Source organism: Pseudomonas sp. 1912-s, assembly GCF_029269205.1.
Taxonomy (GTDB): Bacteria; Pseudomonadota; Gammaproteobacteria; order Pseudomonadales; family Pseudomonadaceae; genus Aquipseudomonas.
Genome location: NZ_JARIXR010000040.1, coordinates 1 through 44,234, shown reverse-complemented (window position 1 = coordinate 44,234; position 44,234 = coordinate 1). Strand labels below are relative to the sequence as shown.

The 44,234-nt window shown below is 49.3% G+C and carries 29 protein-coding genes and 2 pseudogenes; 17 read left to right on the top strand and 14 right to left on the bottom strand.

All coding sequences use genetic code 11. The features are described from left to right. Positions 1-1,260 (top strand): autotransporter outer membrane beta-barrel domain-containing protein (locus P3C29_RS29720; protein WP_275966144.1); only part of this gene is annotated, 1,260 nt, incomplete at its 5' end. 74 nt (positions 1,261-1,334) lie between these two features. Here the strand turns inward: P3C29_RS29720 and P3C29_RS29715 are convergent. The 3 genes and pseudogenes from P3C29_RS29715 to P3C29_RS29705 all read right to left on the bottom strand — a co-directional run. Further along, positions 1,335-1,600 (bottom strand): annotated as a pseudogene (locus tag P3C29_RS29715) (IS5/IS1182 family transposase); the annotation flags it as partial. A gap of 1,151 nt (positions 1,601-2,751) precedes the next feature. Then, positions 2,752-2,838: pseudogene (locus P3C29_RS29710) on the bottom strand (50S ribosome-binding protein YggL); the annotation flags it as partial. Between the two features lie 617 nt (positions 2,839-3,455). Then, entirely contained in the window at positions 3,456-3,959 is a 504-nt protein-coding gene (locus tag P3C29_RS29705; RefSeq protein WP_275966143.1) for a hypothetical protein, read from the bottom strand. Positions 3,960-4,200: 241 nt separating this feature from the next. On the opposite strand from P3C29_RS29705, the gene P3C29_RS29700 reads away from it, so the two are divergent. From P3C29_RS29700 to P3C29_RS29690, 3 genes are all read left to right on the top strand, one after another. Further along, positions 4,201-4,827, top strand: coding sequence for a response regulator transcription factor (locus P3C29_RS29700; RefSeq protein ID WP_275966142.1), 627 nt, complete (start codon positions 4,201-4,203; stop codon positions 4,825-4,827). Positions 4,828-4,837: 10 nt separating this feature from the next. Beyond that, positions 4,838-8,047, top strand: a complete 3,210-nt coding sequence (locus tag P3C29_RS29695) for a transporter substrate-binding domain-containing protein (RefSeq protein WP_275966141.1) — start codon at positions 4,838-4,840, stop codon at positions 8,045-8,047. A 234-nt stretch (positions 8,048-8,281) separates the two neighbouring features. Then, positions 8,282-9,073 (top strand): EAL domain-containing protein, encoded by a 792-nt coding sequence (locus P3C29_RS29690; protein ID WP_275966140.1) that lies wholly within the window; start codon positions 8,282-8,284, stop codon positions 9,071-9,073. 40 nt (positions 9,074-9,113) lie between these two features. Here P3C29_RS29690 and P3C29_RS29685 read toward each other — a convergent pair whose 3' ends face one another. From P3C29_RS29685 to P3C29_RS29665, 5 genes are all read right to left on the bottom strand, one after another. After that, positions 9,114-10,103, bottom strand: a complete 990-nt coding sequence (locus P3C29_RS29685) for a fimbrial protein (RefSeq protein ID WP_275966139.1) — start codon at positions 10,101-10,103, stop codon at positions 9,114-9,116. 236 nt (positions 10,104-10,339) lie between these two features. Further along, positions 10,340-11,329: a hypothetical protein gene (locus tag P3C29_RS29680; protein WP_275966138.1), complete on the bottom strand. Its 990-nt coding sequence runs from the start codon at positions 11,327-11,329 to the stop codon at positions 10,340-10,342. Positions 11,330-11,333: 4 nt separating this feature from the next. Further along, complete coding sequence (locus P3C29_RS29675; RefSeq protein WP_275966137.1) at positions 11,334-13,853, bottom strand: fimbria/pilus outer membrane usher protein; 2,520 nt, start codon at positions 13,851-13,853, stop codon at positions 11,334-11,336. Positions 13,854-13,928: 75 nt separating this feature from the next. After that, positions 13,929-14,648: a fimbria/pilus periplasmic chaperone gene (locus tag P3C29_RS29670; RefSeq protein ID WP_275966136.1), complete on the bottom strand. Its 720-nt coding sequence runs from the start codon at positions 14,646-14,648 to the stop codon at positions 13,929-13,931. Positions 14,649-14,693: 45 nt separating this feature from the next. Continuing rightward, on the bottom strand, positions 14,694-15,284 hold the full coding sequence (locus tag P3C29_RS29665; RefSeq protein WP_275966135.1) for a fimbrial protein: 591 nt from the start codon (positions 15,282-15,284) through the stop codon (positions 14,694-14,696). A 1,172-nt stretch (positions 15,285-16,456) separates the two neighbouring features. Here P3C29_RS29665 and P3C29_RS29660 point away from each other — a divergent pair. Then, the gene (locus tag P3C29_RS29660) at positions 16,457-16,621 is read left to right on the top strand and encodes a hypothetical protein (protein WP_275966134.1); all 165 of its coding nucleotides are present in this window, start codon (positions 16,457-16,459) and stop codon (positions 16,619-16,621) included. A 1,088-nt stretch (positions 16,622-17,709) separates the two neighbouring features. Here the strand turns inward: P3C29_RS29660 and P3C29_RS29655 are convergent. From P3C29_RS29655 to P3C29_RS29645, 3 genes are all read right to left on the bottom strand, one after another. Beyond that, entirely contained in the window at positions 17,710-18,060 is a 351-nt protein-coding gene (locus tag P3C29_RS29655) for a hypothetical protein (RefSeq protein WP_275966133.1), read from the bottom strand. Positions 18,061-18,269: 209 nt separating this feature from the next. Further along, positions 18,270-18,686, bottom strand: coding sequence for a hypothetical protein (locus P3C29_RS29650; RefSeq protein WP_275966132.1), 417 nt, complete (start codon positions 18,684-18,686; stop codon positions 18,270-18,272). Positions 18,687-18,706: 20 nt separating this feature from the next. Continuing rightward, positions 18,707-19,915 (bottom strand): EAL domain-containing response regulator, encoded by a 1,209-nt coding sequence (locus P3C29_RS29645; RefSeq protein WP_275966131.1) that lies wholly within the window; start codon positions 19,913-19,915, stop codon positions 18,707-18,709. Between the two features lie 321 nt (positions 19,916-20,236). On the opposite strand from P3C29_RS29645, the gene P3C29_RS29640 reads away from it, so the two are divergent. The 12 genes from P3C29_RS29640 to P3C29_RS29585 all read left to right on the top strand — a co-directional run bounded on the left by P3C29_RS29640 (position 20,237) and on the right by P3C29_RS29585 (position 38,481). Beyond that, the gene (locus tag P3C29_RS29640; RefSeq protein WP_275966130.1) at positions 20,237-20,773 is read left to right on the top strand and encodes a CS1 type fimbrial major subunit; all 537 of its coding nucleotides are present in this window, start codon (positions 20,237-20,239) and stop codon (positions 20,771-20,773) included. A gap of 77 nt (positions 20,774-20,850) precedes the next feature. Further along, positions 20,851-23,112 carry a TcfC E-set like domain-containing protein gene (locus P3C29_RS29635; protein WP_275966129.1) on the top strand — a complete coding sequence of 754 codons (2,262 nt, stop codon included), beginning with the start codon at positions 20,851-20,853 and terminating at the stop codon, positions 23,110-23,112. A 26-nt stretch (positions 23,113-23,138) separates the two neighbouring features. Then, positions 23,139-23,807: a hypothetical protein gene (locus P3C29_RS29630; protein WP_275966128.1), complete on the top strand. Its 669-nt coding sequence runs from the start codon at positions 23,139-23,141 to the stop codon at positions 23,805-23,807. After that, on the top strand, positions 23,807-24,871 hold the full coding sequence (locus P3C29_RS29625; protein ID WP_275966127.1) for a hypothetical protein: 1,065 nt from the start codon (positions 23,807-23,809) through the stop codon (positions 24,869-24,871). Before P3C29_RS29630 ends, P3C29_RS29625 begins: the two co-directional genes overlap by 1 nt. Positions 24,872-24,883: 12 nt before the next feature. Further along, on the top strand, positions 24,884-25,372 hold the full coding sequence (locus tag P3C29_RS29620; RefSeq protein WP_275966126.1) for a hypothetical protein: 489 nt from the start codon (positions 24,884-24,886) through the stop codon (positions 25,370-25,372). Between the two features lie 3 nt (positions 25,373-25,375). Beyond that, a complete protein-coding gene (locus P3C29_RS29615; RefSeq protein ID WP_275966125.1) occupies positions 25,376-25,921 on the top strand; it encodes a hypothetical protein in 546 nt (181 codons plus the stop codon). 34 nt (positions 25,922-25,955) lie between these two features. Then, positions 25,956-26,603 carry a hypothetical protein gene (locus P3C29_RS29610; RefSeq protein ID WP_275966124.1) on the top strand — a complete coding sequence of 216 codons (648 nt, stop codon included), beginning with the start codon at positions 25,956-25,958 and terminating at the stop codon, positions 26,601-26,603. A gap of 298 nt (positions 26,604-26,901) precedes the next feature. Continuing rightward, positions 26,902-28,089 (top strand): EAL domain-containing protein, encoded by a 1,188-nt coding sequence (locus P3C29_RS29605; RefSeq protein WP_275966123.1) that lies wholly within the window; start codon positions 26,902-26,904, stop codon positions 28,087-28,089. 570 nt (positions 28,090-28,659) lie between these two features. Beyond that, positions 28,660-29,253: a hypothetical protein gene (locus P3C29_RS29600; RefSeq protein ID WP_275966122.1), complete on the top strand. Its 594-nt coding sequence runs from the start codon at positions 28,660-28,662 to the stop codon at positions 29,251-29,253. A 674-nt stretch (positions 29,254-29,927) separates the two neighbouring features. Continuing rightward, positions 29,928-33,389, top strand: a complete 3,462-nt coding sequence (locus P3C29_RS29595; protein ID WP_275966121.1) for an autotransporter domain-containing protein — start codon at positions 29,928-29,930, stop codon at positions 33,387-33,389. A gap of 626 nt (positions 33,390-34,015) precedes the next feature. Continuing rightward, positions 34,016-38,062 (top strand): autotransporter domain-containing protein, encoded by a 4,047-nt coding sequence (locus P3C29_RS29590; protein ID WP_275966120.1) that lies wholly within the window; start codon positions 34,016-34,018, stop codon positions 38,060-38,062. Positions 38,063-38,151: 89 nt separating this feature from the next. Then, a complete protein-coding gene (locus tag P3C29_RS29585) occupies positions 38,152-38,481 on the top strand; it encodes a hypothetical protein (RefSeq protein WP_275966119.1) in 330 nt (109 codons plus the stop codon). Positions 38,482-39,444: 963 nt separating this feature from the next. On the opposite strand, the gene P3C29_RS29580 is transcribed toward P3C29_RS29585, so the two are convergent. The 3 genes from P3C29_RS29580 to P3C29_RS29570 form a co-directional block, all read right to left on the bottom strand. Continuing rightward, a complete protein-coding gene (locus tag P3C29_RS29580; RefSeq protein ID WP_275966118.1) occupies positions 39,445-42,939 on the bottom strand; it encodes a transporter substrate-binding domain-containing protein in 3,495 nt (1,164 codons plus the stop codon). A 138-nt stretch (positions 42,940-43,077) separates the two neighbouring features. Then, positions 43,078-43,704, bottom strand: coding sequence for a response regulator transcription factor (locus P3C29_RS29575; RefSeq protein WP_275966117.1), 627 nt, complete (start codon positions 43,702-43,704; stop codon positions 43,078-43,080). A 229-nt stretch (positions 43,705-43,933) separates the two neighbouring features. Beyond that, positions 43,934-44,234: IS3 family transposase (locus P3C29_RS29570; protein ID WP_275966116.1), on the bottom strand; the 301-nt coding region annotated here is incomplete at its 5' end.

Genomic DNA, 44,234 nt, shown 5'->3' with positions numbered 1-44,234 from the left:
GTTGAAAATCTGCCAACCGCGCCTGCGCCCACCACTGCGCAGGCAACCACATCGGCCGTTGAAAATCTGCCAACCGCGCCTGCGCCCACCACTGCGCAGGCAACCACATCGGCCGTTGAAAATCTGCCAACCGCGCCTGCGCCCACCACTGCGCAGGCAACCACATCGGCCGTTGAAAATCTGGCAACCGCCCCTGCGTCCACCACCGCGCAGGCAACCACTCCGGCCGTTGAAAATCTGCCAACGCCCCCTGTGGCCACCGCTGCGCAGGCTGCCGCTCCGTCTGTCGAAAGCCTACCAACGACTTTACACACAGCAGGCCTTAATCTTAAGGGCAGCCCACAAACTCTTTCGAAAGGCGCAAATGCTGCCGTTGCAGCTCACATTGCGAGTGTGCCCATGTGGGACTCTCAAATGAACGCGGTAGTGAGTCGTTTGGGTGATTTGCGCTTGGGCAAAGACGAGGGTGGTGTATGGACCCGTGCAATTGGAAAGCAATTGGATGTCAGCGAAAACTCCAGTCGTGCCTTCCACCAGAATATCAGTGGCTTGGAAATTGGTGCTGACAAAGCTATTCAGCTTAACGCCGGTAAAGTTTATGTAGGTGGCATGGTGGGTACGGCCAAATCTAGCCTGAACTTCGGCGAAGGTGCGTCCGGCGAAATCGATAGCAAAATGGTAGGTGCCTATGCGACCTATGTCGATGATAGCGGCGTGTACGTCGATAGCGTCCTCAAGTATGACCGTTTGAATCACAAGATCAAAACGCCCACCAATTTGGGCAACTCGGTGAAAGGTTCCTACGACACCAGCGGCACAGGCGTCAGCATCGAATTGGGCAAACACATCGTCCTTGACAGCGGATGGAGTGTCGAGCCGCAAGTAGCGTTGAGTGCATTCCGTATCCAAGGCGCGAGCTATACCGCGAGCAATGGCTTGAAGGTCAAGACCGACGATCTAAACTCGCTGCAAAGCCGTATCGGGTCGCGATTTGGTCGAAATATACAACTCGAAAACGGCATGACCGTGCAGCCTTACATAAAGGCCTCTTACATCACTGAACATGCTGGCAAGAGTAAGGTTGCCGTCAACGGCGCTGACCTTGATGCGGGGCTCAAAGGCAATCGTGTAGAGCTTGGGTTTGGTGGCGTTGCCAAGGTAAGCCAGAGCAGCAAAATTTCATTGGATGCCGAATACGGCAAAGGTAATTTAATTGAGCAGCCGTGGGGTGTAACGCTGGGTTATCGCTACACCTGGTGACCCAGGTGCGCTGAAGGCTTCCCGTAGCTGACAACATCAGCTACGGTTTATTTCGTTTCAGCGCCGTCGTACTTTGAACTCCAGTAACGGTGCAACTTCAAGCCTTTTTCTATGTTGGTATAGCGCCAAATGAGCGCTTCTCCAGCCGGGCAAATGTATTCGTTTTCACTGTGTCATAAATGAATGCATCGTAATTGAAGCGTCCGCCAGCCTTTGCTCCAGAGTTCATCCGCTTGGGCACATAAGTGGTGATGCTTGCATCGTGACAAGCTAGGGTTTCTTCGCTTTTGAAGTAACCTCGGTCAGGCACTACCCACAGCGTTTCAGGCGCCATCGCCTCCTAAGGCCCTTATGGATGTTCCAGGTCACGGATAGGAGCGCCCCTAATTGGATCATCGCTTAAAAACAGTTCCCAAACTCAAACCGCCCCCCTTGTTGGAGTCGGATTCGATACCTGATCGGGCGACTGGCAAAGCAGTTTCTTCGGGCACTAATATTCCGTGGTCGCTATAGCCGCTCGTTCTGGAGGGTGAGTTATGACTTGTGTTGTTGCGTAAAGGGCGAACGAATGAAAACGTTGAGAAAATTCCTACAGGTTTTGGGGGAAAATCACGCAGAGCTCTATGCGTAAGCATTAGTAAACTACCTGACTTATGTAGGGAGAAACTAAAATGCAGAGAGAAGTGAAAACCTTTATTTTGTATCTCCTAAGGGAGTTTAGCGGAAGGTTACAAAGTACCTTCAATGTAGAAGGGCGAGATATGAATTATCAAATTGCTGGGGAAATCGAGAGTTCTTTTGCGGGCGGACATGTATATATTCCGGATATAAAATTTCAGTCCAGACTGATTGACCGCATTGTTTTTTGGACTACGACATCAACCGTTATTGGCCTAGACAAAATAATTACTAAGACTTGCGTCTAGGTTGGTGGTGTGCGTTTTGAGTTTTAACTCATGACGCTCATCAAAAATTGGCGCGGCCTTTTAGGGGCGTGGAATCACCAGCGGATTTTCCTCGGCAAACCGATGAACGAAGACCACCAAGAAATATGAGTTACCTTGACACTGCATGGAGGTTGAAGGTATGCGTCCGGCAAAGTCATCTAGTCGGCTTCGCCATACGCAGGCGTGGCGTTCACCTAAACGTGGACACTATTATCCGCTATGTAGCCAATCTTCTGGCTGTTTGTAGCTTGCGCTTAATGGAGCAAACGCCGGTAGCGTGACTGGTGGCTGCTCTCGGTAAAGGGCTAGGGCTTAATTTGCGGGGTAGTGATGTTGGTTCGAAAGTGATATACCGGAATTTTGGTTGAGCTGACGCTCCCGTAGCTTAAGGGCTATAGTTTTAAGCGTTCCAACCATGGCTTGCGCACCTTGTGGGGGGATACAGTTTCTACGAAGTGTGATCCGTCATGAGCCGGAGAACATGGAGTGCGTTTGTGGTTCCTGGCTTCAACGCGTTGGCGAAGACATCAGCCAGATCTTAGTTGAAGTCTAGGTTCAATTCGAAGCCCAATTCCTGGAACTCGTCCACACAAAGTTTTTTGCGTAGACGCTGGGAGCGATTAGTGGCCATGAAACAGTCCTCCTGAGAAATAACGGTGCGTACTTTACCAGTTATAGACATTGATGCGCGATTGAGTGAAGCGAAATCACTGGGATCGATTACGGTCTTTTCAGTCACACTCATATACTGCCTAGGATCCTTGAGGTCGATTGCTGAAAGTCTTAGCGTGGCTGTGACGCTGCGATCAGGCGGTAAAAACTACTTGGAAGGAAAAATGTAGTAGAAAATATTTTCTTTGTTCCGGAGTTGGCGGTTACCACCTAGGGCGTATCTTCAGGACGCCTGCCTCACTACGCCAATATCCCGCTCGATGACTGGCGGCGCGGCGAGCGTCCAAAGTCAAAATGACCACGCGGCAGACGATTCTTACCGATATTCAGGTGATGTCATTGCGATTGTATAGCGTCACCAGTGATCGTTCGGGTAGGTGGGTTTGAAAGACAAGACTCTCAAGCCTGAGCGTGTTTTTTGTCCGGTGTCATTGATTGAGAGTGCGGTGAGGAGGGAATGGGCTTTTATACGGAAGTGCGGTTTTTAAAACCCTGGGCTAGGAGCGAAGGTACGACCTAGATTGGGAGCAGCTCTGCGATCCTGTATTTCAAGTGGCGAGGGCTGATCCCTGACATCTAGTATGGTCCACTGCCCTCGATCAACTCATACAGCTCTGCCGACCGAAGTGGTGCCTGCAACACACCCCGGAGCGGAATAGCATAGCTTCTAGCCCATAGAATCACGCTTTGACGCTGGGTGGAGTTTACGTCCGAAACCGTAACGATTGAAAAGATTGCGCAAAATCCAGCGATCATTTCCAAGTAGTTTGCGTCTTTACTCAAGTCAAACGCGTCGTAAACCAAGTACTCGAAATTCTCTCCCGCCTTCAGTAGATCGAATACCTCGTTGATATTTGTGCATAAACTGAGAGAGTAGTAACCCATCTCATTGAGCACTTCGGCATATCCGAAAAGAGAACTGAGGTTTCTATTGAGCACGATGATCTTTCCCATCCCCTTGCGCATAGCTTCATCCAATGCAAAAGCAACGAAATTTAACGTCACCCACTTAATTTTTCCACGAGAATCACCCTGGAGATTTCCAGAATTTTCTTGATTTTTACCCGGGCACAAAGACACTTGTGCCCCTCAAGAAGCATCTTGCTCCCGAGGCAGAAGAATCAGGGTGCTCAGTCAGCGAAAAGCTGATGCCGAGCTAAGCTTTTACCTGCAATAATTTACAGCGAAAAAAGGAATATCGCGCTTTTAACGACTGAGATGTTCGGCAGCAATGGGTCGCTTTTTTTTGGCCGGATGGGAAGTGGAGTCGCACTTCAGAAGGTTGTTGCCCCCATCATCACTGTGTGCGGAGTTGAGGCTTATGAGCAAAAGAGTGTTAATCGTCGACGATCATCCCGTGATCTGCCACGCCATCCGACAGGCGGTTGAGTCGATTGGTTACGAAGTAATAGGCGAAGCGTTCGACGGCATCAAGGCGCTTCAGATGATCGCGTCAGTGAAGCCAGACATGGTAATTCTCGATATCGGTCTGGAAGGAATGGACGGATTGGCAGTATTAAAACGAATCACGCGAGAGAAGTTCGCTACCCGGGTGCTCGTGTTCACATCGCAGATCAAAGAAACTTTCGCATCCCGTTGCCTGCAAGCCGGAGCCAGCGGTTTTGTCAGCAAGAGCGAACCCATCACCCAGTTGATCAAGGCGATTGAAACCATTTCTGAGGGGTATGTGCACTTTCCAAGGGGCGCCATACCGCTGTTCGCAGGTGCAATTGGCCCTGTTGCATCTGATGATCTTAAGAGCCTTACGGACCGTGAGATACAGGTTCTCAAACTACTGGCCGATGGGCTGCCCAACCGTGAAATTGCAGGTAGGCTCAACCTGAGCAGCAAGACGGTAAGTGGCCATAAAATCAACATTTTGATGAAGCTCAATGTCACTTCAGTAATTGAACTTGCCAGCATCGCCAAGCAGCACAATCTCCTTTGACGCCGAGCTGATGAGACCGACACTTGCACTACTCAGCGTTTTTTTTGTCCTGTTGGCGATAGGCTGCTGCATTCCAAATGATGCCGGGGCTGACGACCTGCAACCCCATGCGCGGCAACCGCTCGACAGCGTGAAAATCCAGCTCGACCAACAAGAGCGCGATTGGCTCAAGCACAAGCAAGCTTTGATTGTCGGCGTAACCGCTGACACATTCCCGCCCTTCGGTATCTTGACTGAGCAGCACAGCTACGAGGGCCTGACGGCTGACTATCTAGTGGCGATGCAGCGTGAGCTGGGCGTTGAGTTCAAAGTACGGCTGTTCGATTCAGCAAAAGCCGCCTATGACGCGTTGCAGGCAGGGCAGATTGACCTGGTAGGCAGCGCCATACCTCAAGATATTCCAGATTTCGGTGTACATCTGACACCCCCTTACGCACTGACAGAATTGGCCCTTCTTTCCGAAGGAGGCGACCTTCATGAATACAACACGCATGACGCGCACACGCGAGTCGCAGTTGCCAGCCAAGACGCCCTTACTTTGTATCAAAGTAGTGGGGGAAAGGGTGCTTTCACGCTCTATGCCTCCCCCTTGGCAGCCCTGGCCTCTGTACTGATCGGCGACACGGAGGTCTACCTTGGTGATACCTACTCCACCAATTACATGTCTAGCCAGTTGTTCAGCAACCAGTTGGTGGTTAACCAGGACACTGCGCCCCAGGAAATCAACGTTTCTTTTGCGATCCGCGAAGACAACTTAATTCTGGAAGGTCTGTTCGCACGAGGTTTGCGTGGCGTAGACCGCTGCACAATGGTTAGAGCCCAACAGCTCTGGGGGGACGTCGAAGACTGTGACCTCACCAGCTTTCGTGACCGCCTCACAGACGCTGAGCGGGCATGGCTTGATAACAACGCCACAGTGAAACTGGCGGTCAGCGAAGACCTGGCGCCCTATGCCTTTTTCAACAGTAATGGACGCTTCAATGGCATCGCCTCGGATCTGCTGGGAATCATTGAGCGCAAAACCGGATTGCGCTTCAAGATTATCCGCGTGAGCTCGTTGAGTGAGACCAATCACCTTTTGGTCAACGGCGGGGCGAATCTTGGCATTCTCACTGAAATCAGTCAGGCTCCGTCGCCGTACCTGCACAGCCGCTCCCTGGCCACAGCGCCCTACTTGTTGGTTATGCGCCATGACGAGACAGCGGCCCTCGATCAGCAAAGCACCGCGACGGTCGCTGTCGCGAAAGGTTACCTGCTGCCAGCATCGCTAAATCTGCGATTTCCCAGTGCACGCTTTGAAGAAACGGACACTATGGGCGAAGCCTTCAAGCTGGTGCGTGAAGGTAAGGCTGACTTCGTAGTGGCGCCGTCCAACGTCGCACGTTACTACCTGTCTTACAAATACGAGACCAGTCTTAAAGTCGGCGGACTTCTGGATCTTGAGAACGCGAAGATCGTGTTGGCTGCGCCAGAAGAGCAACGCCTAATGATCTCAATCATCAATAAAGCCATGCTGGAAATACCTCCTCGGGATTACCCGCAAATCATCGGACGCTGGCGCGCCAACTCTGCTACTGATGAGATGTACTGGGAGGGGATCGCTTCGTACATCTGGCGATCCTTTGAAGTATTGAGCACGTTGCTACTGGTGGCTGGGTTGCTGATCATGCTTCAACGCCGTCGCCTTCAGCGCGAGCGGCGCGATCTGAAACAACGCAAGCTGCTCCTCGCAGAACTCGAAGTGGCCAAGGAGTCCGCTGAAAAAGCCAGTCGCACAAAGTCTGTTTTTCTGGCCACCATGAGTCACGAAATCCGCACGCCACTCAATGCCATCATTGGCATGCTGGAGCTGGTACTCACCCGCCAAGATAACGCCAGGCTCAATGCACAATCCGTACACATCGCCTATGAGTCAGCGACCCACTTGCTGGCTCTTATCGGCGATATTCTGGACATCTCGCGCATAGAGTCTGGCAAGCTGACCTTGACGCCCGAGCCCGCCCGGATCAAAGACCTGATCGAGTCGGCGAGTAATGTGTTCTCTTGCCTTGCTCGACAAAAGCAACTGCAGATAGGCATGGACATTGATCCCATGGCTGCCGAGCTGGTTTGGGTCGACGGGTTGAAGGTCAAGCAGATCCTCTCCAATCTGCTGAGCAATGCGATCAAGTTCACTGAGTATGGCGGCGTCGACATTCGTTGCAAGGTAACGGCATCAAGTGAGAGCACTCTGCATTTTTTGATCAGCGTCAGCGATACAGGGGTAGGTATTCCGGCCACACATATTGATCAGATTTTCAAACCGTTCTTCGTCACGCGCGATGCTGTTAGCGACCGCAATGCGGGGGCGGGCCTCGGTTTGCCGATTTGCCTGGCGTTGAGTGAGTTGATGGGAGGCCATCTGGAGGCTGAGAGCCAAACAGATGTTGGCACCAGTATGACGTTCAGTGTTCACCTCCAGTGCGTCAGCGCAGAGATTACAGTGACTGGCGCTGATCCGGCAGCACCCTCGGCTCCGGTGGAAGATATGCCGCTGACTGTCCTCATCGTTGAAGACCATTTGCCGAGCCAGTATCTGCTGTTTCAGCAAGTGTCTTACCTGGGGCATCGCGCTATAATCGCAAATAACGGTCTGGAAGGTGTGGCTCTCTGGCAGGAGAATGAGATCGACATCGTGATCACCGACTGCAACATGCCCGAGCTGAGCGGGCACGAAATGACCAAGATAATCCGTCAGCTCGAACGCAATCAGCGCGTTAGGCCATGCATCATCGTCGGGTTAACTGCCGACGCTCAGCGAGAAGAGTTGGAGCGTTGCGTGGCATCAGGGATGGATCATTCACTGGCCAAGCCGATCACCTTGGCTGTCCTCAATCGCTGGATTCCAAAACGGGGTACCGATAAGCAGCCGTCGGAAACTACGTCGTCACCTCTGAATGACATCCGAGGGGCGATGGCTGAAGACGTCATTCAAAGCAATAGCGTCGAGTGTCGAGCCTTGAATCAGGCGCTGAAAAAGCGCGATCCGCAAGACGTCATACGTATCGTACACAAGCTCAAGGGCACCGCGTATCTGCTCAATCACTCGGGCCTGCTTGAGCAGTGCATCGAAATCGAGGGTTTATGTGCGCAAGGCACGATGTCCGAGGAGATGTATGAGGTGGTAAATGCCTTGATCCAGAAACTGGAGGGGATCAGCCGGTCACTAAGTCAGGAGTGAATGCTGCGTGCCCAGCAAGACAAATCCTGATATCACGCCAGAAAAAAGCCGGGTGAACAACAGATGGGTCTTTCGTGTTGTCAGCGGGTGCCCACCTAAACTTGGGAGGTATTCCAAACGATCACCCTTTCCATGCCAAATCGATCCCCGCTTACACTCGTGTCAAACCCCCAAGTTCAACAGGCTCCGTATCGAGAGCCTGAAAATTCATATCTACTCAAAGCGCACACTCATTTGCCAGATGCCGATGATGTGCTACGTGGGCTCTGGCACCGAGAGTTTCGAGCGTATCTGCAACCCAAGTTCGATTTGCGTACGGGCAAGGTGGACGCGGTAGAAGTCCTCGCCCGCTGGCACCACCCAACCCGCGGCGTGCTCGGTCCGGCGAGTTTCATCCCGTTGATGGCGCGCAAACAATGGCTCGACGAGTTGCTGTTTGAACTGCTTGAGCAAGGGATAGCGCTGCAACTAAAGCTCCACGACCAAGGTACTCTACTTGGCTTGGCCTTCAATGTGTCCCTTGGGCAGTTGCAGAATAGCCTGTTTATCGATGGTCTGAAGACTCGATTGCTCCGGCACCGTTTGCCGTTATCGATGCTGACTTTTGAAATCACAGAGGACGGACCCTCCGATGTTTCTGGCTGCGTTGAACAGCTAAACCGCCTGAGCAATTTGGGCGTTAGACTGTCAATGGATGACTTCGGAACGGGTTATTCGTCGCTTTTGCGTTTGTGCCAGTCTCCCTTTCATGAAATTAAATTGGCTGGGGATTTCACACTTTTTCTTGGCAGGCCCGGCCGTTATCGGCTAGTCATTCGTCATGCGTTGGCGCTCGCCGAAGATCTGGGCATGTCATTGGTGGTGGAGGGTATTGAAACGGTGGAGCAACGCGATAGCTTGCTTCAGATGGGCGCGCGCGTGGGTCAAGGATTTTTTTGCGCACAACCTATGCTGATTGACGCGATTGAAGGCTGGATGTGCAAAACCTATCGAGATTTCCGTGCTCAGTCGAGAGCGGATGTGTGAAAGGCGTTGCTCACTCACGCCCCTGTTCGAACGAGCAACATCAGTTGTATTCGAGAACGTAGTTCAACGTGGCGTTAGCCCTGCCCGCGCCGGCTTTTTGCGAAGACTTTTTCGCATACTCAGCAACCACAGGGAGACGATAAATTTCTCCCTGCGGTTCACTCCGAATCCAGGTCATAGCCAAAGCGCCGCCCAAAGAAAATGGCAGTTTTGCACCTCGGTCATTGACCAACGAAATCTCAACGCCTTGGGCTCCTCCCGGCTCAAGGTTCAATCGTCCCGGCCCATCCGAATCGCCCTCAAAGTAAACATTTACTGGTACCTTGGTGCCGGCAGGCAAGCCTGAACATAGTACGTCCAAATTAAAGGGAGTTTGCTTTGAACCTAAATCGCCTATCGGAATGCGACCCATCGAAATATTGAGCTTTTCAACACCGGAGCAGCCGCTAAAGTAATTTTCAGACTGAACTTTTGTAGTGCCCACAATCTTGATATCCGCCGTGTTCCAACCATTCACGTACTGATGAATTGTAAAATTCATATCGATCTCGCCTGACGTAACCTCTCGTGAGGTTCGGACTAAATAAATCCTGAGAGTTTTAATAATATTTATGGACTTATAGTTTGTGTTTGCAAGCTCACGCTCTTGGGGGATAGTGCCATATAAGTCGGGGTCTAAACTCTGAAATCTGATACCCACGCCGGCGAGACCGGTTTTATAAACGTCCGTAAAGCCATCCGCCATAGGTGCATTATCAATAAAACCACGTAGTCGGTACTTGGCTACTGCTGGCCAAGGGCACTTGATCGGCGATATCCCATCATAATAAATAGTCATTTCGTTGTAATACATTGGCAAGCCAACGGGACTGTATTTCAAATCCAGTAAGGCAGGCATGATCACTTTAAGAACCAGCGTGTTGTCACTATTTCCATTTGCCCGCTCACAATGATCGGGGTTATTCACAGCCTTGACCGTGTCACTTCCAAAAAAGTAAAGTACTATAAGTAAAATAATATTTGATTTCATTTAATTGCTCCGTGGCTCATTGAATATTGCATGCAGCCTTAATTTGGTCATACACAACTAAAGAAACGCACCAAGGAAAGTTGTAGGGACCATTCCATATACCGTTAACCCAACCCCAAGTCGCTCGATCTCGTTCCCTTTTAGAGAAAAGCAGTGCGTGTGCTGGACGTTAATAAAGGCCAGCGGGAATCAAGATTTACCCAGTGTTAACGATAGGGTGATATGTAGCGTCGGCTTTAATTGTACTCAAGGATATAGTTTAATGTGGCGTTAGCCTTGCCCGCGCGAATCTTTCGTGAAGCCTTTTGCTTATACTCAGCAACAACAGGTAATCGATAGACCTCTCCCTTGGCTTCACTTCGCATCCAGGTCATCGCTAAAGCACTACCCTGTGAGAATGGCAGCCTCACCCCCCGATCATTTACTAACAAGATTTCGACGCCCTCGGCACCACCTGGCTCCAGGTTTAACAGCCCAGCTCCATCAGAGTTGCCCTCAAAATAAACTTTAACCGGTACCTTGGTGCCGGCAGGCATACCGGAGCACAGTACGTCAAGATTAAAGGATCTATTCAGAGTTCCTACATCCGCTGCAAGTACACTTCCCATAGAAATATTAAGTTTGTCTGTACCGGCGCAGCCGCTGAAATAGCTATTAGACTCCAGCGTCGTGACTCCACTTATTTTTATCTGCGCCGCATTCCAGCCATTGAGATAGTAATGAATTACAAGATCCATCCTTACATCGCCGATTGCCACATCGCGTGAAGTTCGGATAAATTCAATTTTTATTTTATTTGGAATATTGCCATATGTGGACGCACTATTTTTAGATTCTGCGGATAATGGCAGTACGCCCTTGAAAAAACCAAGACTTGAGAACCTCGCACCTACTCCAGCAATTCCAGTCTTGTAAACATTAGTGAATCCGTCCACCAATTCTAAACCTTTGAAATAGGCCTCTTCACGCAACTTCGGATAATCCGGCCAAGGGCACTCCATTTGCCAATATTCATTGTGAACTATAAGTTCCGAGGAGCTGGCCATCACATTTCCAACCGGAACTTGACGCAAATTAAACAGTGAAGGTGCAGCTACAGTCCAAGACCTCATATCAGTGGAGCCATAAGTGGGCGTATATGCACTCCAGCGGCACATTCCGCCCCAGGCCTCAGTCAAGCCTAACAAAGAAAAAAGAATCACTAAAAAACGGGCGAGACACTTCATTTTGTTATTCCGCTGCCAACTTAAAATCGCATGCGGCTTCGACCTGGTCATATACAAGGGACAGATCACGCTGAGGAAGTTTATATGGAATTGTGCATTGGCCACTGGCCCAATTAAGAGTCAACCGACCGTGCTCTTTTATACCAAACACCAACGCGCGGGATTGATTGTCCACTACGGCTAACAATGTATTTTCCTCATCAAAAAGTTGTGCTCCGAAAGGGAGCTTTTTGCCATTGGCTTGAAGCAGGTCAAATAGTACGCGTCGGCCGGTCGAGGCTTCAAACCGAGCTTTGACTACCGAACCACGCCGCGGAACCAGTTGTTGCGACGTTTCAGTGACATCGACATCGCTGCCCAGCGTCTGGGCATCGAGGTTTACCCAGTTGTAGCGATAGGGCTGCACGTAGCTCTGAATGGTGTAACCGGCGCTATCGGTTTGAGCCGTGGAGCCCTCGACAGAAGCTCCTTTAACACCTGCCACTTCGACCAACGCAAATGTTTCACCCACCGGCTGACCAAACGTTACACCGCCGCTGTGGACCACCACCGAGCCGGACGCGGTCATGTCCAAATGACGGGAAGGGCCAGACGTTGAATAGTTCGCCGCCAGCTTTGCCGACGGCGCATCCCAACCTATGCCAACACCACTTGAGCGATCGTTACCGGCCAGCCCGGCTTGAGCTGAATAGGATAAGGTGCTCTTATCGTTGAGGTAACCCGCCACGCCACTTTGCAGGTTGTCCTGACCCTTACCGTCGGTGGATATGTTGCTGTATAAACGCTGCGAGCGGTTGCGGTCGCCGAATGGAACACTAACCGAAAACGCCAACTGGTTATCCGAATCGTGCGAACGATCAGCGCTTTGCGTGTGTGAGGCTGACACGCTGTAACTGACCAGGCCCATACCGCCGCTATAGCCCACCTGCAATCGTCGAGTATTGCCGGCGCGATCCCAGTAGTTGGTCTCGCCCGCACTCAGAAACAGCGAGCCGTGGTGACCAATTGTCTGGTTGATACTCAAGTCCAGGCGATGCTTCGGGCGACCTCGGGTACTGTAGTGATTGACGGGGTCCAGTTCGTCAATGTGTTCGCTCAAGGTCCGATACCCTGACGTGGAATAGCGATAGCCCGCCATAGTGAATGTGGTGTTGGTCTTGCTCAGGGTTTTTGAGTACAGAAACCGCACACTCTGCCCTGTGGTCACCTGGCTGGCATCCACTCGCGAATGGCTGTTGGTCACGTCTACCGAAGTGCCACCCAGCGCCGAGTTGAGACCCACACCCAGGTTAAGCGCGGTATAGCCTTCTGCGGCCTGCGCTCCGCCATAGGTGGTGAGGTTATCGGTGGCGCCGTACACGGCAGTTCCCTGCACCAGGTTTGGTGACACGGCGCCTTCGTAATCGTATTTTCCCAGCGACAGGCTGTATTGAAAGTTGCCGCGCCGAGTCATCACCGGTAAGTAGGCGTACGCCTGGCTGTACTTACGTTCGCGGCCGTCGGATTCGATGATGGTAATTTCTAGGTCGCCGTTAGAACCACCCGGATAAATATCGCGGATCTCGAAAGCGCCCGGCGAAACCGCGGTGGAATAGATCACGTAGCCGTTCTGACGAACTTCCACCGTGGCCTGGGTTTCGGCGATGCCGTGCACGACCGGCGCGTAGCCAGACTCGTCATCCGGCAACATGCCGATGTCGGAGCCTAGTTGTACGCCGATGAAACGGCTGCTATCGAATATATCGCCGTTGCTATAAAGCTGGCCTAACGCGAATCGCCCCTTGAGACGGGTGACATCGTGCTCCAGGTAGCTGCGGTTACTGGTAAACATACGCACTGTCCCGGTGCCTTGGCTGAGCGATGAATCATTGCGCAAGCGCCACTGGCCGATGTTCAGACCGTTGCGCAGGCCAAGGTATCCATAATCGCTATTGAAACCGTCACCGGTATTGCGGCTGAAGTTCAACTGATAGCTGCTGAACACGGCAGGGATACCCTCATCCCAGAGTGACGGGTCAACATAGCCCCGGGCCCGGCGCTGGATATAGGCCTGAGGAATGCTGACAAATAGCGACAGTTTAGCCATGTCGATTTCGACCGACGCCCCGTCGATCCTTAATAACTCGACCGCGTCCTCGTCAGCGATGTCTGAGGAGATAATCCCTTCCTGCTTCAGCCTCTGGATGTTGACGCCCATATCGCGCAGCAGACCTAGCATCAGCACCGGTTGTGGGTCCGCACTTTCGGCGTCAGCGTCCATTTGGAAGGTGACCTCCTGCCGACGAACCAGTCGCTGATTTAAATACAGGTCAACGCTGTAAGTACCTGGAATAACTCCGCTGGAGTGTTCAAAGTAACGCAAGTCGACCTCGACACCCTTGTCCTTGAGAAACATCGGATTGAACTGCGCGGCGTCCGCATGGGTGGTGGCTAACGCACCCAATGCGGCCAAGTAAGGAGATACGCCGCCGAAGCGGAACTTTGGATTTTTTAATTCCTCGACGTGCGATAGGAAACTTTTCATTAAGAAACCCTGATGCGCAGCGTCATCTATGAACCTTTATCCAGTAATGGATTACAAAGAAGACGCGATGGCGCGTTATAACTGAATCGCCGACTGATGCTTGACTAGCGCACCGAAGTCGTTGACGGACTCCCAGCGAACTTCCGCGCTACCGGAGCGCTCCCTGGGTAGGCCATTTACCGTCATAGTTGAAGTGCTGTTCGGGTTTACCATTTGCGAATCGACCATGTATTCTTTGCCGTTGATCACCAGCGATGCACTTCCTAGCGAAACGTGATACGCAGAGGCGTTATTAGCTAATAACGCTGGCTTACCCGAATTACTTACCAAGCGCCACTTTAGATTATCGGCAGACTCATCCGGCGAGCCTGGAAGTTTCAATGGCCGATAAAAAACTTTCAGTCGTTGGCGGAAGGCTACTTGAAGCGTGTTCTCTGAGCCCGACAACTGCGGTATTTCCTGAACGCTTAGCCAGAACACCGACTCTCGGTCAACCGGCAGTCCTTTACCCTGGTAAAAGATCCGCAACGATTGCTGTTTTTTGTAACTCAGCCGTGCAAGAGATGGAGTGATCGCGAATGGGATATTGCCCTCCGTCTGGCCAGGCGCAGCTTCGATCCAAGACTGGATCATGGTGTCTTCGGAGCCCTCATTACGCACTTGAATGGTGGCTTCACGGTCGGACGCGGGAAAGATGATACGCGTTCCACCCACCTGGATGCCCGCTAAGCAAATACTGGAGCAACTAATCAGCGCCATCAGCAGGACGCAGCGTAAAACTAATGTAGCGTTCATTCACAACCTCGTGAAAGGCGGAGCGTCAAACTCCGCGCTGGAAAGTTACTCGTAACTCAACGTGAAAGGCAGTGTGCCAAAGGCGGTGCCCACTTCCAGGTCATCACCGTTGGCAACATAAGCGGCACGCATGGTCAAGTTGGCGGTGTACTTGGCGTTCTCATCTTCGCCGCTCTTGACCAGCGCACTGGAGTACGCTTCGTTCGCGGAAAGATTAATCAACTTGTTGTTGGCGTCGTACATCCCGATGCCAACACCTTTAGCGGTACCCGTTGTCTTCAGCAGACTATTGTTCTTCTGGTCGATACCGGAGCCTGCCATCGGGTCGAACCCGAGTTTGACGGTGGTCAGGCCGGCTGCGGTGTTCCCGCAATCCAGATTCAGGTTGATCGTTTTACCACCGACAATACCCCCACCTGCGGATCCAGTGAGGGAGTCCAGACTCACCTTGCCCAGGTTCACGTCAACGATCTGATTATCAATGTCACCGCCAACGGAAGTACCCGCTCCAGAGGACGCTACGCAGGAGGCAGCAGTGATTTCTCCTGTGAAATTGATGGTGCCGTCAGCAGCTAACGCAGTATTAGCTAACGCGAAGATTGCCGAAGTTAGCAGTGCAAGCTTAAGTGTTTTCATTGAATGAATAATTCCTGAAGTCATCGCGATATTTATGGGTACACAAAAAAGTGTGCCAATAAATTATCTATATGCGTTTTAGAAGTATGCAAGAAGTCGCTGATTATCATCCAAGAAATTTCTTGAATTGAAAGCCGTCAAGAAAGCTAATTGAAAAGGAGGCCCATTCAATTAGGGTGTGCGCCATTTTTTTTGATGCTGAAAAGATATGTGTTCTACTCTGCTCTTCGCTTAATATGGCGCAAGCGTGGGTATAGGCGTTCCAATGGTCTAGGCAGTTTGCTGAAATCTTCGTGTTAATGTACTTAGGTGCTATTTTTTATATTCCGGTTTAATTTAAAGATTGGCGGTGGGAGTAGTTTAGGTATGTAAGCCCGCATTGCCGCTTCGGACTAGATAGTAGTTCTTTGAAACCCTCTTTATGGAAACGATCGCAATCTGTAGTGGCGCCTAAGCGCGGTAGCACTGGGTCTATTGCTTCCTTCGCTACAGGCAGCAGTAGACCCAGGCTGTGGTTCGATCTGATTTTCTACTGCTTTTAGCCATGACCAGCACCAATAAGAAGGTGTCCCTGTCGCTGTGGCCGCTTGCAGATGGGGCAGGGGCAGCCGTAAATTTAGCTGATGTAACGGAGCACTTTCCTGGCTGCGTTTGCGCCAACCTAAGTGATCATTGGTTTGCCAGCGCCGTCGGGCATCTTTTTCGCTCGGTTTATCTAGGGATTTCCCGCTAGCGGTGAATTTGGTAGCGCCACTGTGTTGCTTGCCAAACATCTGCGCGAGTGCAGGGGCCATTTCCTGCTTCATATTTGCCAGCCAGGGCGTCAGTGGGTTGCTGGACTGCGGCTCCGGTCTGCTGCTGACCACTGCTCTGACCAACGATGAGTTGGAGTCTGGGGCTGGTGCTTGGTCTATACGATTGGAGGACCGACCGATCACGTATTCGTTGCCATATCGAAGACGACAGCGAGTTCAAGAGCTGCAGCACACCGAGTCCCCCATGAGCGAGCTATTCAAGGCCCATGAGGTACTCATGCTGCTGTCGGTAGGCATGCCAATAATATCTACGTGAGTTGGCTACCTGATCATCTACATGCCCATCTATGACGGCAGCATTTGAAGCTAAGGGCTTCGCTCGGTTACACCGGAACTTTGGTTAGGGGCTTGGTGCTGATGACTCCGTTGATTGGTGATCTATCCGATATACTTAGCCGCACACGGATCATGGTGGGTGTAGCGCAGATCGTCGTTGTCACCATCTGGCTGGCGTTCAACTACCTGACACTAGGTTCTCTGCTGGCGATGCTGTTCTGGGTGAGCCTGCTCAAGGCTATGTAATTCGGTGGATTGCCAGCCCAAATGCCGGATTTTTCCCGACCTAGTTACCAGCTAAAGGCATGGCGCGGAGCTACAGTATTGGCGCGACGCTGTTCGGCAGCTTTATACCTTTCGTGTTCGGTGGCCGATTAGTGCTAACCACGATCACCTCGCACCATAGCGCTTTCCTCGCCCCCCTACATAGAAACAGACCTTAAATGTTCGTGCGGCATACCAGCGTGCCGCAGCTTCGGTCATGTCGTCGCCGTCTTGATCAACTGCCAGCCAACGGGTCGCTAGCCCACGATCAAACTGCTCTGGAGCAGGCCGTGCAGTTGAAGTGTGTAGTAGGGGCCGTTGTGGCGGTCTTGGGGGGCCTACCAGTGGCGTGGAACAGGCAGACGCCATAGACAAGCAGGCATTTGTGGCTGGTCATTTCCGTCTCTATAGAGGGGCTGGTGCAGTTCGGTTCGAACCTGGATGGGCAGTTTGCCTACTGTATTGATGGGAGAAAGGCGCGTTATCCTGATGGTGTTTTACGCATGCAGTCGGATGGTAGACTGGTTCGTGAAAATGGACACCCGACGGCAACGGAAAAATACGTTTTTTCAAAGCGGGTTTGTAGGGCGGTGAACTGTGATCGAACCTGCCGGTCGCACAATATGGCTCTCCTCGACAGTTGGTAACTAGTTACGCTTGAGTCCAAGGAGATGAAGGAACCGCCCATGAAGGCTGTAGGGCAGGGAGATCAACCCGCGCGAATCAGCTAAGCTCGAAAAAAATCTGCCTTTGAGTGACTCTCCGAGACTGGCCAGCGGTGGCCTGGACGTTGTCTGCTTCAGCTATAATTTTACGCCCAAATCTTCCGGGGCCTATTCTATGGCAAGCTGGAAGACATCTACCGCCAGCATTAACTGGATCTGGTGTAAAAGACGCCGATCGGCTCAAGCTACTTGCTCAAGATCGATCTGCGCTATTTCAACCATAAGGAAGAGTCTGGTGTTTTCCGGTTGGATGAACAAGCGCACGCACGCCACGATGTTCAGACTGAACAAGCGCATCCACACCTTCGGCCTTGCGCTCGATACCTTCCCCACGTTCAATTCCCTTCAATTTTCGTTGCATTCGATGTGTTTTTTTCCATATGCAGAAAGAGCTTCGCGCATCCTTAAGCATTCTTTTAAATCCCGTAAGTTGACACTGTCAATACTAAGGTTTCCTGTAGGCTTGGGTCGGTTTTCCTTAAAGTTAAATTGAATAAATGGCTTTTCCTCTTCAATTTTGAAGTGACTTTTCGAACGTACTACTTCCTTAGCTACACTAGGATCTGGCGTTGGGAGCTGATCGCCTGCCACTCTGTAGCGCTGCAGGAGTGAATCTTCGGGTAAATCGTCAGCTATGGATATACTTGAGAAAAACCAACCGGATAAAAATATGATGTACGATATTGTTTTCTTCATTTTAAACTGCTTTTTAAGGTGTCTTTGACCCATTGCTCGATGTGGAGTTTTATCTGGGATTGTTTAAGGTTTCATGTCTAGTCATTAAAGTATAAAGTGTCCTTGTCCTTGTCCTTGTCCTTGTCCTTGGTTTGATTGGTTACCTGGTTAAAATACTATTTATCATAATTCGTATAGATATGGCTTTTTAAGATTTTCTCTTAAGGTTTTTAGGTGTTCCTTGCAGTGTTGGTCTGGTTTTCTTGTAGTATCCAGTCTAAGCTTTTTGTCTCGCTAGACAGATTTTTTAATAGATGCCCGAGTTGATAAATATCTGGATATTGCGCAGAACTTAAGATGAGTCGTTTCTTGGTCTCAGGTTTCAGTCTCATCAATTGATATTTCGCCACACCGTAGATGAAGGCTTGTCGGAGAAAATTATTTTCTAGACAATACGAAATAAGATCGAAGCGAGTGTGTTTCACCAACTGGGCGTTGATTAACACAAAATCGAAGCCTCTGTCACCGTACTCAAGCAGCATTAGCATTTCCTTCAGACTTGCTGCCAGTCCGATCGCATAATAACCATGATAGTTGAGGCCACGCTCTAGCTGCAAACGTTCGAAGTGCTGCGGGTCTGCAATCATGATGCGCAAGCCCTTATTTGTCATAGCAGGCCTCGAGCGGAAGGTGCACTTCGTTGCAAACAGCGCAGTAAATCAGCTCCGGTCATAGGCCGCGAGTGCCAGTAACCCTGGCCTTGAGTACACCCCATTTTCAGTAATTGCTGCTGTTGTGCAGCAGTTTCAATACCCTCTATCACAACTGACATACCCAAGCTCTGACCCATCGCTAAGGTACTGCTAATAACTGCTCGGCAACGCGGTTCGTTTTCGATGTCGCGAACGAATTCCGCATCAAGCTTTATTTCGTTAAACGGCAACTGGCACAAGCGCTGTAGCGAGGAAAAGCCTACGCCAAAATCGTCAATCGATAAACGACACCCCATCATGCGCAGGCGTACAAGATTTTCCAAGGATACCGCCGGGACCTCAATCAAGCCGCTTTCTGTCAATTCGAAAGTCAGGCTTGAGCCTGTCGCATGATGCGAAGCAAGCATTCGTTTGATCTTCGAGGCAAGCTCAATATCAGCCAGTTGTGATGCTTGAAGGTTAAAAGCTAAGTTCAGCCTCACACCCCGTCTCTTTGCCTGACCCTGTAAGTCCAGTGCCTGGTGCATCAGGCTGAACAACAACTCGTCCATCAGGCCGCAATGCTCTAATGTCGGTAAAAAAATGGCAGGAGTCAGTAATCCCTTCGAGGGGTGATTCCAGCGCGCCAATACCTCTACCCCCAAAACCTCGCCGGTGAGCAAATCGAACTTGGGTTGGTAATAGGGCTCCAGTTGCTGCTCTAAAATGGCATGCCGTACCTCGTTCTCGCTGATATGCGCCACCGTTGCTGACGGCTGCTGACGTGCCGGTCGTCGGCTCAAGTAGCCATCCAGATGTTTACGTAAGCTACCCGCTCGCAAAGGCATGGCCACGTCCATGATGATGTTCAGCCCCAGCAATGCACCTATCTGCCGCACCGCGCGGCCCACATCGTATGGCAAACAACTCGTTATGAGTACCGTTCCCAGCTGACCGGCACCCCCTGCGCGCAATATGAATTCAAGTCCTTCCCTATCCTCCATTTGCAGGTCGCAAAGCGCCACATCCACCGAACCAGCGGCTTGCAGAATAGCAAGGGCCTCACCGCCGTTGTCGGCTTCAAGCACTTCGCGACAACCCAGTTGCTTTAATAGACTGACCGTCAGGGAACGCTGGAATGGATTGTCTTCAACAACCAACGCACGAATCGATAGGTAAGGCATCACAGGAGCACTCGGTTATAAGTTGAGAGTGCCTATGTTCCGCAATCAGCAGGAATGATTCGCGAAGAAATTGCGTACGTATCTGTAGGATATTTCTCAAGCATTAGCTTTATCTGGAACAAAAAAACCGCAAATGGCGCTAGCCAAGTGCGGGAATTCTAAAGAGGAGGAGGGCGGTAGGAATTTTCCGACGCTGACGTCGGAAGATTCCTACTTAATAACAATCGTTTGGTCTGCAAACTAGTTTTCGGGCTAAACGGCAAGTAAAGCCGTCGCTTTAGAGGAGCCCTAATCGGCTTCAATTATAGTCAGGAGCTGGGAATGAAGTTTCGTACAAAGATCAACGTTGTTTTCATTGCGATGGGTTTGAGCGGTTTTCTGTTGGGAGGGGCGCAGGCGGCCACTCTTCCGGCAAAGCCTCTTTCCAAGAAAATCACCCTAACTGCAAAAATTAACGACTCCATTTTCGTTTCTAAACCTGACGGCTCGACTTGGTACGGAACTGAAGAGTTGGAGTCGGTAGACTACACTCAGAAAGAATTTACCAAAACACTGCCAATTCGTGTCTGGAGTAAAATCGCCGACTTCAATTTAACATTGGCTCAACCTCTGAAAATGACCAATGGTTCTTATGAAATGGCGGATGCCAGCGTCAGTATTTCTCACGTGGGAGGTGAAGGTTCGGTCGTCTTCGGGAAGTCGCTTAAAGTGACTCAGGTAGTAGCCGGTAACGGCGGGTTTGACGAAGTTCATAATCTGAAAATCAGCGCTAAAGCACCTCTCAAAACGGGGGCTAGCACCGAGGGTACCTATAGCGGCGACTTGGTCATGATCTTTGAACCCAGCGCGGGTGCTTAATTAGCAGTAACTCTCCCTCCCTACTACACATGAGCCTCGCGAGAGGCTCTTCTTTAGTGTTGCTGGATAAATTAGGCATGCTGCCGCATAAATCTTTAAATTTGCACAGAATTCTTTTGTGCATAATTTTGCTTGTCTCAAGCAAAGTGTTTGCACAAATGAAGATTGCCTATGGAATTCCTGAAGGTTTTAGCGCAGTGGAAATGGATAATGCTGCACGTTTTGTTGCCAACTATAACGGTCGCACCTTGCCCGGGTTTATCAGTTACTCTTTGGAGCAAGGCGTCCTTATCTTTGATTCGGCCCAATACAGAGAAAACGGTGTTGCAGTTGAAGATTTGCGTAAAATAAGGAGCGTTCTAGCTGAAGTGAATTATAAAAAATGCAGTAATGGTTGCGACCTTCGCGTGGCAGATCACTATGTAATACTTGATAAAGCTCGGCGTGCACTCACTATACGCAGCGCTCAAGAAGACTACATTTCGCCTACAACTTCTTGGGGTTTGATAAATAATCAGTCGTTGGATCTGCGCGGTTCTTCTGACGGTTATCGTGCGTTGAACGTTAATGGCAATACTTGGATGGGGATGCCCGGGCGCAGCTTTGGTTACATGAACTGGTATGCAAGCCATGGTCGCAGCCGAAATTTTAAGAGCAGCAGCGATCAAGGAATATCTTCCTACTTTCTGCAAAAGAACTTCGCTCAAACCTATGTGCGAGCCGGTAAGCAGGACAGGGTCGACTATAGCTCGGGCTCGGTCAGTACGGTACTGTCACCCGGGTTCGATCAGTTTTTCACGTTAGGCAGTCAAGGTAACTTGCGTAGTAATCGTGATGTGGGTTCGTTGGTGTTGTTCTCATCGGCTGAAGGTAACTACGAGTTTTATCGCAACGGACGTCTTGTGCTTAAACGGCCCGCTGCGCTGGGTCGTAATGAAATCAGCTTTATTGATCTTCCTGGTGGCTATTACCCGATTGAAATCCGCCTGGTCGATCGAAACGGCAGTGTCGTAAGCCGTGAAACTCAGGACGTCAACAACTTGAGCTTTACCGGGCAAGGGGATAACGCTTGGCGCGTAACCGCCGGTAAGGATATGCAAGAAGGTAAGCAACTGTTCGAAGCCGCTATGAGTCGTAATTTCAGCCAGATCTATTTAAACTCTGCAACTGTGACTAATGACAGTTCGACTTGGGCCACCGAGCTCAATCTTTCCCGGCCTACCACTGTGGGGAGCTTTAACCTGTCACCCACGGCGGGGATGCTGGCTGGCGAGCGCGGTTCAGGAGGCTACATTAACCTGGACGTTAGTGATGATGGGCTAGGTAGCCTAATGGTCAGTCGCTATGCCAGCAGTGATATATCGCGTCTCTATTCGGGGGCGCCTAGTACCAGCCTTTCGTACAGTAAGAACCTTGGCGGCGTACTAGTTGCTTACAACTATCGCAATTTTAGTCGTGGTGCGACCCATCAGACTGAAATGCGCTGGAACTATAGACCTAACGGGCTATTGTCGACGTTTTCGCTAGGGGTGCAAAAGGGCGGCTCCATAGCGGGCGATAGCGATTACACCCTCTATGTCAATATGTCGTGGGCGCTTGAACGCTCTGAGGCAAGTCTGAACGCCGCTCAGTTTGGTAACCAGACACAGGTCACCGGTGACTATCGCAAGAGCTTTCAGGACACCTACGGCACTTCTTCCAGTGGCCTGACGGTCAATCACAGCAATGGCATGAACAGCATTAATGCGTACAGCAGTCGCTCTGGCACAAGGGGAGATGCCTCATTGAACGTCGGCCACGGCGACTACGCCAACAACCTCGACTTCAACTACCGCGGCATGCTGGCCGCCAATAGCCAGGGTATGGCTTTGGGGCGATACAGCAACAGTGGAAGCGCTATGTTGCTTGAAACACCCGATCTCCAGAGCACGTCCTACGGCTTCAGTGTGGAGGGTCACCCCGTGGCGGGAGGCAGCACCTACGCCGTCCCCCTGGACAAATATCACGATGTGCCTTTTGCCCGGGTAGTGAGTGACAGCGCGGACATGGACATGAACATCGAGGTTCCGGCAAACATCATCAGGGCCCATCCCGGGCAGGTGTACAACGCTAAGGCCAAGGTGGATATCAACATGGTCTATAGCGGCATCCTGCAAGATGCCAGCGGCCGACCTGTAGGCGGCAGGATCCTCGAAACCGGTGATACCGCCTATCCCAACGGCTTGTTCTCGATCACTCACAAGGCGGTATTGAACAGCATCACGGTTGAACAGACGGGTCGCCAATACCACTGCGACCTAACACGTAATCTCACAGGCAGCTACTACCCATGTCAGTAACAAAGAAACAAAAACAGGCATTCACCATGACATTGCGTACCACGCTGCTGGCGCTACTGAGCTGGACTGCACTGGCACACGCAGAGGGCGAGTTGATGGTCATGTCTGCAAGTTTGCAGGTTTACAACAGTCAAGAGCAGACCATAAATGTAAGAAACGTCGGTGACGCCCCGCTTTACTTGTCGATCAGTCTGCTCAAAGTAGTGAACCCAGGGCTGGAACCGGAGCGCAAGGTACCTTTGCGGCAGTTGGATCGCCCCGGCATTCTTGCCAGCCCCGACAAGCTCACATTGGGCCCTGGCCAAAGCCGCGCCATTAGCCTCAGGTCTCTCGACGAGCCGGCAGCGGAAGAGCTGTTTCGCCTGTACATAGTCCCGGTGCGGTCAATGCAGGTGGAGGACGCGCCGCAAGACAAGATCAGCGCACCGATGTCGGTTGCGGTGGGCTACGGCGTGCTGGTGCGCCATATGCCCCTGCCCGCCAAACAGCAATCAAGCTGGTCACATCGCTGCGATGCCAAAGGTGTAACGCTAGAGAACACGGGCACTGTCCGCGTGGTGCTGTCGGATGTGAAGGTGGATGGCGGTTCGCAGAAGTTCAATGTTGCCTTGTTTCCTGGAGTACTGCAGCACTTCAACGGCAAGCGCCTGAGCCTGGTCGCCAATGCTCAGCCGTATATCCTGGAATGCTCCTGATGGATATACGTCAGCCGTCACCGATCAGGATCAACCAGGCCACCACCATGCCCCTTATATGGGGGGGCTGGAAACTTCTTTGCTTGCTGTTGTTGGCCTGCTGGGGATGCGGAGTGGGGAAGGCATACGCATACACCTTGAACTACAGCGATCTTCTTAGTAATGGCTATAGTAACTGTAGTTACACGAAGAACGCCGATGGCACGACCACTTTGGGGATCACTATCAGCTACAACGAGGCATCGGGACATCTTGGAGGTGCTACATTTCTCTCCCGAGGAGTTTTAATTTACACCTACGACGCCAAAGGCGTGCTGAATAGCAGCTCCAGGGCTGCCACAAAGGTTTCTCTAAATGGCGTGGTTGACGCCTATCCATACGTCTCGACCTCGGGTTACGTAATGTATAAAAACGACTCAGGCCGCAACGTCGGCAACTGGAGTAGGCGCGACGCTTTTCTGGCCTCCATTACGGTGCAAGTGCAGGACTCAATCATCAAAGACTGGCCAGCCATTGGTATACGTGCTGGCAACTACACAGACAATAATGATGTGGGTGAGAGCGCCGGAGTGGCTTATTTGTCTCAGGCCACCCTGGGTGGGGAATGTCGCATATTGAAGTCCCCGGATCAACCTCTCCCTCCAGTGGATACGGCCATCACCATGACGGCGCCAGATTGGGATCTGGGTGAACTGCTTCGGGGTGAGGAAACGTTGAAAAGCTTCAGCGCCGCCAAAGATCAGCTTTGCTTCACCTATGGCGGAGCGAAGTACATCACTTTTCAAAAGTTCATCATCAATGCGACTAACGCAAATGGTCTGTCGGCCGACCGCAGCTACCAGCTCAAGAACCTTGAAGACAGCTCTCAAACCGTGCCTTACACGGTCGCGCTCAACAGTGGCAGCAGCTTGGTGCAATTACCCAATACACGAAATGCTGTCGTATCCCTAAGTGACGACGGTCGTATGTGTTTTGATGCAACGTTCAAAGTAAAGGCCGATAGGACGGTAAAAGGCGGCGCGTACAGCGATGTACTGACCTTTACCGTTGTGGCAAAGCCCTAGGAGAAACTTCCAATGAGCTATCTCGCCATCGCTTTTCTGCTTTTTATGTCGCTAGGGTCATCCACGGGGCTGGCGGCCGGGGTGCTGAAATTGTCCCGCACAGAGTTACGCTTTACCCCCGACGAACCTCAAGGCGAACTCTATGCTCAGAACATCGGCGATTCGCCTTTGTACCTGGAAGTGGAGCAGCAGCTGGTCCTTAACCCGGGGCAGACTCCCGAGCGCCTGCTCCCCATACATGACGTGCAGCGGCCCAGCTTGCTGGTCACTCCTGGTCGGCTAGTACTGGCACCCGGACAGAAATACGGGCTGACCTTGAAAGCCCTGAATATACCTACGCATAACCAAGTCTGGCGCATTACCTTCAGGCCCCGAGAGCGACTGATAGTCGAGGCCAGTACGGACGCCGGACAGCCTGCCCCTCTAGCCGTGAGTGTTGGTTATGGCGTGGTGATTTATCAGCGGGCTGCGAACAACCCGCTCCGTCCCGTTATGGAGTAGAAGATGAAGAAAACAACACAGGCCTGCTTGCTAGCAGCTTTGGGAGTATTCCCGTTCCTGGCTCCGGCGCAGGTGGTACTGACAGGTAAAAAAAGCAGCAATATCAGCGCCTACCTAAAACCTAACAATAACTTGTCCGTTACCGACGACCGGGGAGGGTGGTTCGACCAGGGGTTAGAGATGGTGCAACCCGGCGGCTGGGATACTCCCTACCAAGTGACGGCACGCCTGCGAATTGTTTCGTCTACCGGAGTATTCCAGGTGCACCTGGATGAGCCTCTGCTGATCCGAAACGCCAGTAACGCCGCGCAAGTGTTCCAGCAGCCCCAAGTAGAGCTGGGCGCAGAAGGCGAAGCGCCCAAGCACCTCGCCGTCGGTGTAGACACGGAATTCAAGAATCCTCCCCGGACAGCACCCGGTGAGGATTCAGCCGGCTATTACGGTCTGACAGTTTCGGCTTATCCGCCAGATGGCACGTTTAAGGAGGCCATAGGAACCTACAGCGGGGTCTTGTCGCTGACGTTCGAGCCAGTGATTAAAGCACCCTGATCTTTGCGGGTCCTGGCTCACCGAAGGGAAAGTAATGAACCTGTTTAAGCCTTGTATTCTCGCACTCTTTGGTTGGTCGGCTATGGTCTCGCATGCCGTTGCACTCATCGATATCCAACCCAAAATTGCCGAGGTTCGGGACACAGCAATGACGGTCGAAATTGCCAACAACGGTGAGCGGCCAGAATATGTATCGATCACACTGTCGCGAATTATCAACCCTGGCGTCGAATTGGCGGATGAACGCCTTGAACTGATCAGCCAAACGCCCCGTCCCCAACTCTATGCCTCGCCCTTTAAACTCAAGCTTGCTCCGGGCCAGAGTAAGATCATAACCTTGAAGCCCCTTGAGCAAGTGGAGAAGGAACAAGTTTATCGTTTGGATATTAAGCCAGTTATGAACGTATTGGAGCCGAAGCAAGCGGATGTCGTTGGTACCGTATTGATTAACCTAGCGTTCAGTGCGCTGGTGCGTCATTTGCCTCTCATAGAAACCTCGACGCTATCAGTGACATGCGACTCAGAAGGCGCCCGATTAATCGCAACGGGCACTACACACTTCCTTGTTGAAGGCGCGACTGCAAACGGTCAATCCATTGATCCATTCGGTGTGTATCCAGACGTACCGATAGTCATGAGAGGGCGGAATATTCAGATTTCTGCCCATCCTCCGTGCCTGTAATTTATGCTTATCAATTCTAAAAAAGTATTAAGTGCTATCGTTCCATCCAGTCTATGAGTTGGTATGAATAAGTACCGCTTACCGGAGTCCGACTTTCCGGAAGAACCCAACCCCACTATCTGGCGAGCGCAACGGTCCTGCGTAAAAGTCCTATACGCATCTTTCGGATGGCCTAAGGAAAACTTTCGTATTTTTCCGTGCTTAGGAAACTTCCTACCTGCAAGCAGGAAAAAGAAACTACACAGACGGTGAGCGAATTTATCAAATTATGAGTTTAGAGCGCGCGTAGGTAAATTAAGTGACGCTGAATAAAGTTCTCGTTTTGGAAAGTCACGCGTTTGAGCGCAATCTGTTGGTCAAAGCACTAACGAGACTGCATCCTGGAGTTGTACTCTCAGCAAGTAGTACTTCGCAGGCCTCGATGCACTTGTGTCGTCACTCTGTAGTGGACGTAATATTTGTTGATGTAATGGACCCTGCAGTTGATAGCTATCAGTTTTTGCAAGCAGCCTTCGAGAAAGAAACTTTGCGAGGTGTCGTGATTTATAGCGAGCTGCAAGAAGAGGTTCGCCGCTGTGCTGATAGTTTGAAGAGGTTTTTTGGAATGCATCTAGTTGGGGTTCTAGGCAAACCTTTACAAATTAACGAGCTGGAGAAATTGCTTCTGCGATTCTCCCACGTACGATCTTGGTCGCCGAGCTTATGTGCTCATGAGTATAAAGTAATCCCGGAAATGCAAGTTCGGCATGGATTGGTAACTGGCGCTATTAATGCTTGGTATCAACCAATATTTCATCTGCGAGACGGTACACTTTGTGGGGCTGAGGTTATGGTTAGATGGCACCACCCCACCCGTGGGGTTCTCTCTTCTAAGGAGTCGCTGGCGTTACTCGCAACCTATGATTTGCTTGATGAGGCGTTTAAGAAATTTTTGAGTCAAGGATTATCATTTATGGAGCAGCAGCGTGCGCATGAGATGAAGCTGCAACTGGCTTTCAAACTGAATGCTTCTCAGATCCTATGTAATGAACTGGTAGCGTATGTTGTTGAAAGCTTGCAAAAATCGCGACTGCCGGGATCAGTGTTAGTGTTGGAGATGGGTGAGGAAAGCACGTTAAACTTTCGAGGCTCGGTGGTTAAAAATATTATGCGCTTGCAGGCTGCTGGTTGCGGGTTGGCAATCGATGATCTCGGTTTAGAGTTTTTCTCGCTTGGAAACCTGTCGCAAATACCGCTTATCCAGCTCAAGTTGGATATTACCCTTGCCCGGAGTCTAGGCTATTCTAGTTGCCGTGCATTGATCACGACTGTGCGAGCCCTTGCAAGTGCGTTGAAAGTAACATTGATAATTAAAGGCATAGATAATAGAGAGATCCGCGATACCGTCGTGAACTTAGATTGCACTTTCGGACAAGGTCTTTACCTCGCCCCTCCTATGCTAGCCTCGGATTTTGCTTCGTGGCTTAAGCGGTACAAATCTAGATGACAAAATTCAAATATCTGGGTTATTTAGTAGACACATCATGTTGATGCTCTCCTTACGAAAGTCCAACGAGCCGCATCAGCCGTCAATTGTCAGGAGCTGTGCGAGGTCGCCGCAGTTTGATAGCTAAGTGGTTTATTGTGCAACCCGTGCGTCAATCCGCAGCTGAGTTTACCCCGTGATGGCCTGTTGGGCGGTCCCGTGATCCATTGCGATAAAGTGTTGAAATACCCTGGCCGATCGCCCCGGAGTTAATTCTGGAGTAGGTGCTAACCCTGACCCGTTTCTACTATTCAGTTAGCCGAGCGCAGGAGTTGCCGAAGTGCGTGTTCGAAGCCTATCGCGGCTGTGTTCGAGGAGGGAGGGGAAGGAAGTGATCCGCCATGAGGATGATCTTCGGAAATTTCCTACAGTGTTTTGTGAGTTTTCCACGCTATTTCTTTGCTTGTGAGTGCTAAAAATATGGCAAGACGAAAAATATCAAATCCTTGATTCCATAGCGCCCGTTCCTTTGCGGTACGGCACGCAAAAGCCGCACTGAAACGCTCTTGTTTTATGATTATAGGAATGCAAATGCCCATAATAGACTCCCTAAAGTTATCATCGCGTTTGAAATGGCTCGGGTTGATCGGGGTAATACTTGCCTGGAGTGTAATCGCAGTTGAATTGTCAGGTACCGCCACACTCTGGATATACAACAAGCGTGAGGCGGTGACAGCCTTACTTTGGGGCTTTGCTCAAGACTCATCATATCTAACTTACGCACTCGATGAAGGGGGGGGGCGCGCAAGTCAATATTCTCCAACAACACCAGTCACCCTATTGCTCGTCGGACTCGATTTTATACCTCTGCTATTCTCGGCTTGCATATTGCTTCGAATTGGGATGTTTTTCCTGAATTTTTCAATTGGCGAAGTATTGAGTGAACGAAATAAAAAAAATCTCTGGTATGCGGGTGTGATGTACATTGTATCGCCTGTGGTGTATCCAGTGGTCGAAACCTTACAAGGATTGGCACTGTCGATTGATCTACCAGCAGGGCAGCGTATTTTAAAATTCTCATTTGGCTTTTCTTCTATTGTAGCCTTCGAAATAATAGAGGGAGTGTTGCTTTGTTTGTTTTCAAGCATCATAAGCGATGTTCTTCGTTGCGAAGATGGTGAGTAGTAGTCAGTGAATGGGCAGGGTGCGTGTGGGTACTTCTATCGGTGTGAATATTTGATGAGTGGAGTGTTTCATTGCAATCGTTAAATAAGTGTTTGGGTGCATGATAAGTTAAGTATAAAAAAACGTTAAAATTTTTTAGCGGTGCATTAAATGGTTTTTTGAGCGGTGGCTTAGGGGGCGCAAAATTCTGTGTGCGATTCTTATCTAGGATTCTGAGAGGTGCATACGCCTAATAAAAATGTCCCTGGTGAAGTACGTGATACTCAAGGTTTACAGTGTCCAGAGATTTATCATTACGTCGAGACTAACTACGGTTTTATCTAAACCTGTCGCATAGAAGTTTTTAGCTGAGCAAGCTATTCAAGACTCATTTCATGAGTGATCGCAACGAAGTCACATTGTTACGATGCCTGATGGTTACAAGTGCGGTTACAAACGCAAGTATTTGTAGGCAGTGCTTTTGATGATTTTGCGGAGGCCAGGAGTGTTGAGTCATTCTGGCTAGCGCTAATTTATAGAGACTTTTACAAGTTGATCCGAAAAGTTTACCCGTGCCGACTTATGCAAAGCCCGGCGTCTATCTGCCACTACCAAAATAATAAATAATAAATATTAAAAATAAAAAATTTTAACGCTGCCTAGTACCCACTAATTAGGAAAGGGAGCTTTACGCAATGAGCAAGCCCAAACTTTTCAGAAAACGTCGTTCCTCAAAAAGAGAGACGGTGCTCACCGCTATCACGGTATTGTTTATGAGCGCCGAAATGCTCACCTCAACCTACCTGCGTGCACAAGAACTGCTCCCACCTTATGTGGAAAAGGGCATGTTAGGTGACAGAAACAGCTGGAAAAGCCCTGAGTTCAAGGCTAATTGGGGCCTAGCATCGGATAACTTTGATGCAGCTTACGCGGCAGGGGCCACGGGGCAGGGAGTGAGAATTGGCATATTGGACTCAGGCACTTACGCACAACATTTTGACTTCTCAACACTGCATAATGTGAAGAAATTTCCTATACCTTTTCTGGACGGTGACGTACCGGACTATAAAAAAACTGAAGGTGGCATTGATGATCACGGCACCCATGTTGCGGGCATCATGGTCGCCAATCGCAACGGCGTTGGCATGCACGGCGGCGCGTTCAACTCAACGCTCTATATTGGACGCGCTTTTCACGATGAATTAAGTGATAGTACTGCTGCTGATGCAATAGTCAGTACAGGTCTTACCGCACTAAGTAATAGCTGGGGGCGAGACTTTGATAAAAACAAATATCGCCATCTGATGAGAATAAATGTTAATGGCAAAAAACAGTGGGCCGGCTACGGTCCGAACATTGATGATGTCACTGACAACAATAAAGATCAAAAAATACTTCTTAGTGATCCAGCGTCCGAACTCTCTCAACTGGCAAAATTGGCTAGCAGTGGCACGATTGTTATCTTCGCTGCAGGCAATGATCGTTACTACTCAGCGTCCTATGAATACGATCTCAATAATTTGCGCCCGCGTATGTTTCGGGGGGTTCATAGCACTTTTGGGACCAACATGCTTCCTACACTTCTCGTTGATGATGCGAAGAAGTTTCGCTCGGTAGAGAAGAATTTTCTTAACGTTGTTATGCTCAACAACGACCACACTATTTCTCATTATTCTGATATTTGCGGCACCTCCAAATACTACTGTGTAGGAGCAGCTGGCGGCACACTGGAAGGTCCTCTCAACTCATATCCTGTGACTGCTCCGAAAGTACCGGACGGTGTCAATGTCACCACCTATGTTCCTGGTCCTGAGGACCAGTACATCAAGACCAATGTACAAAATACCGATGTGCCCTCCGACTATTACCGAATATTCAGCACCGGCGTCCAAACAACTCTACCCGGAGCCGACGGTGATACACAGCAAAAAAACCTTACCCCCAATTATGCAATGATGTTTGGCACCTCCATGGCCGCGCCCACCGCAGCCGCCGGTACGGCAGTGATCAAGTCGCGCTTTCCGTACCTGACCAACTCTCAGGTACGCGATACCTTGCTTTCCACAGCAACCGACGAAGGCGCTCCCGGCATCGACCGTGTATATGGTTGGGGCTCCATGGATTTGGCAGAAGCCATGGGGGGGCCAGCAAAATTCTGGGCGCTCAAAGCTTCATATGACAGCACACTGACTGAAATCGAACAGCGTGCAGCCGATCAATACAACCCAATAGTGGCCAAGGCTGATTACTACGGTAATCTAGCTTATGTTACCTATAACCAAGCCAAGAACTTACGTGACTCAGGCGATTTGGCGGGCGCCACCTCCAAAGAGGCTATAGCAAAAAGGTATGCCGACAAAGCCTTCGCCCTTGAGCTTACTCGATTGCATCCGAACGAGGCTGCAGACACACAGGACGCTGCGTTCGAATACTACGACTTTCAAGTCAGCCTGCCTGGCGTCAGGAGCAGCGCCTGTGACAGCGATAAATGCATCGCCGATACCTGGAGCAATAACATCGACGGGCCTGGCGGTTTGTCGAAGTTGGGCGATGGTCATCTAACGCTTACCGGAGCGAGCATCTATAAAGGGCCTACCAGCATCAACGGCGGACTGCTAACGGTCAACGGTTCCGTCACCTCCCCAGTGACTATCAGCAGTGGGGGCACTTTAGGCGGCTCAGGTTCAGTCGGTTCGATCACTGCGAACAGCGGCGCGATGGTTGCTCCCGGAAACTCCATTGGCACTCTGCATGTCACCCATGACGTTAGCTTCGCAAAAGGCTCGGTCTATGCCGTCGAAGTCGGCAACAACAATACGAGTGATCAGATCCAGGCTGGCGGCAAAGCGACCATCAACGGTGGTGCACTCAGGGTTAGCCTGGAACACAGTCCAACGTTACTCAGCAAACAAGAGGTGTTGAGCTTGATGGGTGAGCACTACAACATTCTCAATGCGATCGGTGGAATTACCGGCCAATTCGAAACCGTATCACCGGGCGAATACCCGTTCCTGGGGATGACTGCGAAATATGCCACCCACACTCTATCCCTGGACGTCGGTCGTAATGCCCGCTCGTTTGTCAGCGTGGCACAGACTGCTAATGAAAGGGCCTTAGCCACTGCCGCCGATACCCTCAAAGCAGGCAACCCGGTTTACGAAAGTGTTCTTCTCTCAGGCACCGAGGATCAGGCGCGCCGTGCGTTCAGCCAACTCGACGGTCAAACTCATGCAGACATAGCCGCTACTCTGATCGACGACACACGATACCTGCGTGAGGCGATCAACTCCCGGCTGCAACAAACCCAAACGGTGGCGACTTCAGCCAATATTACTTCTTCCGGGAATGGCGGTTGGGTGCAATTGCTTGGCGGTCATAACAGCCTTAGCGCCGACGATAATGCCACCGGCTACAGCGCATCCAACAGTGGCGTTTTGCTGGGGATGGACACCGATATTGCCGACGGATGGTTGCTGGGGGCCGCAGCCGGTTACACCCAAACCAAGCTTGATGGCTCAGGTGCAAGCAAAGCCAATAGTGATAACTACCACCTATCATTATACGGAGGAAAATCTCTGGGGAACATCGCTTTGCGGGCGGGTACCGCGAGTACCTGGAGTCGCCTGGACACCTCGAGGCGCATCGATTACAACGGCCTGTCGGATTATCAAAAGTCCGCCTACACTGCCCGTACCGACCAAGTATTTGCAGAAACCGGCTATACCGGGTGGGCTCGCCTGGAGCCATTTGCCAACCTAGCTTATATCAACTTCCAGAGCGAAAACTTCAAGGAGCATGGTGGCTCAACTAGCTTGCATGGCAAAAAGCAAAGCCAGGACGCGACGCTTTCAACCCTCGGCGTGAGAGCCAATGCGCAACTCCCAGTAACCATCACTACACCGATGACCGTATCAGCAGAGCTGGGTTGGCAGCACCAGTATGGCGAACTGGATCGACAAGCGTCTTTGACCTTCCAAAACAGCGAAGCATCTTTTGACGTTAAAGGCGTACCTGTTTCCCGAGATGGTGCGGTGATCAAGGTAGGCGCGAAAATTGCGCTGACCAAGGACACATTATTTTCACTAAACTATAGTGGGCTGCACTCGGGCAATAATCAAAGCAATGCCGTAAATCTTGGTTTTACATTTAGCTTTTAATGTCTGAAAATCTGAAATTTGATTATTTCTAAAGAGCCTACATGAAAGCGATATAGTATTCAGCTCAAGCCATCATTAGTGTGGTCTTGAGCTGAGTTTGCGTTTCTGAACACCTGTCAGCTTAAAAGGCTAAGTGCAAATGCTTGGTCGTTAAAGGAAGTTATTAACCATTAGTTCGGATTCTGACTTTTATCAGTAAATAAAGTATGTGCTGATTTTAGGCGCGCTATATGTTGTCTTTCAATCGAGTTGTAGTGGTGTTCGATGAGGTTATATAAGATGCAAGGATAAGGCAAAGTATCTTCCTGTAAGTCTTATAATAATTTTCGAGTTGCATGCGACTTGATCATTCAAATTCCAAGTTTAGAACATGTGTTTGGCTCAATAAGAGTTAGGGGTGGCTCCGGAGTTTTCCTACGCGTTTGTAGGACGAATCCTACAAATAAGCCGCGATTGGTTATGCATTATTAAAACCAATACGGGTTGAACGGGTGGTGAGTCGCGCTTTTTTTGTAGTTAAAAATGAAAATGGATTTAGCGTTGTATGTCGTAGCCAGTGCGGTGACTAGGTGAGTTTCTGGAACATCGTGCGCGGGGGTGGAAACTAAACGATAGGAGTGGCATGGATGAATGCTAGAAGTACTATTTTCTCATGTGTGATTCCCTTGGTCGCAATGTTTTTTATATCTCTCTTGGCTGAGGCTAAAGAGTATGAGCAGTCGAACGCTACTGAGGTAAATGCAGGTACAATAAAAAGTAAATATCGCCGAATTGTACTGTTCGGTGATAGTCAGTTGGATACAGGTAACGTAACAAAAAAAATAAATATTACTTCTAGAGGTTTAGGATCATATGACGTCAATTTGCCCATAGGCGCTCCATTTACCTCCGGAAAAGGAAATATGGCTCAACAGCTATCTGATTCCCCCTATATCAATGGAAATCAAGTAAATTGGGAAAGTAATATTGAGCTGCCGATGATCTTGGGTGATCCTTTTCGTATCCCGATCCAAATTCAAGCCGCTGGAGGTAATACAATTTTAGATAATAGTCGTAATGTAAATATGGCCCAAGGTGGAGCAAAAATGATGAGTCACTTTCCTGGAAGTGAAAAAACATTTCTTAAAGATGGGCTCGGGAATATAGTTGACGCAGCTTTAAGTAAAACAATGGGGGGGGGCGTTTTTAGCTCTTTCGCGAAATCGATAGTTGATAGAGTGATCGATCAACAGAAAAAGTTCGATGTAGTTCTGATAGAAAAGATATCTAACCAGCCTGCAAACTTCAAAAGTTTCGGTGGGAAGTTTGATGAACATGACCTGGCAATCGTTATGGCGGGAGGGAACGACGTCATTGAGCAAGGATACACAGGTGCGCGGAATATTTTATTGGCTGGGCAGGAAATGTACGTCGGTCGGCAAAAGCTTGTGGAGGATGTCGCAGCGTTAGGAGCGAAAAATATTCTTTGGGGGAATATACCTGATCTGTCTGTAACGCCTATGTTGATCGATTGGAAGGAAAAAGATACGAATATACTACACGCCGGAAGTGCGATTGAAAAAAAAATGGCTGTAGGAAAAATAACGGACTTAACGTCGGAGATTAATGAAAAAACCACTATTTCAGCATTGAACTTGCTGCGAGGGCATCCAGGTACAAATCTAATTTTGTTTGATATTTTTAAATTGTCTGGACATATTGCTCGGAACGGTAAGAATTATGGGATTGACGGAGATTTAAAAGGTTCCTGTGATTCAAGTGCGGACTGTAGGACAAACAAAAACACAGGTGTAAATTACTTCACTCAGGATGGGCTGCACCCTAGTGAGAAAGCGAGTGAGGTTTTAGCGGGTGCTTTTAATAAGTACCGCCTCGACCCTGCCGAGCCACTACGATCTCGCCTGGATGAAAAAAGACACTACGATCCTTATCTGGATGCGTTTGCTGATATCACGGGCGTTGAAGATAGGGGTGACTTCACTGTTAACGTGAATGGTGGCGTTTTGGATCTCAGCTTGCAAACACAGGCTGACGCGCTATCTAGGAATATTGGACTTAATGGAGCCTTATTGTACTTTGGAAACGCAGATGGAAAAAATAAAACCGGATCCAGCACGCAGCAGCTAAGCTCTAATATTTTTATTAGTGCCAAAACAGACGGATACGGAGGTGGTGGTATTGAAGTGTCCGATGAGGCCTCGCGGGTAACCTATACAGGTAGCGCCTCAGGTGGCGCACTATTAAAAAGTGGTTTGGGGGAGTTGGTGTTAACGGGGGATAACGAGATAAAGGGGCTGTATATCGTAAGTGGTACCCTAAAAGTTGGCGATGGTTATAATAAAGGTTGGCTGAAGGGTGATATATATAATAATTCGAGTTTAGTATTTGATCGGTCTGATGATAAGCAGTTCTCTTATAAAATCGATGGTAGCGGTTCTCTCGTGAAAACCGGGGGCGGGATGTTGGATTTAACGGGCTCTGGGGGCTTTAAAGGGCTTACGGACGTGAAACGTGGAGGGCTCGGATTTAGTGGGTTATTCGAATCTACCGACGTTCTAGTAAACAAGGATGCTGTTGTCTATGGAACAGGTAAGGTCCGCTCCTTAAGCCTGGAGGAGGGGGCAATTATTTCTCCTGGTAATTCGATTGGATTATTTAATATCGCAGAGGACCTTACGTTTAAGAAAGGTTCTTTTTATAAGCTTGACGCAAACCCAACTGGACTAAGTGATATGATAGAAGTTGGTGGCGTTGCGACTGTTGAAGGTGGGAATGTGCTGGTCGCAGCACACGGCGGTGAATATAGTCCGAGTAGTCTCTATACGATTCTTTCTGCCAAAAAAGGAGTGACGGGTAGATTCGACGGTGCCTACGCGAACCTAGCCTTTCTCGAGCCTCGCCTGAAGTACGGTAAGACGGATGTGTCTCTATTGCTATTGCGTAACGACATACAGCCAGTGGATCTTTGTCAAAATGGAAACGCCAAAGCCGCATGTGCAAGTTTGTTACCTCTGCAACCGCCGATAACGACAGTTACTCTTGCTCAAGATACAGAGCCCCCCTCAGTGATAAGCGCTGCCGATATTGGGCAAAAATTTACGGTTGCAGACTTACCCGCCGCCGATAAGCCTGAAATCCTTGCTCTAATTGGTGATCCTCATTCCGAGCCGAAGGCGACCTTAAAACAGAGCAACCTCGACGTTGATCCGAAGGTCGTAGCGGCTTCTATCGGCAACGGTAATGAGCAAGCGTTACCGGGGTCAAACGTGGCCCCTGTTCTTAACCGTGAGGCTGCGGTGGAAACAGTCACTCCCATCTCCGAGGTGGTATTTACGGACACGAAAACAGTTCCCACTCAAAGATTTGAAGTTACAGTAACACCGTTACCACCTGATATTAGCCTTGCAACGGTGTCAACCAAGGCTACCCTTGATACTAAACCGAATGACTCACCGAGCCAAAGCGCCGTAGTTTCTGCACCTGTAAGCGATTTATTTATTGGGTCGGTAGATACGCTGGCTTCGCGCAAAGAAAAGCTTCAATCGTCATTACTTCCATCTGCAGAAAATCAAGCCTCTACCACTCAGGAGGCGCCACCTCAACAAAGTGGTGCGGCTCCAGCACTAAGTGGAGAGGGGGAGCTGCTAGTTAGTCGTACTGATTATAATAATCTTTTGGGAAGAGAAAATTCGTTAATTTTAAATATGAGTCGACCAGAGTTTACCGAGTTCTCAAAATTATTATCTGGTGAGATTCATGCCGCACTAAAAGCGGTGGTGATGCAGGAGACATCTTTTAGTAGTGACACCGCATTCAAGCGAATATATGAGACGGAGCTGGGTCTCGCTAATCCAGGTGCATGGGGATACGTGTATGGTTCAGAAGGCCACCAGCAAGGTGGTAACGGAATCTCCAGTCTGAGTCGAAATACCCAAGGGTTTATTTTCGGGGCTGATGCCTGGCTCGAAGATAATGACTTGAGTATTGGTGTTTTCGGTGGCCATAGAAAAACCTCAGTATCTCAGGGGGCATCCTCCGCAGCCATCGGTACCTACAATTTGGGGGTATACGGCTCCAAGCGTTACGATTCGTTGTCCGCTCGCTTTGGCGCAAGTGTCTTCTGGCATGATATTGAAACAAAGCGGAAAATTTTTTACACAACTGGAGTAGCTACGCCCAATAGTAATTATCACGGCAACACTGCTCAATTGTTCTCAGAGTTGGCTTATGATGTTAATTTTGATAAGTTAAAATTTGAGCGCTATATCGGTTTAACATACAATCATCAGGAAATCTCCGCTTTCTCCGAAAAGAAAGATCTATTTTCGCTATCAGGAAGACGAGGTGTTAAAGATATGTACTCTGGTAAGCTTGGTGTGCGTATGAGCTATCTCGCACGATATAATAAAGATACCGATGTTGACTTTCGGGGAGGTGTAGGAATTTCTCATGCTTTTTCCGACGTTATTTCTGAAAGCGACATACGCTTTAACTCTCACGGTGAAACATTTCGTATATCAGGTCCGCGAACCAAAAAGAATGTTACACAGCTTGATGGTAAAGTTACTATGAAATTAAGGGGGGGGCTGTCTGTAGGCGTAGACTATATGCTTGAGAGTGCTAGTAATTTGCATAACCAGTCTATTTCTGCATTCGGCTCATGGGGTTTTTGAATGGTTCTGTAGATATAATTATAAAAGGGGGGGGGCTGCGCTATTTACGGCCTCCCTGTTTATACACTACGTTTTTTCTAAGAAATAGTATGAATACGGAACTGACGGAAGAAGATATGCGGCGGGCGTTATTCGGTGAATCTGAGACTTCTGAACCTGCAGCTGGAGCACCAACTCGAACCGCTACGGATATCGTGATAATGGAGCCAATTAAAACAGCGAAAAAAAAGCACACTTTCCAAGGCTTTGCTCCCAAGATAAGAGTTACGCTGCGCGTTGGAAATGATTTCGAAGGCAAAACGTACGAGATGGTGCATGAGGTCTATACGCTGAGCTTCCTGCTTGCGGAGCAGGAAGCAACAAAGACAGCTAGAAAAAAATTTAGGTTCGTGGAAGTGATATCAATTATGACGATATAAGCGCGGATACTGGTGTGGATCGCTCGCTTGGAGCTAGATGGCGTTTGGTCACCGCGGAGCTAGAAACCGGCCAGCACTTATAAACTACCGTCCTGCAAATTACCTCACAGCCCCAAAATTCCAAGATGTGGCGTACTCTTAAGTCGGTCGACTTACACTGGATTGGGGGAAGCTCTGAGGACAAAATTCAACGTCATAAGTTGACCGGCGCCATTCTACGTAATACGCTCTAAGGGCTAGCTCTGAGGTTCGAGGGCGAAAGCCTCCTCTCGGAGACACTCGAAAGAAAAAGCCCATCGTCCGATGGGCTTTTTTGTAGCACTGCTCTTTCCTTAGTAAAATTTACTGCGTCTGACCGTCAGCGTCAGGTAACAAATCCCACTTGATGTGAGTGTCTGGCAAAGCCACGTGCTCGGTCCTAGCTGTTAGGGCAATAGTTTTTACTTGATAATGAGGTGGATGACGATAACGCTGCCCCGCAGGATCAGGGTGCGCAATAAACAGGAGAGGCCTATGTAACGTGTCAGGATTTTTGTCCAGCCTGACTCAGGGAAAGTATGCTGACCTTGGAGGTGGGAAAGTACACCAGCCTTGAGCGCTCGAAATAGTTATTTTCAGGGTCGCTACGTAGCAGCAAATTGGCAGCCGCATTCATGAGCTTGATCCGCTTGCATATCTGAAGGATGTGCTGAGCCATCTCCCGACTCAGGGGCGAGTGAGATTGCAGAGTTGCTGTAGCATGAATCTGGTCAAGATCTAACTACACACCACTTTTTTAATAACATTTAATCCAAAAACTCTTTGAGTATTTTCAGGTACTATTAGAAATTACTGTAAACGAAATAGTGGTGAAACATCTCGTTCGGATGAGTGTGGGAATTTGCCATTTAGTGTAGGAGGATTTCAAGAAAAATAGGGTGTTGATATGCAATATAAAATTTAATATTTAGAAGTGTCTGATTTTTAGAGTCGCAGTTTTTTCTGAAGTGCCTCCATAGCTTGGTGAAGGGCATCTACCGATTCAGTCAACGATCTACAGTCTAACTCAGTACAATCGGCTTGCAATTTTTCGCAGCATTGGATCAGATGTTTTGCCTTTATAATTCGGGCTCCACCCTTAATTCGATGTGCGAGCTCCGATAACCCCTCCAGATTATGTGCGCTGAATAGTTCTAGTAGATGATGTAGATCCTGTTCATTACTGAGTGATAAATCATGTAGTAGTTTTTTTACAAAGTCACTGTTGCCCGAGCTCAGTTTTTCTAAACTACTTATATCAATGCTTTCATCAACTTCTCCATTAGCCTCATCCCCTCTCGATTTTCCGGGTAAAGGCTGTACTTTAAGTAGACACTTGTTAAGGTCATCCATACTGATTGGCTTGAATAGGCAGTCATCCATGCCGGCTTCTAAGCAACGATCTATTTCTTCTAATTGTGCATTAGCAGTAAATCCAAGAATTACACAAGTATGTTTTTTTGAATTTTCCTCTTCAATTCGTATAGCTCTTGCAAGCTCGTATCCATTCATTGCTGGCATATTACAATCCGTGATAACAACATCGAAATCGTTGCTGCACCAACTTTTTAGGCCAAGCACTCCATCCGGCTCATCGCAAACGTTGTGACCTAGATAGCTTAATTGCTGGGAGAGCAATAAGCGATTGGCGGGATAGTCATCCACCACTAAAACATTCAATTGTCTTGCTGAAACTACCGAAACTTCACTTTTCATAGGAGGGAGCGGATCCAAAACAGGTAGAGTGATTTGGACTTCGATGAGCGTGCCTAAGCCAGGTACGCTGCTCAAAATTAATTCTCCCTGCATCATCGCACACAGTGTACGGCTAATCATCAATCCCAGTCCTGCTCCCCCAGAACTCGAGCTGCCGTCAATGTTAACTTGGCTGAAGGCTGTAAAAAGTTTCGCTTGGTCCTCCAAGGTGATGCCAATACCTGTGTCGCGAACCAACAAACGTATATCTAAAAGTTGATTTTGTTGGTCAATTTTCCCATCTACGCTTACCAACACCTTACCGGCTTCGGTAAACTTTATAGCATTGCTGAGTAGATTGGATAAAATTTGCTTGAAGCGTAATGAGTCAATGAGCACATCTTTATTAGCTAACTCATCGAAATCGAGAACCAGTGCTAGATGTTTTTGGCGAGCCAGACCTTCGAATACTCGTAGCACTGCCTCCACTAGCGCTTTGAATTGTGCTCTCTGAGGATTGAGTGTGAGACGTCCTGACTCGATTCGCACGACATCTAGAATGTCACCAATAAGCTCCAGCATTCCTTGAGCGGCACCAGACGCGACTTCAATTGCAAAGCGATCTAAAACTCCCTGTTCCGCCTTTTTCATCGCCAGTTCAAGCATGCCCACTACTGCGTTCATAGGGGTCCGAATTTCATGACTCATGGTGGCTAGAAATGAAGTCTTTGCTCGATTAGCGTCATCAGCTTCCATCTTGGCATTTTTTAGTTCTTTAAGAAGATTTTCCCGTTCTGTGATATCAATCCACCCTGCAATTATGCCTTTGATTTCTCCAGTACTGTTACGAAATGGAAGAATCCAATGATACACGGTTGTTAACCTCCCGTCCGGCATCATCATCTGGCAATCTTGCACCCGCTCTTTTCCTTCAGCCATAACCTCATGATACTGCTTTTCATAATCGAGGCTATATTTAGAATCAATGCTCAACCCTTCCGTTGGGCGAGTTCCTATAATCTCTTCCAGTTGGCTTCCCGCGATTTCTAAATATTTACTATTGCAAAGCAACATACGGGTCTGGCTATCGCGCACATATATAGGATGAGGTAAGCCATCGATCAATACGCGCATGAACTCCATCTGTTCGTTCAGTGCGCTCTCAGCTGCGTCTCGAAGTTTAATCAATCGACGTAAATAAAAAATCCAGCAAATAGCAAAAAACAAAAGTACCGCCCCAATTGCAAATCCTCTAAGTGTAACGAGTTGATTTGCTCTTATCGCGGTGTTGTCAACCATAACCTCTGCGCGCCAATGACTTAGTAAGTCGTCCATCTCTTCCGGCGAGATACTCTTTAATGCTTTTTCTAGAATGGAGTATAATTCCACAGAGGCACTTGCAGTACCTATTCCCATTCGTGAGGGCTGCGTACCGACAATACCTGAAACCTTGATCCTATCTTGATAGGTGTTGGCTACTAAATAATTAGCGCGTATCAAATGAACGATTGCGGCATCAGCGATTCCACTTGATACTTTTTCCATGGCGTCAACGGTGCCCGACGTATTTATCAGAGCTACTTTTGGGTACTGGTATTTTATGTATTCAAGGTCAGCATTGCTAAGGGGGAGGGCGAGTTTCTTTCCAATCAGACTATCTAAGTTGGCCGGTTGATTAGGGCGGTTACGGGTTATCATTACATACGGAGTTGTAAGATATGGGCGAGTAAATCTTATGTCTTTTTCTTGTTCTGAGTGATGGTTAAACCCCATCATGAAGTCTGCTTTTCCAGTGCGTACTAACTCCTCGAGGTCGTTTGTATTGCTGCCGCGCACTACTTCAAAATGAAGCGCAGTAATACTGCTAATTTGTTCTAATACATCAAAGTTTATGCCAGTTAGTTGATTGTTTTTATTAAAAAAAGAAATTGGAGGTATGTCCTCGTTGACGGCAACTCTAATTTGGCGATGCTCATCAATCCAGCGGCGTTCTTTAGGGCTTAACTCAAAATCTTCACGCGCATGTAAACTGCGCGCGTTACGCCCCCATCGATGCATAACGGCTAAATTTTCTGATGTGGGGATTGCCGTTAACGCCACGTTGATAACTCGTAATAACTGGGGATCCCCCGAGCGCAGAGTAAAGCTGATATCGTTGATTTCTGCGTTGTCCGTGGTCTCCAGTCGCAGTTCGCTTAATAGGTTCCTACTAATTAGGTAGCGCGATGTAAGCATGCTGCCCATATAGATATCAGATTTTCCGAATATTACGGAACTTATTGCTTCAATATCCGTTGAGTAAGTATGTAATTTAGAAAGAGGGTAGTTCTCTTTAAGTCTAGAAGCGAATTGAAAATGTCCGGATATGGCAACTCGCTCCCCTTCGAGCTTGGCAGGAAGGACTTTCGTTCTATCTCGACGAACTATAAAAACATTTGGATCCTGTATGTAGGGATAGGACGTCACCAGATCAGCATCACGCGCTTCAGAATTATTGGTCGTCCCTATAAAATCAATCTCTCCACGCTTGAGGGCTTCTATCGCCTGGGTTCTACCTGCGTAGCGGAAAACTGCGACGTCAATCGTTAGTAGGTCAGAAAGCATTTCGGCATAGTCGGCGGTTACTCCTTCATAGTCACTGCCAGTATCGACTAGGCTGAAAGGCGCCGCGTCGGTTAGACTTACACCAAGTCGCAGGACGCGTTTGTTTCGTAACCAGCGCCAGTCTGCGTCACTTAGCGACACTTTCGCATTTATATCATTAGAGCTTCCCCGCAGAGACAAATGCTCGTTACTAATATTTGTATTAGCCTCGAGTGCGGTCCCGCCTGCATGTGAACTCAGTATTAATAATGCAATGCAAGCGCGGAGTGCCGTCCTCATTTAGATTAAGTTGTTGCGCTTAGCGAAATCGGCAAGATAGACTACCGATTTGACATTAAGTTTTTCAATTATTCTGCTTTTATAAGTGCTTATAGTTTTATTGCTAAGCAGCATAGAGTCTCCAATTTCTTTATTGCTAAACCCTCGGGCGAGTTGTTGCAAAATTGCCAGTTCACGATTGGAGAGTAGTTGGATTAAGTCCCTTTCAGATGACTGATTATCTAGGCGTTGTACCGAGCTAGTTGTCAGTACAGGAAAGTAACTATACCCATCCATTATTACTCTGACGGCGCGAGTCATCTCATCGAGATTACTCGTCTTTTGAACGTAACCTGATGCGCCTGAAAGCATGCAACGTTGCGCATAAAAACTGGCTTCTAGGGCGGTAAGCACCAAAATTTTGCAAGGCAAATTTAGCGAACGCACGCGAGTTATTACCTCTAGACCGTCGACTAACGGCATGGAGATGTCTAGCACGATCAGATTCGGTGCATGCGTACGAATCAGCTGCAACGCCTCAACGCCGTTATCAGCTTCGGTTATCTCCTCAAACTGTTCTGCGTGGAGTACCATGCGGACTGACGCACGAACGAAAGGGTGATCATCGACTACTAACGCTTTGCGCATGGATATTCTCTTTTATAGATCAGTTGGCAACGCTGGCCTTCGCACCTCAGAAATCTAAAGAATAGTTTATACCAAAATCTGGATCGCTACTGCCGGTTTCGGACACCTTGGCATTGCTATTTTACGAATCGCCCCGAGTTTCGTAGACACCTCCGTGCCTTAAACTGAGACCAATTGGGAGGTGCCATGAGCAACCGGCGTTACCCCGAAGTGAATCGCCCCGGATTCTCTAGACACCTTGCAAGCTCATTGCGTAACGCTTTTCAAACTCTACCGGTGACAGCTGATTGTTGAAACCATGGCGGCGTTTTACGTTGTAGAACATCTCGATGTAATCAAACACATCACTCCGAGCATCTTCCCTCGTGGTGTAGATTTTTCGCTTGATCCGTTCCCGTTTCAGAAGCTGGAAAAAGCTCTCGGCCACGGCGTTGTCATGACAGTTGCCTCGGCGACTCATGCTGGCAACCAAATTGTTTGCCTTCAAAAAGCTGCGCCAATCGGAGCTGCTGTACTGGCTGCCTTGGTCG

Excerpts from the sequence above, each read along its gene's own strand:
- P3C29_RS29630 (WP_275966128.1), top strand. The coding sequence starts at position 23,139 with ATGACATTGCGTACCACGCTGCTGGCGCTACTGAGCTGGACTGCACTG.
- P3C29_RS29655 (WP_275966133.1), bottom strand. The coding sequence starts at position 18,060 with ATGAAGAAAACAATATCGTACATCATATTTTTATCCGGTTGGTTTTTC.
- P3C29_RS29645 (WP_275966131.1), bottom strand. The coding sequence starts at position 19,915 with ATGCCTTACCTATCGATTCGTGCGTTGGTTGTTGAAGACAATCCATTC.
- P3C29_RS29595 (WP_275966121.1), top strand. The coding sequence starts at position 29,928 with ATGAGCAAGCCCAAACTTTTCAGAAAACGTCGTTCCTCAAAAAGAGAG.
- P3C29_RS29620 (WP_275966126.1), top strand. The coding sequence starts at position 24,884 with ATGAGCTATCTCGCCATCGCTTTTCTGCTTTTTATGTCGCTAGGGTCA.
- P3C29_RS29615 (WP_275966125.1), top strand. The coding sequence starts at position 25,376 with ATGAAGAAAACAACACAGGCCTGCTTGCTAGCAGCTTTGGGAGTATTC.
- P3C29_RS29600 (WP_275966122.1), top strand. The coding sequence starts at position 28,660 with ATGCCCATAATAGACTCCCTAAAGTTATCATCGCGTTTGAAATGGCTC.
- P3C29_RS29650 (WP_275966132.1), bottom strand. The coding sequence starts at position 18,686 with ATGATTGCAGACCCGCAGCACTTCGAACGTTTGCAGCTAGAGCGTGGC.
- P3C29_RS29610 (WP_275966124.1), top strand. The coding sequence starts at position 25,956 with ATGAACCTGTTTAAGCCTTGTATTCTCGCACTCTTTGGTTGGTCGGCT.
- P3C29_RS29670 (WP_275966136.1), bottom strand. The coding sequence starts at position 14,648 with ATGAACGCTACATTAGTTTTACGCTGCGTCCTGCTGATGGCGCTGATT.
- P3C29_RS29665 (WP_275966135.1), bottom strand. The coding sequence starts at position 15,284 with ATGAAAACACTTAAGCTTGCACTGCTAACTTCGGCAATCTTCGCGTTA.
- P3C29_RS29695 (WP_275966141.1), top strand. The coding sequence starts at position 4,838 with ATGAGACCGACACTTGCACTACTCAGCGTTTTTTTTGTCCTGTTGGCG.
- P3C29_RS29590 (WP_275966120.1), top strand. The coding sequence starts at position 34,016 with ATGAATGCTAGAAGTACTATTTTCTCATGTGTGATTCCCTTGGTCGCA.
- P3C29_RS29660 (WP_275966134.1), top strand. The coding sequence starts at position 16,457 with ATGACTCCGTTGATTGGTGATCTATCCGATATACTTAGCCGCACACGG.
- P3C29_RS29675 (WP_275966137.1), bottom strand. The coding sequence starts at position 13,853 with ATGAAAAGTTTCCTATCGCACGTCGAGGAATTAAAAAATCCAAAGTTC.
- P3C29_RS29575 (WP_275966117.1), bottom strand. The coding sequence starts at position 43,704 with ATGCGCAAAGCGTTAGTAGTCGATGATCACCCTTTCGTTCGTGCGTCA.
- P3C29_RS29685 (WP_275966139.1), bottom strand. The coding sequence starts at position 10,103 with ATGAAATCAAATATTATTTTACTTATAGTACTTTACTTTTTTGGAAGT.
- P3C29_RS29640 (WP_275966130.1), top strand. The coding sequence starts at position 20,237 with ATGAAGTTTCGTACAAAGATCAACGTTGTTTTCATTGCGATGGGTTTG.
- P3C29_RS29635 (WP_275966129.1), top strand. The coding sequence starts at position 20,851 with ATGCTGCCGCATAAATCTTTAAATTTGCACAGAATTCTTTTGTGCATA.
- P3C29_RS29585 (WP_275966119.1), top strand. The coding sequence starts at position 38,152 with ATGAATACGGAACTGACGGAAGAAGATATGCGGCGGGCGTTATTCGGT.
- P3C29_RS29625 (WP_275966127.1), top strand. The coding sequence starts at position 23,807 with ATGGATATACGTCAGCCGTCACCGATCAGGATCAACCAGGCCACCACC.
- P3C29_RS29680 (WP_275966138.1), bottom strand. The coding sequence starts at position 11,329 with ATGAAGTGTCTCGCCCGTTTTTTAGTGATTCTTTTTTCTTTGTTAGGC.
- P3C29_RS29700 (WP_275966142.1), top strand. The coding sequence starts at position 4,201 with ATGAGCAAAAGAGTGTTAATCGTCGACGATCATCCCGTGATCTGCCAC.